The organism is Pseudoalteromonas sp. SR41-7 (assembly GCF_014163935.1).
In the GTDB taxonomy this organism is placed as follows: Bacteria; Pseudomonadota; Gammaproteobacteria; order Enterobacterales; family Alteromonadaceae; genus Pseudoalteromonas; species Pseudoalteromonas distincta.
Genome location: NZ_JACJEF010000018.1, coordinates 41461 through 93690 on the forward strand (window position 1 = coordinate 41461; position 52230 = coordinate 93690).

Below are 52230 nucleotides of genomic sequence, written 5' to 3' on the forward strand. Positions count from 1 at the left end.
AGTGTGAAAGGCAGCTCAAGTTCGGTGGTGACTTAGCTTGAGTTGTTTTTATTCCCTACAATTGCCACGTAGTGTAAACCAAGAATCTTTATATTGTGTGTGAAGATGTTGTCAGTGTGAAAGGCGGCTCAAGTTCGGTGGTGACTGAATTTGGGCTGTTTTTATTTGTGCCACACAATTATTACTCCCTCCTAAAAACCTATAATCCTATTAAATATTTCTCTTTAAATCGTTTTTTATTTTAGCTAACCGAATGTTTTTTATCGTGTTATTTTTTATTAACAAAATAGCTTCGAAAGCTTAACTCAAATTAATTGATTTTTAGTTGAACAGAAAATTCTCTTTGTTATACTCACGTTCGAACTTTCAGTAAGTTTTGAAAGTTTGGTTGATACGGATCAATTTTCGCTAGGTAAATATGTGCTAGCTGGATTTGATTGTATTTAGCACCTGGTTTTAGGGTTTACAACAGCAATGTTTTTTAAATTTTTCCATTGCAAACTGTATTACTCTAATTTTGTTATAGTCATTTTAGTAGGTTAATGTCTTTGAACACACTTTCTTTGCATCATACAGCTACGGAACTTGCCTCTGGCGAGCCGCAGACGTGTGAACGCTTGAATAAAGCAGGCAAGGGCGTGTGTGTAGCTATAACTTTATTAGTGTTTAATACTGTAATGTTGCTAAGCGGTGCACTAGAGGATGCCTTCAAGCTTGAAGCGCTATTAAGTGATGGGTTTATTGTAGAGCCACTGTTACTTAATCTTGCGCAATTTTTAGCTCATCCGATCATATCAAGTCAGTTACTTATTGGCCTTTGTTGGTTATTGTTCCATATTTGTCCAGCGCGTCGTGCTGGCATAATCCTCCGTAAAGCAGCCTTTGCTTTTAGCGAGGCTAAAGTTCTTCAGCCTGTGATCTCTTCACATGGTTGTCGTGCTCCACCTAGCTTTACAGGTTGCCTGTAACGCTGCATCTTGTTGCTGGTTTTAATTATTTGTTCTTGCTGTAAATAATTAAGGTTAGCTAAAACAAAGTAGCTCCGTGTTTTTTTAAACACATTTCAGCCAACCACCACTCACCCAAGTTAACTTTTATTACGTTATATAAATGCGTTTAGAAAGCTGGGTTTGTTGCTAGGTCATTAATGGCATGAGCTTTAGGTTTTTTTGAATAGCCCCCTTATTTTTATAATTTAATTCTAGTTAACTTGGGTTTTTATTGAAAAATCGTTGCTTTGGTTTTTATTTTAAGCAGCAAATTGAAACTCTAGGTTTGTAGGATACTCCCTTGTTAATTCGTAACCTTTGTAATATTGCTTTAGCTAGTACAGTGCTGGCGTTGTCAGGCTGTAAAGGCGGGATACTCGATCCAAAAGGGCAGATAGGCATTGATGAGAAAAATTTAATCATCATCGCAACCGTGCTTATGTTGCTTGTAGTCGTTCCCGTTATTGTGATGACTTTGTATTTCGCTTGGAAATATAGAGACACTCAAAACCAAGAAATTTATGCTCCAAAATGGGCTCATTCAAATAAAATTGAAGCCGTTGTTTGGGCTGTTCCTATTGTTATTGTAATCATTTTAGGTGTTATTACCTGGCAGTCTACCCAAGACTTAGACCCCTATAAACCCATTGAAGGTAAAGGTGAACACCTTACTGTTGAAGTGGTTTCATTAAACTGGAAATGGCTATTTATATATCCTGAGCAAGGTATTGCTACGGTTAATGAATTAGTGTTCCCAGCAAATGTACCTGTTGAATATAAAATCACCTCAGAGAGCACAATGAATTCATTTTTTATTCCGCAATTGGGTAGTCAAATATACTCAATGGCTGGGATGGAAACCAAGCTTCACTTAATTGCAAATGAGCCAGGTACGTTTAAAGGCTTTTCAGCAAATTACAGCGGCGCAGGTTTCACTGGCATGAAATTTAATGCCATTGCTACACCTACTCAAGCAGACTTTGATAAGTGGGTGAGTGATGTGAAAGCGAATTCAAGCGCTAATAACCTGACTCATGCAAATTATGTTGAGCTTGCAAAAGCAAGTGAAAATAACCCAGTAGCATATTACGGAAAAGTTGATGACGGCTTATTTCATACCATTGTTATGAAGTATATGCAGGCGCATGGCGATATGAACAAAAAACACCATGCAATGGGCGAACATGGGCAAATGAGTAAAAAGCATCATGAAATGAGTGAGCACTCAATGCCTTCATCTCACAGCCAAGGCGAGGAATAATAATGTCGTTATTAGGTAATCTTTCACTCGACGCAATTCCGTTTCATGAGCCAATTCTTGTGTTCACGATGTCGGTTATTGCGATAGCTGGGCTTATTATTGCCGGGCTTATTACAAAGTATAAAAAATGGGGCGTGCTTTGGCGCGACTGGATCACGTCTGTTGATCACAAACGCTTAGGCGTAATGTATATTCTTTTAGCACTAATAATGCTGTTTCGTGGTTTTTCTGATGCAATAATGATGCGTGCACAGTTGGCACTTGCTACCAGCGGTGCGCCAGGTTATTTACCACCAGAACACTACGACCAAATATTTACTGCCCACGGCGTAATCATGATCATATTTATGGCAATGCCATTTATGATTGGTCTAATGAACATCGTATTACCACTTCAAATTGGTGCTCGCGATGTTGCTTTTCCATTTTTAAATAATTTAAGTTTTTGGTTTACAGCCAGTGGTGCAATTTTAATTAACTTATCACTTGTGTTTGGTGAGTTTGCAAAAACAGGTTGGGTGGCATATCCGCCGCTTTCGGAGCTGACCTTTAGCCCTGGGGTGGGGGTCGATTATTATATTTGGGCCTTGCAAATATCCGGGCTCGGTACACTTCTAACAGCCGTAAACTTTTTAGCAACCGTGTTTAAAATGCGTGCACCAGGTATGACCCTAATGAAAATGCCAATTTTTACATGGGCATGTACATGGGCAAACATCTTAATTGCAGCATCATTTCCAATTTTAACTGCTGTACTTGCAATGCTAACGCTTGACCGTTATCTAGACTTCCACTTCTTTACCAATGAATTGGGCGGTAACGCCATGATGTACATCAACCTGTTTTGGGCATGGGGTCACCCTGAGGTATACATATTAGTATTACCAGCGTTTGGTATTTTTTCTGAAATTATTTCGACCTTTGCCGGTAAACGTTTGTTTGGTTACAAATCGATGGTTTATGCCAGCGGTGCAATCTCAATTTTAGGCTTTATTGTTTGGTTACATCACTTCTTTACTATGGGCTCAAGTGCTAACGTTAACGCGTTCTTTGGGGTAATGACTATGGTTATTGCCGTACCAACTGGGGTTAAGTTGTTTAACTGGTTATTTACTATTTACCGAGGTCGATTACGTATAAGTGTACCGGTACTTTGGACTCTTGGCTTTATGGTTACCTTTACCGTAGGCGGTATGACCGGTGTATTACTTGCCATTCCTGGCGCCGATTATGTACTGCATAACAGCTTATTCTTAATTGCACATTTCCATAACACAATTATTGGTGGTGCTGTGTTTGGTTACCTGGCCGGTTTTGTATTTTGGTTCCCTAAAGCAATGGGCTTTAAACTTAATGAAAAATGGGGCAAAGCATCATTTTGGTGTTGGATTATTGGTTTCTTCGTAGCATTTATGCCGCTGTACGTACTTGGTTTCTTAGGTATGACACGTCGCTTAAACCACACTAACAACCCAGATTGGAACATGTGGTTATACATTGCCGCAGGCGGTGCTGTAATTATTATGTTTGGTATTATCAGCCAAGTAATTCAATTATATGTGAGCTTTAGAGACCGTGAAGCGCTTGACGATACAACAGGCGATCCGTGGAACGGCCACACACTTGAGTGGGCTACAAGTTCACCTCCGCAAATTTATAACTTTGCAACAATTCCACATATTGATGATATTGATGCATGGACCGATATGAAAGAAAAAGGTCAAGCATATCAAGATAAAGCAAACTACAGCCCTATTCATATGCCTAAAAACACATCAGCTGGCGTGTTAATGGCAGCAAGTTTAACAGTATTTTGTTTTGCAATGATTTGGCATATTTGGTGGTTAGCTGTTGTTGGACTAGTAGGCGGAATTGCCATATTTATCAAACGTTGTTACACCAGCGATGTAGATTACTATATACAACCTGATGAAATTGCACGCATTGAAGCTGCATATAATTCAAGTGGCGTTAAGGAGTTAAAAGCGTGAGTACACTTTCTGCAAATTTAGACTCTGTATCACACGATGATCATGCCCACGCGCATGATCACCACGATACTTCGGGTGATACCGTATTTGGTTTTTGGTTATACCTAATGACCGATTGCCTACTGTTTGCCTCGTTTTTTGCCACTTACGCTGTATTATTTATGAACACAGCCGGTGGCGTATCGGGTAAAGATATTTTTGAACTCGACTTTGTAGCAGTAGAAACTGCAGCACTACTGATTAGTAGTATTACTTTTGGTTTTGCCATGATTGCCGCTCAAGGGCAAAAAAAGGCACTAACACTGACTTGGTTATTTGTTACGTTTTGTTTAGGTGCTGTGTTTATTGGTATGGAAGTATACGAATTTCATCACCTAATTGTGCATGGCAATGGTCCACAACAAAGTGCCTTTTTAACATCGTTTTTCTCATTAGTTGGCTTACATGGTTTACATGTAACAGCGGGTCTAATTTGGATGACCATAATGATGATTGAAGTTGCTAAACGCGGCTTAGGTAAAGCAACCGTAACGCGTTTAAGCTGCTTAAGCCTATTTTGGCACTTCTTAGACATTGTCTGGATTTGTGTATTTACCGTTGTTTATTTAATGGGAGCAATGTAATGAGCCACAGCGAAACGCATGCGTTAAAGCAAACGCAAAGTGATCATCATGATGAATCTCATGGCAGTGTTAAAACTTACTTAATTGGCTTTGTGCTATCGGTAATTTTAACTGCTATACCGTTTTACATGGTAATGGAAGGTGACTTCTCAAAAGCAACAACGCTTTGGAGCATTGTTACTTTAGCAATCGTACAAATTTGGGTGCATTTAAAATACTTTTTACACCTTAATTTTACCACCGAAGATGGCCGTGCAAGTACTTTTTCATTCCTATTCAGTGCTCTGATCATCGTAATGGTTGTTGGGTTATCTGTTTGGATCATTTATGAATCTAACGCAATGATGATGTACTAGGAGTTGAAGATGTTTCGTCGTTATTTATCAGTGACAAAGCCGGGTATTATTATGGGCAATTTGATCAGCGTAGCGGGCGGGTTTTTACTTGCCTCGCGCGGTGATATAGACCCATGGTTAATGATTGCCACATTAATTGGTTTGTCGCTAGTGGTTGCATCAGGTTGCGCTATCAATAATGTTATAGATAGAGACATAGATGTGGCCATGGCGCGTACTCGTACGCGGGTTACAGTAACGGGCGAAATGTCGGCCTTTGCTGCACTTAGTCACGGTATTTTATTGGGTGTTGTGGGCTTTGGTTTACTTATCGCCTACACCACTCAAGCCGCGGTATTTTTTGCAGCCTTTGGCTACGTAATTTATGTAGGGGTTTATAGCCTCTACATGAAACGCAACTCAGTATATGGCACTTTTGTAGGTAGTCTCTCTGGCGCTGTACCGCCAGTAGTTGGTTACTGCGCCGTAACAGGGCAGTTCGATATGGGCGCATTAATACTGCTAGTCATGTTTAGCTTGTGGCAAATGCCGCATTCATATGCCATTGCTATTTTTCGCTTTAAAGATTACCAAGCTGCAGGTATTCCTGTATTACCTGTAGCGCAAGGAATTGATAAAGCAAAGCGCCATATCGTACTTTACATTGCTGTATATGCATTGGTGGTGATGTTGCTACCAATTACTGGCTACACAGGTGCTGCCTTTATGGCTGTTGCTTGTATTACCAGCTTTTGGTGGTTGCTAATGGCGCTGCGCGGTTATCGTCGTAATATTGATATGAGTAGCTGGGCACGTAAAGTGTTCGCATTTTCAATTATTAATATTACAGCGTTAAGCATTGCTATGGCTGTTGACTATCATAGCGTTGCTCCACAGCTATTAACGCTTACCTAATTTAAAAATTTTTAACTATTCCAAAGTTAATCCAAAGGCTCGAAAGGGCCTTTTTTTATGCCTAAAATAGTTTTGCAATAGAGCGCTTATTGGCAAGTTCTAGGCTTTGTTTTATTCGTGCTCTTACCTCTGGTGATTTATTTTGGCTTAGCTTAAAGTTTCCACTCCAATGAGTGGGAGTGAATTCTATAAAGCTTAATTGTTGATACATTGCTTGGCGATTGCTTTTGGGCACGTCAGTAATCTTCCAAATTGGCGTAAAGCCTTGCTCAAAATGGCTCGTTAGTTGCCGCATTATTTTGTCTTTCTCATTATCGCTTTCAATAATATTCACATTTGCAGTTACTTGTACTGATGAATAAAGCCAGCTCGGCAGTGTTTTATTATTACTATACGAGGGAGATAGATAACAGTTATCGCCACTAAATAGTAATTTTACTGACTGTTTATCACATTGCGCTAGCGGGTTATGTTTTGCTACGTGTGCAATAAATACATTACGTGAGGGCTCATATAATACAGGCACTTGGCATATATTATTTAAGTCACTTTGCGAGCAGGGCATTAAAATACTCGCTAGAGGGAATTGCTCAACCAATGCTTGCAAACGTTCAATATTATGTTCTTGAAAATGTGTGGGTGGGTACATTAAAGCTTCCCCTCTAACTGCAACTTAATGCTCTGCCAATGTTCGTCAATAATGCTAAATTTTGCAGTGCTTCTGTAACTTCCATCACTTAGCAATCTATCTTTATGGGCTATACCTTCAAATTGGGCGCCTAGTCGAGTAATTGCATTTCGAGATTTTTGATTTTTTTCGTGGGTATTAAATGTTATTCGCACTAAATTCAACGCGTCAAAAGCGTAGCTAAGCAGTAAATATTTAGTGTGAGTATTAATATAAGTTTGCTGCCAGTGATGGCTTATAAATGTATGACCAATTTCAGCACTTAAGTTATGCGTATCTAATCTAAATAGTCGTGTAGTGCCTACAACCTCTTTGCTGGCTATGTCTACTATGGCAAATACAATTTGTTCTTTGTTATTAAATTGTGCACTGGTGGTAAACCATTCCTTTAACTGTTCGGGTGTTTTTGTATAGTTGCTTAATACCCATTCCCATATTTTTGGATGTTGCCCAGCTTTATATAAGCTTTTTAAATGCTCATAATTTAATGGCTCTAAAATTACCTTATTTGTTTTATGTATCTGTTGAGTAAACATGTTGCCTCTATGCTTTGCTATTTACGAGCAACAAATGTACGCTAATTTGGTTTGGTAAAAACAACCAGAATTGGCTTTTTAGCTATACCAGTTATAAAAGGATAACATGCAACCGCTTAATATTGAATTTAATGACTCAAACAAAGCTAAGTACATACAAGTTGCAGATGCTTTGCGTGGTTCTATCGTAAAGGGAGATATTGCACCTGGTATAAAACTCAGTTCTGCTCGAGTTATGGCGCAAACGTATCAGTTAAATCGCCATACAATAATGAACGCATTGCAGTTATTAGTAGCCGAAGGATGGCTAGAATCCCATGAACGCTCTGGGTATAGCGTCACTCAAACACTACCAATTCAAAGCAGTGCTAACTGTGATCACACGCCAGTTTTAACACCAAAACCTTATAAATTTGCTACAGAGTTAGCCGTGCCTATTCCGGCAATGAATTTAAAAGACTACGTATATAATTTCGCAGGTGGACTTCCTGATTTAAATAGCTTTCCCTATAAAGAATTTAAACGCTCTATGAGCCATGTATTTAATCATTTAGATACCAGTAAACTTCATTATGGTGATATAGGTGGAGTGAGTGAGCTAAAAACTCAGATAAGTGATTACTTACATAAAACTAGAAGTTTAAAAGTATCAGACTTACTTGTATGTAATGGCTCACAAGAAGCTTTGTTTTTAATTTCAAAGGCCTTTATAAGTAAAGATGACTTCTTAGCCGTTGAGACTTTAGGCTACCCACCAGCACGCAAAGCCTTTGCTGCTTGTGGCGCGCAATTAATAGATATAAAACAAGATGAATATGGTTTATGTGTTGATGACTTAAAAGCGCAACTTAGACGATATCCAATAAAAATGCTGTACTTAACCCCGCTGCATCAATACCCAACTACCGTTACGCTTTCGCCCACACGGCGCATGCAAATTTATCAATTATGTTATGAGTATGGCGTAATGATTATTGAAGATGATTACGATCACGAGTTTCATTATCGCTGTCAGCCATTGCAACCTATGGCTGGGGACGATCCCGCTGGGATTATTATTTACTTATCTACATTTTCTAAAATCATGTTCTCAGGCGCTAGAATTGGCTACATTTGTGCAGCTCCTGAAGTATTAGCACAGTTAACCGCATGGAAGCAGTTAATGAATCATAAAAATGATGTGGTTATGCAGCTAGCCGTTGCGCACTTTATGCAAGAAGGTGGATTTGAGCGCCACTTGAAACGCATGACTAAACACTATAAACAACGTTATGAAGCAATGGACAACACGTTAGCGTTGCTGCAATCACAGGGGCTACCAATAGAGTATAAAAAGCCAGACGGCGGTATGGCAATGTGGGTTAACTTAAATAAAAATACGAGTAATATAAAACAAGCAATGCAAAGTAAAAGCGTGTATTTACAAGCAGAATCTGAGTTTTACTTTGCTGATTCAGTGAGAAGTTTAATGCCTAAGCAATATAGTTATGTTCGCTTAGGCTTTGCAGGGCAATCAGTTGAGGCAATGAAGCAAGGGATCAAACTCATAACTGAATATAAGTAACTATTTTTTAAAGTCATCAGCATTGTAATAAAGTGGTTTAAGCGTGCCGCAGTTAATAAATTTATAGGTAAGCTCATTTTCAGCTGGGACACGTTTTGAGGTACGAAGCTTTTGCATACATGCATTAACTAAATCAACAAAAATAAGATGGTTATAGCTCGGCGCTTGTTGAATTTTATGAATATAAATATGCTCAGTACCGCCTAGATTAATCATGTCGTAATCTTGCCATTGCGATGATTCACTTAAATCTTTTAGCTCTCTGGCATACAGTTGCTTACTCAGTTCAAGCTCTTTTTTTGAGTAAATTAAACTACCGCCTTGTTGATAATCACCCTCGTAAATATCGGCAATAATCGTAATTTCTTCACCACGCATTAAATGTTGAATATTAAACGCTTGTGGCTTAACCGTGATTAGCTCAGCATTTCTAACAAAGTTTAAGAGTGCGACATCGGGGTTTCCTATTTTATAAACAACTTGCACATCATCTGGAGAATTATAACTAGGTAAGTTAATCGCAATTATAGATGAGCCTTGATTAACCAAAGCCATAGGATGCTCAGCATTGTAAGCGGGGTCTACCGGTGGTAGTTCTGTTTTTTCTTCTTCTGCTACAGCAAAGCCACTTAAAGTAACTAGTAATAAAGTAAGTAGTAGGCGCATTATAATCTCAATTAATTTATGAGCTTAAATTGTAGTATAAAATATATATTACATTGAGTTAATTGCACTTAATACTTAAACGCCAAGCATTGTATAAAAGGCTCAAATGAGCCTTTTATACAATTTCAAGGTAATCTCAAAGCGACATTAAAATAATGGCGGCTAAATAAGCACTACTTAATTGCTTTTTTTACTTCTCGCCAATCTATTATTTTAAAGTTTTGAGGCTGCTGTGGCATACGATTATAACCATCTTGTACAACTAAAATACCTTCAGGATAACCCGGTAGGGACTTAGATGTTACTGTTAACCCGTCGGTTTCTGATGAGCCATCAATACCATTAACCAAATCACTTATTACACTAAACTTACCTGCAAACTCTAAGCTAGGTGTTTTAATGCCCGCAGTACCATTCTTTATTTTATACAGTACGTAGCTGTTATCACCTTGGCTCGAAACAACTAAATAACGTGTTTTGTCGCTGTGGTAAATTTCCATACCTTCAACATCATCAACAAGTTGCTCATTTATACCTTGCAGCATAACCGGTGTACTGCCTGCCGTTGGCTCTGCACCTATAAACCAAATACCGGCATCTTCTTCGCCTACAAATAATTGTCCTAGTTCATCATCTGCACTACAGCCTTCTGGTTGGCTTGGTAGGTTAAACTCGCGAACAAGTTTGCCTGTTATTTTTTCGTTATTCTCACTGATTTTATATTGCTGATATAGCCCCGATTTATCATTTACAAATACATAGTTCCCCGTATTTGACGAGTACATACATAAGCCATAAATTTCATCAAGATTGGTAGGAATATCAGCAATGTACTTCACACTATTATTAGCTTGTACTGTAAATACACTAATACCGTTAAGCGTTCGGTTACTGGCAGTTATTAATGTATTGGTACTGTTTTTAATCGTGCTATTTTGTCGCAGGTCTACGTTATTTAAACGACCAACTTCAAGTGACTGTTCAAGCTTGCCATTTAGGCTGTATACCATTAGTCCACGGCGTTTATCGGTGCCTAAAATTAAGCTGTTTGCTGCATCTTTAGGGTTAACCCAAATTGCCGGATCGTCTGCTGCATCACCAAACGCTTGTACGGGGGCAGTTTGTGCACTTGCCTTTATTTGAGTAATTGATTGGGGGCTGGTTTTTAATGATTTTATGATAGGTGTTACAGGTAGTGTACTTTTAATATAAGCGCCTGTTTCGTCGTTATACAGCACTGCCGTTGCCGCGTTGTTACTTGTGTAATTTACCGCTACCGATTCCAAGCTCAAGTCACCATTTAACATCCAGTTATTAAGCATTTTACTAATTGGATCATAAGTATACACAGTATTGTTTTTGGTACTAGTAAACCAGATAATACCATCTTGCGAAGCTGAAATAGCTCCTAGTTCACTGTCTAACTTTCCAAAGGGGGCGACTAAAGCAATCGGTTTTTTATCTGCTTGCGATTCCGCGTTCGCGTTTATTGCCCAAATGCCTACTTCGCTTTCACTTACATATAAGGTATTTGTTGTTGTACTTACAGCACAACCCGACGCCTCACTAACGCCAGAAAATTCACGTACATTTACGTTAACCGCTTTATTATTCGCTGTATCAAAAATAATAGTTTCGGTAATTAGCCCGCGTACATCAGGTACAAATGCCGATATTGATTCACTCGCTTTATTAGCAAATAAACACACCGTATCGGGTTGTGCTTGTGGTGGGTTAATGCGGGTTAGTTCAATTGTATCCCAGCCACTTTGAGTGTTCTCAAGCTTAAATATAACAACGTTATCTTGATTGTTATCAATAGTTGCAACCAAAAATGAGTGTGCTGTTAGCTTAGTGACAGCAAGCGCTTCAAAGTTACCTTTTTTTATAATGCGGCTTTGTTGCGTTTCACTTTCAACTAACACTAAGCCTTTGCTTTCGCTTGCTAGCAACCAATTGTTATTATTTAACCATGCCGCTTGTGAGCCTTGCATGTTATCTGTTGGACCAAATTCAGTACTATTAATGACTATTTTATCGGATGTGTTTTTTACTGCCGTATTTGTAGCCATATTACTATTGCTACACGCACTTAATGTACTAAGCACTAAGCTACTTACAATTAAGCTAATAGATGTTTTTAATTTAAAGTTCATGTTGTAACCCTTTATTGGTCAAAGCGCTTTTGAGTGCTGTAACGCACTTCGCCTTTATAGTTAATAGCCGTTGCTTTTAGTGCTTCATTGTTAATCGAAAAGCTCAAAAATCCTGGAGTAGCTTCTGCAAAACGCGTAAATTCACGTTGTTTTACGTAACGCGCTTCGCTACCACCACCAGATACAAAGTGGTCGAGTTTACTGCCATCTATTTGGTTATGTTGCAGGTCATGTTCGTGTCCTGCTATGTATGCTTGCACACCATTTTGCTCAAATATGGGCTCGAGTAAATTACGTAAACCTTCAGTAAGTCCGTAACGTTTTCCACTGCTATAAAGTGGGTGATGACCAACCACTATTTTCCATCGTGCTTGGCTATTTGATAGTTGGCTATCTAACCATGTTAATTGCGCTTGGCTGTTTTGCCCTTGAGTTGCTTTGTATTTTTCGCGTGTTTTGTATTCAGGATTTAAAGTATTAGTGTCTAAAAACACCATTAATATCTGCTCGCCACCTTTTAAAGTAAAGGTTTTGCTGTAATAGCGTGCAGGTAAATTCCAGCGCTGACTTTTTTTACTGTAATCAAGTTGTGCTTGCGCATTACCTAAATAATCATGATTACCCAGTACTACATACCAAGGCTCGAATGTATGTGGACCATGGTAAATATCTTCATAGGCACTTTGCCAAAGCGGGTCGTTAACACTTGCCACACCATTGGGATAAAAGTTATCGCCAGTTGAAATAGTAAAATCACCATCCGTTTGAAACATCGCTATTTCTAACTGGTGTGCTACGTCTTTTTGATAAAAGTGCCCGTTATGTCCCCAATCACCAATAACCGTAAAATTTAAGCTCTTAGGCAGCACCGTCAAGTTGGCAATTTTTTGTTGCTCGTATAATACATCGGTGTACGTTACGTTTGCCAATACGCTTTGTATACTGCATAAGCCAAGTGTTATTAGCAGTAATGTTTTTTTTATCATTATAGTTCTCTCATGTTTGGTAGCGCTAAATAAAGTGATTAGCACTACCTCATAAACTTATTTAAAACGCGTAACGCAGCATAAGTTGATAAACCGGTCCCGCTTCTTCAGATTCAATTTCGTACTCATCAAAGCTTCTACTAAACTGATCTTCAACGGTATCAAATTTATTAAAGGTTTCGTCTTTACTTGCATCAAGTAGGTTTGAACCCACCAAGCGTAGCGTTACATCTTCCCAACGTTTTTCTAAAAACACTTCAAAGTCGGCACTGTAAGATGTAGTTATTTCTTCACCTACAATACGTCCATAGGCATCACCTTGCTTACGGTAAGTTACGCCAAATGCAGCTTTGAGTTCGGGTAAGTCTTGAATAAACCCAATGTTATAAACGTAGTCTGATTGGTCGTTAAATTTTCGAGACCCAAAAAAGTCGGTTACTTCACTATCAAGCCATGAGTAATTTAAAAATACTCCAGTATTAGGCATGCTAAATGCGCCAAGCGGAGTAGATAAATCAAGCTCAACTCCTTTTACGTTACCGTCGCCTGTGTTGCGAGGCTGCAATACAAATGTACCTTCTCCTTCAGAGCCTTCTTGTCCTGTATTTGCTATTTCTATTAGGTCGTTTACTTTGCGGTAAAATAAATTAATGCCTACAACGCCACTTTTACCTAAGCGGTATTCGTAGCCTAAATCCATACCCCAAGCTGATTCTGGTTTTAATTCTGGGTTACCTAGTTGGTCGTTATCGCCAAGTTCTTTTTCGATAAGAGCTGGTGTTAAAAAATCAAACTCGGGGCGTCGTAAACTACGCGCAACAGAGGCGCTAACGCGTCCATTCTCACTTACGTTATAACGAAAATGTGCAGAAGGTAGAACAAAGTCGTAATTGTTATCTTCGGTTACACCAATTGTTTTATCATTAATTTTTGAATCAGTAGACTCCCAGCGAATGCCCAATTCCCAGGCAAATAAATCATCTTGGTGTTTAATAAGGGCAAACACATCAAAGCGGTCTTCCTCTAGCGTGTTTACGCCACCAATAACCGGTTCAAATTCACTGGTAAATACAGCCAAAGATAAAGGTGTTCCCACATATTGATCCCAGCTTGTAAGTGCTAATTCAAGCTCGTCTTCGGCTTCAAAAATATTGCTATCGCGCTTTTTATTTTGTAAAAATGCACCAAACTGAATTTCTTTATTGTCACCCCAAGGTTGGCTATGTTGCCACTGCAGGGTCCATTCTTTATCGTCTATGTCACTTTGAGCTTGTTCTTCTTCAAATATTATTGGCAGCTCTGACGTATCTAGTTCTACTTCTTGCTCATAAACAGACTCTTCAAACCGAGCAAAGCCAAATTTAAACCTACTTGTGCCGCTTAGTAGTGGAAATTCATAAGCGGTATTGATGTTGTAATTAGTTTGGTCAATATATTTAACATTGGCATTATCTGTTTCTAAGTTACCGCCATTTACAATATCGTTATTGGTTGCAGTTGGGTCGTTGTATTCAAATGAACGTTCATCCTCAGTACGCTCTGTATCAACCCACATAGCGCTAATATTAAACTGACTATCGTCGTCAAAAACAATTTCGTAGCTGGAGTTAAGTGACGTGTCGTCGCCATCGCGAGTGTCTGATTGGTCTTCGCGGTTATCAAACTCTTCTGTTTGAAAATTTATATTGTTTTCAGGGCTATCGCCGTAGCGCAAACTAGTTTTTTGTTTTGGGTTATATCTGCCTTGTAAATTTGCACCAAGTAATAAGCGCCCACCAGCAAATTCAGTACCGTACACAGCAGCCAAGCTTTCTTTAAATTCACCATCGTCATAAAGCAAGCCACCAGCACGCAAGTAACCGCCATCTAAACTGTAACCATCGCGCAATACAATATTTAATGTGCCCGCAATAGCATCGGCTGAGCGGTTAGCACTTGATGAGCGAATAATTTCAACGCGTTCAATTAACTCAGCCGGAATTCGGTCAACAAAAAATGAACGGTCGGCACCAGCGCCAGGTACTTCTTCACCGTTTATAAGCACCTTTGTATAAGCAGGGCTTAACCCCCGCATACGTGCACCATCCGATTCAAGCACATCCGATAAAAATGTAACACTGGGTACTCGTTTTAATGCATCGCCTGCGGTCAATGGTTCAAAACGTTGAAAGTACTCTTGTGAATATTCTAAGGTTGGTGCGAGTTCGTCTGAGCGGTTTCTGTAGCCAATTTCACCGTATACAACAATTTTGTCAGAAACTTCGATATCTTTTTTTGTGGTTTCTTTTGCATCATCTTCTGCATAAGCCGTTAAATTACATAAGGCTAATGCGGCTACCAGTGCTTTTATTTTAAAGTCTTTCATTGTATTTGCTCTTGGTTATTGCTGGGTTGTTTCTTGATATGGCGAGCAAGCTAAAGATATTTGATTACGTAAATGTGACAGTGTTTAGTTTAAATACATGTATTTAGAGGTGTTTGAGCAATATCTAGAGCGTATTGAGCTTTTATCACTCCTCGTAAAGTCAGGTGTTATGTACCGTGCAGGGCTGTTTTTAAAGTAGGTATCATTTAGTTGTCATATAGCTGAGCTAATATGACCCTGCTAACAAAAACTTGTATGAACTAACTTTAAAACTCATTTATAAACGAGATACCGCACATGCGATTTAACCCCTTTATCAGCCACCGATTATTAATAAACGCTATTATTGCGATGTTTTTTAGCGCTGTGTTTTTAAGTAGTTATTTAGGTGTATTAAAAACTTACGCCAGTATTCAGTGGCTCGATATTATGGGGGAGGGCGGTATTGTATTAATGACTCTCGTATGGATTGCCGCGTTATTAATATCAAGACCACCGGGTAAAGTAACCACTTACTTAGTGATAGGTGTTGGGTTATTTATGTTCTCGGCAACCCTCGATTTACTTGATGAATGGCTAATGCATCCCGCCCATCAATGGCTCAGTTGGATTGAATCTCTGCCAGCACCTTTAGGCATGTTGTTAACGAGTGTGGGTTTGTATTATTGGCATCAAGAGCAGTACGTATTAAATCGTCAGCTACGCCGCCGTGAAGCGCATTTACGTGAGCACGATAAGGTGTGTTCAGTTACAGGTCTTTATAAGGCGCAGTACCTAGATTCTGCAATTAAAGAGCAACTTACGAGCAAACAACCACTCTGGCTTGGGGCTATTGATATTCGTGATTTTTCGCATTTTAATAGTGAGTTTGGCTTTAGTGAGGGCGACCGGTTACTGCGTGAAATTAGCGAGCTATTGTTAATGAATTGCCGACTAAGTGATGTAGTGTGCCGCTACGCAGGAGATTGCTTTATGGTATTGATGCCAGCCACCACAGAGCAGCAAGCTAAAGAGTTGATGGCACAAATTAAAGGAGCTCTAAAGCATTGTGCATTTAAAGTTGAAGCATCTAAAAAAGCAAAGTTTCAATATGTCACTACCGCCTTAATACAAGGTAATACGCATAGCAGTACAGGTAAACTAACAAGCCAACTGCATAGTCAATTACAACAAAAAAAGCATCAACTAAAAGTAGCGCACCGTGCACATGTTTGTTAGCCAAGACGACAAATATTTAAGCGCTCAAGGGCTTATTACGTCAGCTGTAGAGCTTGCTCAAAGCCGAAACATAAATTTACATAAGCTGCTACGCGGTACCGGTATTTTTGAACAAGACTTACTTAATTTTCAGCATACATTTAGTGTGTCTCAGCAGGTGCGTTTATTAGCTCAATTTAAGTTGTTGATGAAAAGTACTGACAGTGGTTTTTTACTCGGTAGCCAACTTATTAACGACACTCGAGCCGAAGCTCAGGCATTAAAATATAGCGATAATTTAGCTCAAGTATTAAAGCAATTATCACTTTTAAGAATGCAATTAGCGCCTTTGCTGTTTAGCCAAACGTATATTAAAAACGATAATGTTTATATTTATATTCAGCCAGCACATGGGTTTGATGAAAGCCTTTACCACTATGTGCTAGAGATATACAGCACTGCATTTTATAGTTTACTTAAACGAGTGAGCGAAAGTTACCCGCATTGTCAGTTCGACTTTGCTTTTAAACGCCCTCGGCATATTCAAGAATACGAGCAAAATTTAGGGCTAAAGGTAAGTTTTGATAAGCCATGTACTCGCTGGGTATTAAATAAAACCATGTTAAGGGCTAAAAACCCGCATGCGAGTCAATTACGATTTATGCAAGCGCAGTCGCAGCTACATAATAAAAGCGTAGTTAGCATGACTTTTATTGAAGCCGTCTGCAGATACTTATACTCTCACCCAAGTGCTAATTTAGAGTGCACCGCAAAGCACTTTGCTATGAGCTCAGCTACATTTAAGCGCAGACTCAAACTCAATGGGGTACGCTTTTCAGCGTTAATAGATGAGCAAAATAAGCACAAAGCTATTTACCTACTTACTCTGTGCGCCAAACATAACGAACAAGTCGCTGAACATTTAGCTTTTTACGATATACCTAACTTTCGGCGCGCCTTTAAACGCTGGACAGGCTTAACACCTAATCAGTTAAAAGCGCAATAAGTTACTCAGTTGCCATGTCTATGGAGTGCAACAATGTTCGCGCATTTAAATGAAGATTTGGATCTTCTGGGTTTGACGTATTAGTCAGCCAAATTACATTGCCTTCTTTATTTACAAATAATGTAGTAGGTGTGCCTCGTATACCTAATTGCTGTGCTATTGCATCGGCTTTTACAGCTGTTTTAAAAGTATAACCTCTTTCGCTAAGTGCTTTAGCGGGAGTAGCATCGTCATCTTCTTCAAAGCTCACGGCAATAACTTTTAATCCCATATCATCAATTTTTTGAAGTGCTGGCTGCAGCTTTTTACAGTACGGACACCATGTTGCCCAAAAGTGTAAAACGTAAGGTTGACCTAATAAATCTTGAGTATTGAGTGGCGACCCATCAGCCATTTGTAAATTTAATGTTGGCAATTTAGGATATGTTGCTTCTGAGCTTGTATCTTGTGCGTAAGCTGTAAAGCTTAATAAAATTAGCGTGATGGTAATAAATAGCTGTTTCATAATATGCTCTTTTTTATTTTACATATTAAACAAGAACGATAATTTAACATTTTTCTTTCAAACTAAAAGCCAGCAGCTTGTTCAACAACAATAGCGTGGCGTTTAGCGAGGCGTAGGTGATCTCTATCGTAACCTCCACCTATCACAGTAGCTACAGGTGTATTGTGTTCAAGGCAGCGTTTTAATACTAAATGGTCACGTTTAGCTATGCCATCCCAGCTAATATCTAACTTACCCAAGCCATCACCTTGCCAAATATCAACGCCAGCATCGTAAAGTACTAAGCTTGGGTTTAGCTCTTTAAGTAAATAACTTAGTGTTTCGTTAACTATGGCAAGGTATTCGTCGTCCTTCATATTATTTGCCAGGCCAATGTCTAAATCGCTAGCGGACTTTCTAAAGGGGAAGTTTTTTTCACAATGGATAGAGCAAGTATACGCATAGGGTTGATGCTGTAACATTGCAGCTGTGCCATCACCTTGGTGCACGTCTAAATCAAAAATAAGTACGTTAGTTACCTCACCCGATTTAATTAAAGTTTGCGTGGTAAAGGCCAAATCGTTAACCATACAAAAACCTGAACCAAAGTCATTATGTGCGTGATGTGTACCACCAGCAAGATGACACGCTATACCGTGTTTAAGTGCTAAGCGGGCTGTCTGTAGCGTTCCTTGAGGGGCTGTAAATGTACGTGCCATAAGCTCTTTTGACCAAGGTAGACCAATGCGACGCATGGCTTTTTCATCTAAGCGGTTGTGCCATAAATCTTGGATATAATTATCGCAATGCACAAGCTCAAGCGGCTCTGGCGTGCCTAATATTGGCTCAACTAGGTTACTGCCGATTAAACCAAGCTCTGCAACATGTTGATATAAATGTGCAAATTTACTCATTACAAAGCGATGCTTAGGATCAAAGCTAAACGAGTAGTTAGGATGGTATACCAAAGGCAAATGAGGATTTAAGCGCATATTTACAAGCTTTATAAAGTTTGCGCTATGGTAATCAACTTAAGAGAATGAGTCTATTGTGAGTCATTAATAAGTGACGCTAATTCGCGATGCAGTAGCTCATCATCGGCTAAGTTTAGCTCTATTAAACGCTTTAAATAAGTAATACTGTCTATATCAATGTGATGGCATTTTAAACCAATATGATCGGCTTCAATATGGCAAATCACTACTTCCATTTTTATTTCTATATCGCTTTGAGGTAATGTAAAACGCAGTATTGCTTGCGTATTGTGGCTGCCAATAAATGCATCACAATTAGTAACCAACGCGCCATGTAACGATAGATCGAGTAATTTACACGGATACTGTTGGCTATCAAAACATAACAGAGCGTTAGTTGAAAATAGCACACGAGAAAACTGTCGACGATTTTGCATAACCTAATTTAGCCTTACTGTTTTTATAATAAATTAAGCATAGCGGGTAATTCTCTACATGCTAGCAAGATGTGCTCCTGTAATGCTGGTGACATAAAAAAGCCCTGCAAAGTGCAGGGCTTAAGTTATACAAACATAAAATTAACCAATATTTTTAGCCAATTTTTTTGTACTTAATACGTTTAGGTTGAGTTGCCTCAGCGCCTAGGGTCTTTTTAAGCCACTCTTCATATTCAGTGTAGTTACCATCAAAGAAGTTAATTTGACCTTCATCACGGTAATCTAAAATATGTGTAGCGATACGGTCAAGGAACCAACGGTCATGCGAGATACACATTACACAACCTGGGAACTCTAAAATAGCGTTCTCCAGTGCACGTAGTGTTTCAACGTCCAAGTCATTGGTTGGCTCATCGAGTAGTAACACATTGCCGCCAGCTTTTAATAACTTAGCAAGGTGTAAACGGTTACGCTCACCACCTGATAGGTCTTTAACAAACTTTTGCTGATCGTTACCTTTAAAGTTAAAGCGACTTACATATGCTCGGCTTGGGAACTCAAAGTTACCAATTTTCAGTACGTCTTGTCCGTCTGATATTTCTTGGAAAACAGTTTTGCTTTCGTCCATACCGTCGCGGAACTGATCAACAGTAGCTAGGTGTACTGTTTCGCCAACGCTGATGTTACCGCTGTCTTGCGTTTGCTCACCGCTTATCATTTTAAACAGCGTTGATTTACCCGCGCCATTCGCGCCAATAATGCCCACAATGGCACCTTTTGGCATGCTAAAGCTTAAGTCATCAATTAAAACTCGATCGCCAAAACTCTTACGAAGATTAGTTACTTCAAGTACTTGGTCACCTAAACGCGGACCAGGTGGGATAAACATCTCGTTAGTTTCGTTACGTTTTTGGTAATCAGACTGCTGCATTTCAGTAAACTGAGCCATACGTGCTTTTGACTTAGCTTGACGACCTTTAGGATTTGAACGAACCCATTCAAGTTCTTGCGCAATTGATTTTTGACGTGCTTTTTCAGATTTTTGTTCTTGCTGTAAGCGCGCATCTTTTTGTTCAAGCCAAGAAGAGTAGTTACCTTCCCATGGAATACCTTCACCACGGTCAAGCTCTAATATCCAACCAGCTACATTATCAAGGAAGTAACGGTCATGCGTTACAGCCACAACAGTGCCTTCGTAATCGTGTAAGAAGCGCTCTAACCATGCAACCGACTCGGCATCCAAGTGGTTAGTAGGTTCATCAAGGATAAGCATGTCTGGTTTTTCAAGTAATAATCGACATATAGCAACACGGCGACGCTCACCACCTGAAAGGTGCTCAATTTTAGCATCCCACTCTGGCAGGCGAAGTGCATCAGCTGCGCGTTCTAAAACGTTGTCGATGTTATGACCATCGTGCGCCTGAATAACAGCTTCAAGCTCGCCTTGCTCTTTTGCAAGTGCGTCAAAGTCAGCGTCTTCCATGGCGTATTCGTTATACACTTCGTCAAGACGTTTAAGTGCATGTTTAACTTCGCCAACAGCTTCTTCAACAGTTTCACGTACTGTTTTACTTTCGTCTAAAACAGGTTCTTGCGGTAAATAACCAATTTTAGTACCAGGCTGAGGATGTGCATCACCTTCAAAATCTTGGTCAACACCGGCCATAATACGCAGTAACGTAGATTTACCAGAACCGTTTAAACCAAGCACACCAATTTTAGCGCCAGGAAAAAAGTGCAACGAAATATCTTTTAAGATAGTGCGCTTAGGTGGCACAACCTTAGATACTCGACTCATCGAGAATATAAATTTATCAGGTAAAACCATGGAGGAAAGCCTTCAAATAATAATAAAAATTTCAATGTTGTATTGTAGTGGCTGACGGGTGAAACAGTCAACGAATGCTGTATAGAACAATACACTTACCTAAGCGGTACTTTGTTTTGATTGCTCGTTAAAAACACTACTATTACAGGATTTCTATTGTGTAAAATTCTGTAATCTATTGTTTTATATTGTTCAAATACATTTCATTTTTAACAAAAGTGGTACAGTATATTTACAAGCTGTAAAGTATAAGCAAGTTATATAGGCAGGCCACACTTAGTTTGTTGTTAAACATCACATTATTAAATATTACAAAGGTTTAAAGGAATGAACATGAAAATAGTTACAAGGTTAGGGGCATTACTTTTAGGTTTATACTCATTTTCGAGCCAAGCAGACATACTCCACGTAAATGGTTATTACCAAGGAATAGGGATAGGGTCTACGCAAATTGATGTATACGAGAGTGATAGCATACAGTTTACAACGCTTTACGGCCGGTTTGGATATCAGTTTTCGCGTTACTTTGCATTAGAAGGGCGTATAGGTTTTGGGTTAAATGATGAGTCAACGCCTCTAAACGGAATTGTTTACACTCAGAACCCACAGGACGGTTCGCTGAGTTCAGAATTCATTAAGAGCGAAATCGATTCAAGCCTTGATTTGCAAACAAGTATATTTGTAAAAGCTAATTATCCAATTTCATCTCGAGCTGATGTGTTTTTATTTGGTGGCTATGGTAGAAATAAATTAAGTTACAATGAAGGCGACTTAAAAAACCTTGCAGAATCAATAACTGGTACAGATACAAATTCTACGCTAATAACTGAGCAAAACTACGATGAAGGCGGCGTAACGTACGGAACCGGCATTGACTTTAGGCTAACTCAACGCTGGCAAGTAAGTGCTGAATACCAATATTTTGATACAAATGAAGGCGATATTTACGCTCTTAATTTATCTGTAAATTATCGTTTTTAATTATAATAGCGCTACTGATTTTAGTAGCGCTATTTCAATTCACTAAAACAAAGTACTTCAATATAAATGCATTCCCTCTCATCTATAACTTTTAGTAAATCTTAAAAAAATCATGAAAAAATTTCATTTGGACATCTATACATCTAGAGGTTGATATTTTTTACTTTCAGTTCATAATTAAGCCTCGGTTTTTATGAGCAGGAGTAAAGTATGCCAATTACAGTAAAAGACGAGTTGCCGGCAATTGCACGTTTACGTCAAGAAAACGTATTTGTAATGCCAAAAAGTCGTGCAAAAACGCAAGAAATACGCCCAATGCGTTTGGCTATTTTAAACTTAATGCCTAATAAAGTAGAAACCGAAGTTCAGTTTATTCGCTTACTTGCCAACTCACCTTTGCAAGTAAACGTAGAACTACTGCGCCTCGACACTCACCGCAGTAGCAGCAACTCAGAAGAGCACCTTGATACCTTTTACCGTTATTTTTCAGAAGTAAAAGACAACAATTACGATGCGTTAATAGTAACCGGTGCGCCACTTGCGCATTTAGAATACGACGATGTAGCGTATTGGGATGAGTTAAAGGTTATTATTGATTGGGCTGAGCAACACGTTACCTCTACGTTATTTTCGTGTTGGGCAGCGCATGCAGCGTTATATCACCGTTACAATTTAAAACGCGATTTAAAAGACGATAAACTGTGTGGCGTATTTACTCACCAGTGTTATTTTGATCACGGTGCACTGACTCGCGGATTCGACGATACCTTTTTGGTACCGCACTCACGCTACGGCCATATTGATATAAATAAAATAAACGCCTGTGAAGAACTCGTTGTACTGGCAGGTTCTGAGCGAGTAGGGGCTTACTTACTTAAAAATAAATCGGGTAGCCAAGTGTTTATAACCGGCCACCCAGAGTACGACGCCGACTCGCTAAAAGCAGAATACGAGCGCGATTGTAAAAAAAGCCCTAATGCACCAAAGCCCGAAAATTACTTTCCGGATGACGATGCAACCAAACAACCTTCAAAAACGTGGCAAAGCCATGCTTTTTTACTTTTTTCGAACTGGTTAAATTACTACGTGTACCAAACCACACCGTATGATATTAATTTAGTTAGCCAAGACGTGAGGACTAACAACTATGCCGAATAACGCTCCTACAAATAATAAGCAAGCCGAAATAAGCGCCGCATTAAAAGAACGTATTTTAATTTTAGATGGCGCTATGGGCACCATGATCCAAGATCATAAGCTAGAAGAAGAAGACTATCGCGGAGAGCGTTTTAAAGACTGGCATGTATTAATTAAAGGTAATAACGATTTATTAAGCCTAACCAAGCCCGACTTAATCACTGATATTCATCGTGGTTTTTTATCAGCGGGCGCCGATATTATCGAAACCAACACGTTTAACTCGACCACTATTTCGATGGAAGATTACGACATGGCAAACCTAAGCCGTGAAATAAACCTAGAGTCGGCTAAATTAGCACGCGCAATTTGCGATGAATTTACGGCTAAAACGCCAGAAAAACCGCGCTATGTAGCCGGTGTTTTAGGGCCGACATCTAAAACGTGTTCAATTTCGCCAGACGTAAACGATCCGGGTTACCGAAACGTTACTTTTGATAAGCTAGTTACTGCGTATGTAGAGTCTACCCTTGCATTAATGGAAGGCGGCGCCGATTTAATACTAATCGAAACTATATTCGACACGCTTAATGCAAAAGCCGCCTCGTTTGGTGTAGAAGAAGCCTTTGAGCAAGCAGGGCGCACATTACCAGTTATGATCTCGGGCACTATTACCGACGCTTCTGGCCGTACGCTTTCTGGGCAAACAACCGAAGCATTTTATAACTCTATTCGCCATATTAAGCCTATTTCGATTGGTTTAAACTGCGCGCTTGGCCCTGATTTACTGCGCCAATATGTAGAAGAGCTTTCGCGCGTGTGCGAAACCTTTACATCGGTACACCCTAATGCGGGCTTGCCTAATGAGTTTGGTGAATACGACTTAGAAGCGCCTGAAATGGCAGCCGAAATTATCGATTGGGGTAAATCGGGCTTTATTAATATAGTAGGTGGATGTTGTGGCACCACGCCTGCGCATATTCGTGCTTTTGCAAAAGGTTTAGCAGGCGTTAAACCACGCCAACTGCCAGAGCTTGAAGTACGCATGCGTTTATCAGGCCTTGAAGCCTGTAACTTAAATTAAGGAGCCAACATGACCCAACAAATAGCAGTATTTACTAATGTCGGCGAACGTACCAATGTAACCGGTTCTGCCATGTTTAAACGTTTAATCATGGAAGAAGACTTTGAAGCTGCGCTAACAGTGGCCCGCGAACAAGTAGAAAATGGCGCACAGGTTATTGATATAAACATGGACGAAGCCATGTTGGACTCAAAAGCCGCTATGGTTAAGTTTTTAAACTTAATAGCCTCAGAGCCTGATATTTCACGCGTACCCATTATGGTCGACTCCTCTAAATGGGAAGTAATAGAAGCAGGCTTAAAGTGTATTCAAGGTAAGGCCATTGTTAACTCTATATCGCTAAAAGAGGGCGAAGAGCCGTTTATTCGCCAAGCTAAAATAATAAAACGTTTTGGTGCAGCTGCCGTTGTAATGGCGTTTGATACTGACGGGCAAGCTGATACAGCAGACCGCAAATATGAAATATGTGCCCGCAGCTACAAAATATTAGTAGAAGACATTGGTTTTCCACCAGAAGATATTATATTCGACCCTAATATATTTGCCGTAGCCACCGGTATAGAAGAGCACGACAACTACGCAGTAGAATTTATTGAAGGCACACGCCGCATTAAACAAAACTTACCGCACTGTAAAGTGTCGGGCGGGGTGTCAAATGTATCGTTTTCATTTAGGGGTAATAACCCAGTACGTGAAGCTATTCACTCGGTATTTTTATACCACGCCATAAAAGCGGGTATGGATATGGGCATTGTAAATGCAGGGCAACTCGCCGTTTACGACGACATCCCAGAAGAGCTTCGTAAAGCCGTTGAAGACGTAATACTTAACACAGACCCAGGTGCAGGCGAGCGTTTAGTAGAGCTTGCACCAAAATACTCTGGTATGGCACAAGCCGAGCGAGTAGAAGATTTAGAATGGCGCACATGGCCTGTTGAAAAACGCCTTGAGCACGCGCTTGTAAAAGGCATTACTACCTTTATAGATGAAGATACCGAAGAGTGCCGCGCTGCTGCCGATAAACCTATTCACGTAATTGAAGGGCCGTTAATGGATGGCATGAACGTAGTAGGGGATTTATTTGGCGCAGGTAAAATGTTTTTACCACAAGTGGTTAAATCGGCGCGCGTAATGAAACGAGCCGTAGCCTACCTAGACCCATTTATTGAAGCCGAAAAAGAAGAAGGTTCAACCAATGGTAAAATAGTGATGGCGACCGTAAAAGGCGACGTACACGACATAGGTAAAAATATTGTAGGCGTGGTACTACAGTGTAATAACTACGAAGTTATTGATTTAGGCGTAATGGTACCTGCTGATAAAATACTGCAAACCGCCATCGACGAAAAAGCCGATATTATTGGTTTATCGGGCTTAATTACCCCATCGCTTGACGAAATGGTACACGTAGCAAAAGAAATGAAACGCCGTGGTTTTGAACTGCCGCTACTTATTGGTGGTGCAACTACCTCTAAAGCGCACACAGCAGTAAAAATTGAGCCGCAATATGACAAAGGCGTTGTATATGTAAATAACGCAAGCCGTGCAGTTGGTGTGGTTTCAAACTTATTATCAAAAGACATTAAACCTGACTTTTTAGCTAAAACTAAAGCTGAATATGTAAAAGTACGCGAGCAACAAGCGCGTAAAAAACCACGCTCTAAGCCTGTTACAATCCAGCGCGCACGCGATAACGCAGCAAAGCTTGATTGGGATAACTACACACCACCAGTGCCTAAAAAGCTGGGCGTGACCGAGTTTAAAAATGTATCAATCGCGACTTTACGTAAATACATAGATTGGACGCCATACTTTATGACGTGGTCAATTGCTGGTAAATACCCGCGCATAATGGACGATGAAGTAGTAGGCGAACAAGCGCAAAGCTTATTTAAAGACGCTAACGACATGCTCGACGACCTTGAAAAAGCAGGCAGTTTGCAACCACTTGGTGTAATTGGTTTATTCCCGGCTAACCGCGTGGGTGATGACATAGAAATATACACCGACGAAACACGCAAAGAAGTATTAACTACTTCGTGCCATTTACGCCAGCAAACCGAAAAAACTGACTTTGCTAATTATTGCCTAGCCGACTACATAGCACCCAAAGGCACACCAGACTATTTTGGCGCGTTTGCAGTAACGGGCGGCCTAGAAGAAGACGACTTAGCAAATGCGTTTGACGCGCAGCAAGACGATTACAACAAAATAATGGTTAAAGCCGTTGCCGATAGGCTCGCCGAAGCGTTTGCAGAATACTTACATGAAAAAGTACGTAAAGAGTATTGGGGTTTTGCACCAGACGAAAACCTAGCAAACGATGAGCTAATACGCGAAAACTACCAAGGTATTCGCCCAGCGCCAGGTTACCCAGCGTGCCCAGAGCACACCGAGAAAAAGAAAATTTGGCAGTTGCTCGATACCGAAAAACGCATTGGCATGCAGCTAACTAGCTCGTACGCCATGTGGCCAGGTGCTGCTGTTTCGGGTTGGTACTTCTCACACCCTGAGGCTAAGTACTACGCCGTAGCAGCTGTGCAAAAGGATCAGGTAGAAGACTACGCTAAACGAACCAATATGACGCTTGAAGAAGCTGAAAGGTGGCTATCGCCTAACTTGGGGTATGATCCGGAGTTATAGCGAAGCGGTCAGTTTTTAGTTGTGAGCTATCAGTAAACACAAAGAACAAAAACGAGCCTAATTAGGCTCGTTTTTTTGTTTTTAAATTAGTTTAGTTAGATAGAGATGTATTATGGTTTTGTCGCATAGCATTAATAAACGTTTTTTGTGAAAAATAATAAAGTCCTTTTTTTGTCTAAATAATCATATGTTTACAAAGAGTTTATTTAGTGAAATTATTAATCAAGCGAATATAAGTAGTTTTGGGATGTTATGACCCTCAAAAATTGAACCCAATAGGCTATTTAATGCTTATGCATAAGGAGAGTGAAGTGAACGATGTAGTATCATTTGCTGATGAAAGTGGAATTTCAAAAGGGTCACCTTGTTATACTATCGGTATTTTAAATGTTCCAAGTGAATATTTAGATGAATTCAATTTTAAAATTGAACAAATTTATAAATCGAGTGGGATTCAAGGTGAAATAAAGTGGGAAAAAATAAGAAAAAGCTCAGGACAAATTAATTTATGCTTAAATATCTTAAAGTTTGTACTAAGTAGCCCGTGTACTTTCCATGCTATTGCGGTATCAAAAGCCCCTTATCATAAATGGCATAGAGATGAAGAAGCGGCTTTTTACACAACGTATAATCAACTTCTAAATCAAAGTAGTAAAGGTTTAAACGCTAACTTTAAAGTATACATAGACCAGAAAAGTACAAAATACCCCAAACAAGATGAAGTAATTCAAATTATTACTAATCATATGCTTGCTAAATTACCAACATCTTCAAAAATTGAGCTTGTATCAATGCAAGACTCTAAGCTTCATTGGGGTTTACAGGCTGTTGATATATTAACTGGGGCAGTTAATACTGGTTATCTTTTATATTTCAACCCCAAATCTGATATGCAAATGGCAAAAAAACTAGCCACTTTTCGAATGGCTTCAATTTTAGGTTGGGATCAATTAGCCTATGATACTAGACCAAATAATATGTTTAACATTTGGCACTTTCCGATAGAAACTAGAGCTATACCAGATACTAGAGATATAGTTCCTAATTTTGCAGTACCAAATGTTAGTAGAGCAGAATATGAAGTTATAACAGGCTCTTAATAAGGTTTTAGACGGACTTTACTTAGGGAAGGCTTTGAAAGATTTACTCGCTTTTGTTTCATTTCGTATTTAATAACAAAAGGGCTCAAATCTTTATTCCAGACATAGTGGTGGAATTATTGCTGTAAATACACAAAATACTAAAGAGCAGACACTTGCTAAAAGCTTAATCGAACAAGGTAAGCAATCCTTGCACGCAAGTATCAATACTTTTGAAAAACCAGTACTCGATTGGAAAACGGCTAACTACCATATTCGTGTTGATGATTTAGGCGATGGAAATTACCGTTATGCAGTGTGGGGTATTAATAAAAAGCCAAGTGACAAGCCTGATATGGTTTTACTAAATGGCGATATTACATTTGAGGGCAGCGGCGGGAATCATCACTATACGTTTAAAAATGGTCGTTATAGTTATGTGCTACAAGTAACCATTATTGGCTGCGATACATCACCACCAGGTTGGCTTGAAGTTTATAAAGACGATGAGCGATTACTATTTGAAGATGTTATAAGCACTCATTAATGTATGTTTTAGTATGCTTGATAATGTAGTTCTGTTTTTAACAGTAAAACGTTCTAATAATTAGTATTTTTATAAAACAGATCTAAGTGGTAGGCTAAAAGTAGTAAGTATAAAATAGTAAGTAATTAAAAATAGTTCTCGCGCAACAAGGAACCCTCCTGTAAAGCGCTTTGCCAAGGAGTTTAGTATGATCACGCTTACCATTAATGGTAATAAACATGAGTTTTCTGGCGATCCGTCAACGCCAGTATTATGGTATCTCCGAGATGAATTGAATTTAACTGGGCCTAAATTTGGTTGTGGTATGGCACAGTGCGGTGCGTGTACCGTGCATATTGATGGGGTAGCTCAGCGCTCGTGTGTATTACCTGTAGCGGCAGCAGCAGGGCGTTCAATTACGACAATTGAAGGGTTAAGCGAGCAGGGCGACCATCCTGTACAACAAGCATGGATAGAGCATAAAGTACCGCAGTGTGGTTTTTGCCAGTGCGGTCAAATGATGCAAGCTGCAAGCTTATTAGCTACAAACCCAACCCCAACCGACGATGAAATAGTAAGTAATATGTCGGGAAATATTTGCCGTTGTGGTACATACCCGCGCATTCATAAAGCAATTAAATCAGCCGCTAAAACAATGGCGAGTGTTCAATATTTTGACCCAAATGAACAAGGGGAAGAAGTATGAGCCAAGATAACAAATATTTTGATTTAAACCGCCGTAAGTTTTTAAAAACCAGTGCAATAGGTGCATTGGTACTTGGTACTTATTTTGTAGGCAGTGCGCCAAGAGCATTCGCGGGTGTGTTAGAGCAGCCATCTGAGCAAGCAAAGCGCGCAAACTTATTTATTGCACTGCGCCCAGACGGCATGGTTGAAATAACCTGCCATCGCTCTGAAATGGGTCAGCAAATTCGCACCGCGATTGCACAAATAGTTGCCGATGAAATGGAAGCCGCGTGGGATAAGGTTATTGTTATTCAGGGTAAGGGCGACCCTAAATATGGCGATCAAAATACCGATGGCTCGCGCAGTATTCGCTACAACATGCAACGCCTGCGTGAAATGGGCGCAAGTGTACGTTACATGATGCAGCACGCTGCCGCTAAGTATTGGAAAGTTGACCCGCAGACCTGTACAGCCAATCAACACGTTGTTACACACAGCTCAGGTAAATCGCTTACTTATAAAGATTTAATCGACTTAGCGCTTACAATAACGCCACCAGAAGCTGACAAACTAACACTTAAAACACGCAAAGAATGGCGCTACATTAATACTGGCATGGCGCACATAGATTTAGCCGATTTAGTAACAGGTAAAGCAATATTTGCAGCCGATGTACGCGAACCACAAGCGCTAGTGGCTATAATTGAACGCCCGCCGGTAGTAGGCGGTGTTGTTAAGTCATTTGATGCCAGTGCTACAAAAGCGATAAACGGCGTTGTAGATGTTATTGAAATACCTGCACCAAAAGGCGCGCCGCAGTTTCAGCCAAAAGGCGGTATTGCAATTATAGCTAAAAACACATGGGCTGCATGGCAAGGGCGTAAAGCATTAAAAGTCGTGTGGGATGATGGCAAAAATGGCGATTACAATTCAGAAGAATTTAAAAAGTCATTACTAAAAACAGTACAAACTCCACAGGCAAACATACGTGATAAAGGCGATGCCATGGGCGTGTTGGCTAAATCGAGCAATAAACTCGTAGCTGATTATTACGCACCGCATCTTGCTCAAGCACCAATGGAGCCGCCGTGTGCAACAGCTATGTACAACAAAGACAGTGTTGATATATGGGCTGCTACGCAAAATCCACAAGCCGATATGAAAACAGTGGCTGCCATGCTTGGCATGGATGAGAGCAAAATTAATGTTCACGTTACCATGTTAGGAGGCGGCTTTGGGCGTAAGTCAAAACCTGACTTTTCAGCAGAAGCCGCTTACCTTTCAATGAAAGTAGGCAAACCTATTCGTGTGCAATGGACGCGTGAAGATGACATACAACATGGTTTTTACCATGCGGTTTCGGCTCAGCATATTGAAGCATCGCTAGATAAAAATGGCGCTATAGAATCTTATTTACACCGCACCGCGTTTTCACCAATTACCTCTACCTTTTCAGAAGGGGCGACTACGCCAGGGAGCTTTGAACTGCGCTTAGGGTTTACCGATAACCCTATTAACACACCTAACATGAAGTTAGAAAATGGTGATGCGCCTGCCAAAGCACGAATTGGTTGGATGCGTTCTGTATCAAATATTTTTCATGCCTTTGCTATTCAGTCATTTATTGGCGAAGCGGCGCACAAAGCCGGTCGCGACCAAAAAGACTATTTACTAGACACCATAGGTCCGAGTCGCATTGTTGATGTAACTGAGCAAAATGCCACATACGATAATTACGGTGGCGATAAAGAGGTTTACCCTTTAGATATTGGCAGACTGCGCCATGTTATTGAAAAAGTAGCTGACATGAGTAAATGGGGGCGAGAACTTCCTAAAGGGCGAGGTTTAGGCATAGCAGCACACAGAAGCTTTTTAACTTACGTAGCTACGGTAGTTGAAGTAGAAGTGTCGGATGCTGGCGATTTAAACGTAATTAAATCGTGGGTTGCGATTGATGCGGGTACGGTTGTAAACACCGACACCGTTAAAAACCAAACCCAAGGTGGCTCTATTTACGGGATTACAACTGCAATCAGCGATGGTATTACCTTTGATAAAGGCCGCGTGCAGCAAAGTAACTTTCATGATTATCGCGTACCGCGTATGAGCGACTCACCTCTTGAAGTTGAAGTTGAAATTGTACAAAGTGATGCACCACCAGCAGGGGTAGGCGAGCCATCTACACCAGTTTATGCGCCAGCATTATGTAATGCTATTTTTGCAGCGTGCGGAAAGCGTATTAGGCAGTTACCGATTGGTAACCAATTAAAAGCGTAGCTAAATAACCTACAGCTTAAACAAAAAAACCGCCAAAATGGCGGTTTTTTTAGAAGTTAGCGATTAGTGAGTTTTTTCAAACTCATCAACTTCACGCTCTGCTTCTTCTTTAGATTTACCATACTGCTGCTGGATTTTACCCACAAGCTCTGTACGGCTACCTTCAATTTTGTCTAAATCGTCGTTAGTAAGATCGCCCCATTTTTGTTGAGCCTTACCTTTAAGTTCGTTCCAATTACCTTTCATACGATCGCTGTTCATAAGTTTCTCCTTACTTAGATTTAATTAACGTTCAGTATAAAAGGAGCAAGGCGTGTACCAATAAGTTAAATTTTTATTTTTCATTTATAATCATATTGTTATGTTTTTATTGAGCAAGTAATGATTAATGTTGTGAGCACATCCTTAAAAAATGTACAGAGCGGTCTGTAATTATTTCCGATTATGTAACCCTTAATTAAATCCTTTATAACCACACAGCTTTAGCGGCGCGTTTATTTTTGGTTTTTGTTACAATGCACACAAAGCAATTTTGGGTAAATAGCTGTGCTGCCGGTTCAAGACATATATCAACAACTCGTTACTACATTACAAAGTAATCCTATTACGTTATTACAAGCGCCGCCTGGCGCGGGTAAATCTACGTGGTTGCCGCTGCAACTCATGCGTGACGGGCATTTTAAACGTATTGTAATGCTAGAGCCTCGCCGTTTAGCTGCACGTAATATTGCCAGTTATTTAGCAAAGTGCCAAAACGAGAGTGTTGGGCAAAGTGTGGGCTTGCGGATTAGGGGCGAGAGTAAAGTAAGCGCTAATACGCGCCTCGAAATAGTCACCGAAGGCATGCTAACGCGCATGCTGCAAAACGATCCCGAATTAAGCGATATAGATTTACTGATATTTGATGAATTTCATGAGCGTTCAATTGCAGCCGATACCTCACTTGCCTTTGCGCTTGAAACTCAAAGTGCGCTGCGTGACGATTTAACCATTATGCTTATGTCGGCAACGCTAGATACTGAGCGTTACACTGCGTTTTTTGATTGCCCGGTTATACAATCAAGCGGTCGCAGCTATCCAATAGACGAAATATACATACCCATAAAAGATGAAAGTCGCTGGCTTGATGCAATTCCTAACATAATAAAACAAGCACTTAATGAGCAAACAGGCAGCGCGTTGGTGTTTTTACCTGGGCAATTTGAAATACTACGCGTGCAACAAGCACTGAGCGATTTACCCAGTAACTGCCAAGTTGCAACGCTATTTGGCGAGCAGGATAAGGCCAATCAGCAAACTGCTATTGCTCCTGCACCAAACGGCATGCGCAAAGTAGTGCTTACCACCAATGTAGCCGAAACCAGTTTAACTATTGAAGGCATACGCATTGTAATTGACAGCGGCAAGCGCCGTGCAGCGACCTTTAATTTAAAAACAGGGGTTACAGAGCTCACAACACAAAGCATATCGCGCTCGTCTGCTGTGCAGCGTGCAGGGCGTGCAGGACGAATAGAGCCGGGCATTGTTTATCGAATTGGCTCAAAGCAAACCTTCGAGCGACGTAATAGCCACGACAATCCCGAAATACTCACATCAGACATAAGCCAACTTATGCTTGAGGCAAAGCAATGGGGAGCCAGTATTGATGAGCTAACCTTGCTCGATAAGCCCACTGAGCAGCAATGCGGGCAAGCAAGTAATCTGCTTAACATGCTAGAAGCTATTGATAGCAAAGGTAAGCTCACACCGCTTGGCAGTAAAATGTTAGGTTTTGGTGCTGATATTCGTTTGGCGCATATGCTATTAAAAGCACAAATACTTGATGACCAACTCCCTGGTATTTTTAGGCTCGCTATTTATTTAGTGGCATTACTTGAGAGCCGAGTAAATAGTGCAAACGAGTTGAGTTTAGCGCTGCATAGCCAGCAGCAACGTCCGCATCCGGTATTTAAACAACAGTTAAAATATTGGCAAAGCCGCTTAAAAGTAAAAGACGAAAACAGCGAATTAAATACGCATTATATTAGTTTGCTAGTGGCATTGGCATACCCCGATCGCATCGCTAAAAAACGCGGTAATGGTTATTTACTTGCCAATGGTGCAGGTGCTGAGTTAAATGCAGATTACTGGCACAACGACGATTACTTAGCCATAGCAACCATGGGCGGGCACAAAGGTGGGCGTATATTTGCAGCCACCGCACTTAACCCATTTGAGTTACAAGAATTTTTACCGCATTTATTTAGTGAACTTACTCGTTGTGAGTTTGATGAAAAATCAGCGCGCTTTATTCATCAAGATGAAGTGAAACTCGGGGCTATAACGCTCAGCAGCCAGCCTAGTAAACAAAAACTAGATAAGAGCGAGCGTGCTAAAGCGTGGCTTAGCTTATTTACTAAACACGGTTTTGCTTTATTTAACGAGCAACCTGATGCGCAACAATTGCTGATACGTATGAGCCTAGCAAGTAATTTAATGCCCGATAAATTCCCGCAAATAAACGAGCAACAACTTATTCAAAATGCAGCGCAGTGGCTAGGCGTGTTTTTAGAAGATATTAAAACGCTCACGCAGCTTAAAAAGTTTAACTACTTTGAAGCATTACAAAACTGCTTTGATTGGCAACAACAAACCACGTTAAAAGCTTTGTTACCTTTGCGCTTAACGGTGCCCAGTGGCTCAAATATAAAAATAGAATACCAACTTGATGGCCCCGCAAAGCTAAGCGTGCGTATGCAAGAAGTTTATGGCTTGACCAGTACGCCTATGCTTGCCAATGGTAAATTGCCATTGCTTATGGAGCTGCTATCGCCAGGTAAACGTTCATTGCAACTTACTCAAGATTTAGCCCACTTTTGGGCTAGCAGTTACCGCGATGTGCAAAAGGAAATGAAAGGCCGCTACCCTAAACATTTTTGGCCAGACGACCCAGCCAACAGCGTTGCAACAAATAGAGTAAAGAGCAAAATGTAATTTGCCGTATTTTATAACTTTATTTACTTTAAATAGTGTGTTTTTATATTAAAAACAATAAGGAATGTTAAAAATGAAAATTATATTTGCTGCTTTACTTTTACTCTCATCGGGTGTCAGTGCTAACAATTACCAAGAAGAAGTTGATAAATTTTTTGAATTGTACTCTGATGAAAAAATAAGCGATGCTGTTGATTCCATTTACGCAAGTAATAAATATGTATCGTCGATACCTGACCAGGTAAAACAGATAAAAACACAGCTATCCTCACTTGATGATCTTGTTGGTGAAATTAATTTCATTAATAAGGTTTCTGATTATAAAGTTGGGGAGCTTTTTGTTCATGTAACCTACCTAGTAACCTACGATAGGCAGCCTATTCGTTTTGAATTTCAATTTTTTAAAGTGAAAGAAGGTTGGAGAATTTATTCAATGTCTTTTGATGACAATATCGATGAAGATATAAAAGAACTAGCAAGAAAAGCTGCGCTAAAAAATTAATGTATTAATAAATTTAGTCGTTTTAGTAAAAATACTTTTTTAGAAAGAATCGTTATGAAGTGCAAGCTAAGCTTTCTATTAATTATATTTCTTAGCCTTTTAGCCCGTGCCGATGATATTGGCAATCAGCATATTCCGTATCAACCGGATGACTCACGTACTCCTGATGGCAAAGAGCAGATGCGCAAAGGTATGAGTTTTTACTTAGGTGCGCACACGTTGTTTGAAAGCACACTGCTTAATACATTTGTGTTTAACAATATAGGCTTTGCTATTCGTTATAAGAGTCATGCAAAGGGCATTCACCCGCAAAGTAAGCAGCCAATAGAATACACCTCCACAATGATGGAAGTGATTGAAGTTGAAAATGGTAAAGTGGCGATGATCCGCAAGTACCACGAATAACAAATAAGGATATATATGAAACATTTACTTATCGCACTATCAATATTAATGCTTAGTGCATGCGCTAGTACAAAAAGTGATTTTAGATTTGATGGTTCTACACCTGAGTCAACTCAGGCCGGAGTTAATAAAGTTTTAAAGACATTAAAATCTCAAGATGTAATGCGCTTTATAGGCGCCTTAATTGCAATTCAATTTTCTGATGTGCAAAGCGCAGAAGATGTTTTAGGCGACCCAACCATGATGAATGAAATGAATTATTTTATTATTGGTAAAAAAATTGATGGCTTAAATTATTATGAAGTACTGGATCTTGCGAGTTCATCTTCATCGAAAGTGGAAGTTTCGGTAGCGAAATAGTTTCAGCTTTTTTTCTATCTAAAAATATAATTTTACGCCATTGAAGCACTGTATCAATGGCGCTTTTTATACAGTAAGGCTATTTATACATAGCTATTTTTTATGGTAGTTAATTTTTGTAAAGCACCCTATACAGCTAAATGCAGAGTATCGGCATGATCTTGGCTTTTATTATAAGAATAGGCGCTACTTTTATGTTACTGCCTGCTAAACCTCTTTCCCGCCATGGCTCTGTGCAAGGTCATCAAGTTCGGCGCAAGTGTAATCAAAACCACTTTCGTCGTATTCGTATGTCACTTTTACACTATCGCCGCCATTAAAAAGTCGTGTTTTTACATCGTTAACCGGCCAGTCTTTGAGCTCGTGTAAAAATCGGTTAGCAACTTGTGAAGATTCAAAACAATAGCGAATTTCTGTTTTCATAAATAATAAAGCTCTGGCTGTTTACCCCAGCTGCTAGCGCATTATTAATGGGGCGTTCATGATTCGGTTACAAAAAATAAAGAGTTAAATTGTAAATTTTGTGTTTCAATAAATGCATTAAACTCGGTACACACTAACGTACTTTAATTAACAAATGATGACGACTTTACATGCATTATAAATTTGCTCTTATCGCAAGCTCGGTTTTTATACTAAGCGCTTGCGGTGGTTCAGGCTCCGATGATACGCCAACCGTTAACGGAAATAAAATCCCCATTTTGTCAGTCGCTGATATTCCTAGTGAATTAAGTAAAGGCCAAACAATTGAGCTAACAGCAACAGCCAGTGATAAAGACGGCACTATTACATCTGTTGTGTGGCAACAAACGCAAGGGCCTGAACTAATTAGTGGGACTTTAGAGGCAACAACTACTTCAGTAACACTGCTAAATGCGCAAAGTTATAAGCCTGTTGATTATGCTTTTTCGGTAACAGCAACCGATAACGAAGGGGCAAGCAGTGTAAAAACGCTAAGCTTTACTGCACGTAATAATATGGATGACATTAGCGCCGCACGGTTACTACACCAAGCAACAATGGGACCTAAGCTTAGTGAAATACAAAACGCACAAGGTTTAAGCGAGCAGCAATGGCTTGATAAACAAATAGCGCTACCTATTAATTATCACCGTGATTATTTAGTAAAGTTAAATGACGATGATGACTTTAAATACATAAGCCGCATAGACGCATGGTGGAAGGCAGTAATGCAAAGTGACGATCAACTTCGTCAACGTGTTGCATTTGCGTTAAGTGAAATATTAGTAGTGTCGGATGAAAACAGTGCCTTAAGAGGCCAACCTGAGGGCATGATCACTTATTACGATTTGCTACTAAAGCATGCCTTTGGTAATTATCGTGACTTACTCGAAGATGTCACGCTTTCGCCTATTATGGGAACTTACTTAAGCCATTTGGGTAACGAAAAAGCAGACGATGCACTTAATATTCGCCCAGATGAAAATTACGCACGTGAAGTAATGCAGTTATTTACTATTGGCCTTGAAGAGCTAAATCTAGATGGCAGCGCCAAGCTTGATGCACAAGGTAATACTATTGCTACTTACGGACAGGTCGAAATAGAGGGTTTTGCACGCGTATTTACTGGTTGGACGTTTGCCGATAGTGAAACATTTAAGCGTAAAAGTCGTGACTATATTAAACCAATGGAAGCATTTGACGAGTACCATTCTAGTAAACAAAAAACCTTACTAAATGGCGAGGTTATACCACAAGGTTATACAGCAGAAGAGTCATTGCAAATAGCGCTCGATAATTTATTTAACCATCAAAATGTTGCGCCATTTATTACTAAGCAACTTATTCAGCGATTAATTACGTCAAATCCAACCCCCCAATACGTCGAACGAGTAGCTAATGTGTTTGTTGATAATGGCGCCGGTGTACGCGGCGATTTAGCGGCTGTAGTAAAGGCTATATATTTAGATGATGAAGCACGGCATTTTGGCTCAGTGCTTAACTATCAAGGTAAAATTAAAGAGCCTATCTTAAAAACCGTACAGTTTTGGCGAAATCTCGATGCTAAATCGCCAGCGGGTTATTATAAAACATGGAATTTAATAAATAGCTACGGGCAAGGACCCATGCAGTCGGCTTCGGTATTTAACTTTTTTAGGCCTGATTATCAAACCGCAGCTTTGCGAAATGAAGGTATTGTTGCGCCAGAGTTACAAATAGCAAACGATGCAACACTGATTGGCACCATGAACGCGCTTTACGCAAGTTTAGTGTGGAGTACCGCTGAAGCACACAGTGATTTAAATTCAAATGGTATTTATGTTTATATTCAAGACGACATGAATGTTTTAGAGAAAAACGGTGTTAGTGCGCTATTAACTCAGTACAACACGTTATATTTTGCAGGCGCAATGAGCAGTGGCACACGCCAAGCATTACTTGATTTAGATGCCTACTTTAATGAAGAGCAATACCGTGAACGGGTTTCGTATTTATTATATATGATTGCTATTTCACCTGAATTTAACGTGCAGTATTAGGAGCGCATAATGAGCATTAATAGAAGAGAGTTTTTGTCGTTATGTGTAAAAGGCAGCGTATCGGCTGCCGCGTTAACGAGCCTGCAATTACAAGCATTAACTGGAGCGACTAATGCCGTTGAGCTAGGTGATTATAAAGCATTAGTGTGTGTGTATTTATACGGGGGGAATGATTCGTTAAATATGCTCGTTCCGCTTGAAGGCGAGCAACGGAGTTTGTACAAGCAAAGCAGGCAAAACCTAGCGGTAGAAAGCCCACTTGAGCTAAGCATTAAAAGCCAGTTTGCAGGTGGCGTAGGTATTCATCCTTCACTTGAACCGATACAAAATGTGTTTGAATCTCAAAATTTAGCATTTATAGGCGGGGTAGGTACTTTACTCGCTCCCACAACATTGAATGACTATAAAAATAAAACAATAGGTTTGCCTAAGCATTTGTTTTCGCATAACGATCAGCAAGCTGCGTGGATGTATGGTCGAGAAAAACAATCACTTAATAGCGGGTGGGGCGCACGACTTTTAGAGCGTTTAGAGTTACAAGATGAGTTTGCAGCTAATGTATCACTCGACGGTACTAATTTATGGCAAACGGGAAGTGCTAGCAATGCATTTGCGCTTAACAAAAGCGGCATTAGTAGTATTAACGCGTTTGGAGGGTATCAACCTCGTAGCGAGCACGTAACTTCTATTATGAACCGCTTACTAGGCAATACGAGCCATCCGTTAAGTACAGCTTATGCCAATGGCTTAACAAGTGCGATAAATAACACTCAAGCAATGAACAGCGCGTTAGAAAGCGCGCCTGCACTTATTACCCCATTTAGTGATAATAGCCTTAGTGAGCAATTTGCAGCAGTAGCTAAAACAATTAGCGTACAGGCAAAATTGAGTACTCAGCGCCAAGTATTTTTTGTTTCTATGGGGGGGTATGATACGCACGACAACCAATTAACAACGCACCCTGCTTTATTAAATACGTTAGCTCAAGGATTAAGTGAATTTGATAGCGCAATGAAAGAGCTTGATATGGCTGATAAAGTGACTACGTTTACTATGTCTGATTTTGGTCGCACGTTGACCTCAAATGGCGATGGCACTGACCATGGTTGGGCAGGGAACCAAATAGTAATGGGCGGCGCAGTAAAAGGCGGCAATATATATGGCGAGCTATTAACTCAACATTTGGATGGCGCACAAGATACCGGTGGCGGGCGTTTAATTCCAAGTGTTGCTAATGAGCAGTACTTTGCCACATTGGCTCAGTGGTTTGGTGTGCCAAGCTCTGAGCTTGCTGATATTTTTCCTAATTTAAGTAACTTTGATTACACAACATTGGACTTTTTTGTGTAATTAGTCGCTAATAGTAATCTAAAAGCGCTTGTTAGTAGTATAAGCTACTGGTTAATAGTGCTTATCTGTTTCAATAATAAAAATCACACACAATAAAGGAATTGTAAAATGAAAGTTTTAGTGAGCTTAGTTAGTTTAATCGCTTTTTTACTCGTACTACTGCCAGGGCCTTTGTATAAATTTGGTATTGTAGAGCTAGGAACTGCGTTTGCTGGTTTTAAATTTGGTGTTTACGCTGGTGGCGCTGCATTGGTGCTACTTATAGTACAAGCGTTATTTATGCGTAAAACGTTAACGCTAAGCAGTGGTGTTATTGCGCTTGTGTTTTCGGTTGTGGCTATTGCTATGCCACTTAACATGATGAACAAAGCTAAAAGCGTACCGGCAATTCATGATATTTCAACAGATTTAGTTAACCCACCAAAATTTGTAGCAATTGCGCCACTGCGTGTTGAAGCACCAAATCCAGTAGAGTACGCAGGTGAAGAAACGGCAGTACAGCAACGCAAAGCATACCCTGAACTGGCAACGTTAAGCTTTGCACAATCTAAAGCCGATTTGATGGCAGCAAGCGAACAAGCAGTTAAAAATCTTGGTTTTGCAGTGGTAAGTGCAAACACGGCTACAGGTATTGTAGAAGCTACTGATACAACCACATGGTTTGGTTTTAAAGACGATGTGGTAATTCGTATTAAAGATGAAGGCAGCCAGCGTTTTGTTGATATTCGTAGTAAATCGCGAGTAGGGCGTAGTGATTTAGGAAAAAATGCAGAGCGCATTCATTCAATTATTAATGAACTAAACAGCTTACTTGCAAAATAATTAAATTTAGCGCCCTAGTACTAACGATTGAGCCCAAACACTGTTTGGGCTTTTTTGTGCCTATTTTATATTGTCAGGTTCTATTCACGGGCTATGGACTATGCTGTTGATGATTTAAATTTTTAACCACTATGGAGTTATTATGAAAACAGTAGGATATGCAGCAAAAAGCCAAGGTTCTGAATTGACAGAGTTTTCTTTTGAGCGCCGCGATTTGCGAAATAACGATGTAGAAATTGAAATTTTATACTGTGGTGTGTGCCATTCAGATTTACACGCCGTACGAAATGATTGGGGTGGCAGTGACTACCCGCTAGTACCTGGGCACGAAATTGTTGGTAAAGTTATGTCGGTAGGTAGCGACGTTAAAAAATATAAGCAAGGCGACACAGTTGCTGTGGGTTGTATGGTTGATTCGTGCCAAAGTTGCGATCAATGTGATAACGACGAAGAGCAATTTTGCCGCGAAGGCATGGTTGGTACGTACGCAGGCAAAGACCGCGTTAGTGGTGAAATGACCCAAGGTGGATATTCTAAGCATGTTGTTGTACGCGAAGAATTTGTACTTTCTGTACCAGAAAATTTAGACCTTTCACGCGTTGCACCGCTACTTTGTGCAGGTATTACTACGTATTCGCCACTTCATAAGTGGGGAGTACAAAAAGGTAGCCGTGTTGGTGTTGTTGGTCTAGGTGGGCTTGGTCACATGGCCGTTAAAAATGCAGTTGCAATGGGCGCAAGCGTTACGGTAATTGGCCGTAGTGAGTCTAAAAAAGATGATGCGGTTAAATTAGGCGCTCAGCACTATTTAGTGTCATCTAATGATGACGAAATGAAAGACTCGCAATCTGCCTTTGACGTCATTATAGATACAGTCCCTGTAAAACATGATTTATCTATTTACACACCGCTACTTGATGTGGATGGTACATTAGTTATTGTTGGCCAAGTTGGTCCGGTAGATGAGCTAAGCACGGTGCCATTATTAATGGGTCGCCGTCGTATTGCAGGTTCACTTATTGGTGGTATTGCAGAAACACAACAAATGCTCGACTTTTGTGGTGAAAACAACGTGCTACCTGAGTGCGAAATGATCAACATTGACGAAATTAACACGGCATACGAGCGTATGGAAAAATCTGACGTACGATACCGCTTTGTTATTGATATGGCATCGTTAAACGCTTAATTTACTAGGTAAATTAAAAATAAAAGAGCCGCTAATTAGCGGCTCTTTTTGTATTTTAAATTAACTCGAACTCAGTTAATTAGTAGCTTGCGCTGTTGGTTGCTGTTTGTTTAGTTGTAAGTAACTTAACAGCCACATACCCAAACCACCTAAAAACAATGCAGCTGCTACGTAACCTGTTTGATTAGGTGCAGCACCTTGCGCTATTGCTATTCCGCCAACCCAAGGACCTATAGCATTGGCAGTATTAAATGCGCACTGTACTAAGGCACCAATCATAGCGTGGCCTTCGGGCGCAACGTCCATTAAAAGCGTTTGAATCAGCGTAGCCAAGCCCACACTGCAACCAATAAAGAAGATCACCGCGTAAAGAGCCCAAATATTATGGCTTGCCGTTACATATGCAAAGGCAAATACAATAGTACATACAAGCGCAAGGCCAGTCGTTTTAATTGCTGATTTATCGGCAGCTTTACCCAGTACATAGTTACCGAGTGTACAACCGATACCAAACATTACCATTGCGATAGAAATAGTATACGGAGCTGTTTTTGTTACCACTAATATGGTGTCGGCAATGTAAGTATAAATACAAAACACTCCGCCAAAGCCAATAATTACAATACCCAAAATGGACCAAACCAGTTTATTTTTAAGTACGCCAAACTCGTTTAGTAAGTTAGAAGGCTTAGCGTTATCGATACTAGGCACTACTTTATAAACAAAAACAAAAGCAATAAAGGCCAGTACTGCAGCGCCAGCTAAACAATAACGCCAACTTAAATTTTGACCTACAAGTGTGACTATAGGCACGCCAACAATAGTAGCCACAGTTAAACCCATAAACACCTTAGACATAAAGCTAGCACGCTTACCTTTTGGAGCAATATCTGATGCTAATAAAATAGCAGCACCAAAATATGCACCATGAGGTAAGCCACTTAAAAATCTAAATATTACAAGCTGCTCAAGCGATGTTGCCATCGCGCTTAACCCGTTTGAGATAAACATTAAGCTTATAAAAATGAGCAATGCTTTGCGCTTTCTCATATTAGCAGTAGTGAGCATTAAAATAGGGGCGCCAACGACAACACCAATGGCGTAAGCACTAATTGCGTAACCACTTTGTGAGGGCGTTGAGCCAAATGTTTCGCTAATTAGTGGCAGCATAGGCATCATCGAAAACTCAGATAATCCTAAAATAAATGTGCCAAGTGCTAATACGAGTAAAATAGCGGTTCTGTTAAGTTGACTAGATGCCGACGTTACATCTGATGTCATAGATGATCCCTTAAGATTTAATTTTAAAAGTGAAACAGCACAATAAATTCTGAATAGAAAATATTATATGTATGCTTAAATTTTGGTGTGAGAGGGTAGTCTGTGAGAGTGCTATTTTAAGTTAAAAAAAGTACAGAGTCATGCATAAATTAGTGTTTTTGTTAGGTTTTTGAAATGTTAATTAGAAGAAAATACTACTTAAAATTTATAAAATAAAAAAACTATTTATAAAGCATGCATCTATAAGGTGTTAAATATTCGCCGAAAGGTTATTTAGAGCTTATATTTACAGTATAGTTACATATTTGTTTAACGTTATTCTGCTAATGTTTTTACTAATTTACTCCTTAAGGTTTTTATATGTTTGGTATTTCTAAAAGAAACGCAAAAATTGAAGAAATGGAGCTTCAATTAATTCAAAAACAGTCTATCTTGTCGGCAATTAACAAGCATGTGGCTTATATAGAGTTTACACCTGAAGGAATAATATTAGACGCAAATCAGTTATTTCTAGCTACTGTTGGTTACAACAAAGAGCAAATAATTGGCAAACATCATCGCATGTTTTGCGAACCTGAATATGCAAAGTCAGACGAATATAGCCAATTTTGGCAAGCATTAAAAACCGGAGATTCTAAATCAGGATCGTTTTTAAGATACAAAGCTAATGGCGATAAGCTTTGGCTTGAGGCAACTTACTTTCCTGTAGAAGAGCATGGCGTAGTCACTAAAGTGATTAAAATAGCCTCTGATATTACGACTAGTTACATACAACGAAAGGCACAAGAAGCGATAGCTAGTGCACTCGATAAAGCATTGGCTACAATAGAGTTTACCCCACAAGGTAATATTTTAAGCGCAAATCAAAACTTTTTAGCAACAGTAGGCTACAGCTTAAAAGATATTGTAGGTAAACATCATAAAATGTTTTGTACTGAAGTGTTTTATGAGAAAAACCCACACTTTTGGAATGAATTAGCGCAGGGGCAGTTTAAGTCAGGAAAATTTAAACGTATTGCCGCCGACGGTTCAGAAATTTGGCTAGAAGCTACTTATAACCCAATATTAGATAACAAAGGTAATGTAATTAAAATAATTAAGTTTGCATCAAATATTACTGATCGTATACACAATAATAATGCAGTGACTGAAGCCGCTGCAATCGCGTATGAATCGGCGGTAGCTACAGCGCAAACCGCTAAAAAAGGTTCTGAGATACTACAAAGTTCTGTTGCAAACTCAGATGCCATTGTAAGCCAAGTTCTTAAGTCAGTTGATTTAATTAAAAATCTTAATGAACAATCAGCTGTAATAGGCTCCATTGTTTCTACAATCAGCAGCATTGCTGATCAAACTAATTTACTTGCACTCAATGCTGCTATTGAAGCTGCACGTGCTGGTGAATACGGTCGAGGTTTTGCTGTAGTAGCTGACGAAGTAAGGCAACTTGCAGCCAGTACGAGTAGTTCAACTAATGAAATAGCGACCGTTGTTAAAAATAACCAAGAGCTCACTAATGATATATCAAGGCAAATTACGTCGGTTTCAGACTCTTCAGAGCAAGGCCGAGAGCTTATTGCGAATGTATCTGAGGTTATTAAAGAGATTGAGCGAGGGGCTGATATTGTTTCTCAAACAGTCGCTGAGTTAAATACTTAATTTATTATATGACCTTTTAGATTAAACACGCCTAACAACATTCAAAATTGATAAAGTGCGACAATATGTCGCGCTTTTGCTTTTGCAGTTCACACTATAATTACGCCAATTATTACAGTGGCATAAATTAACAATGGTTTATAAAAGCAAAACTCAAAAAACTTACTTACTTTCCCCTGTCGCACTTTTTATTAGCGGTGTGCTATCTACTTTTGCATTTGCCGACGATACGCCTTTAGAAGTAATTGAAGTACACGGACATGCTCAAAATAAGCATTTAGCACTTGGTTCGTCAGAATCGTTATTAAGTGATTTAGGTGTCGACTTTTCAGCTGCGGGCGGCGTATCTAACCTCCCTATTTTAAATGGTTTAATGGGCGACAGAGTTAAAGTGTTAATTGATGGCGCAGATGTAACCGCTGCATGCGCTAATCATATGAACCCGCCACTTTCGTATATCTCGGCTAATCAAATTACGTCTTATAATGTGGTTGCAGGCGTGTCGCCAGTGAGTGCGGGCGGCGATAATATTGCTGGCGTAATAAGCGTTAATTCTATTTCACCACAGTATAGCGATAGCAATGAATTAGGTTGGCACTCAGGTTATGTGTCAGCAAAGTACAGTAGTGTTGATAACGGACGTAAGCTTGGCGTTGGTGCACGTTTAGCAAGTGAAACGCTTAGCCTTAATTATCAGGGTTCGTTTAGTGACGCAGATAGTTATGAAGACGGTAACGGCGATGTAGTATTAGATACATTGTACCGAGCACAAAATCATAGTTTAACCGCAGCTATGCGCGATGATAAACAGCAATTAGTTATAAAGCTAACGCATCAAAAAATCCCATATCAGGGATTTGCAAATCAGTATATGGATATGACCGATAACACCAGCTACGGTGCAATAGCTCAATACAAACGCTCCTTTGAAAACAGCGAGCTTGAAGGGCAAGTCAACTGGCATAGCGTAAAGCACGAAATGGGTTTTTTTAGCCAAGAAAAAACAGGCATGATGCCAATGAAAACCGATGCACAAGATATAAGTACGCAGCTTAAATGGCGTATTGCGCTAGATAAAAACAGCAGTATTTTACTCGGCCAAGAATATTACAATTACAGCGTTGATGATTGGTGGCCAGGTATTGAAGGCTCAACCATGATGGGCCCCAACGATTACGTAAATATAAACAACGGTAAACGAGAGCGGATAGCAGCATTTGCAGAATTTGAGAGCCAAGTAAATACAAAGTTATGGTTAAACGCAGGCGTACGCATTGAAAGTATTAATACCCACGTTGGAGAGGTTCAATCATACAACGATGGTATGAGTATGATGAGCATGGGCGGTATGGTTATGGATACTTCTATAAATAATGCTGTTGCAGCTAAGACATTTAATGCTGGAGACAGAGATAAAACCGACACCATAGTTGATGCTAACTTATTAATTAACTACCAAATAACAAATTATGATGAGCTGCAATTTGGTCTTGCCCGTAAAAACCGCGCGCCCAATTTATACGAGCGATACAGTTGGGGTGTAAGCACCATGGCAACCACCATGATTGGTTGGTATGGCGATGGTAGTGGCTATATTGGTAACCCTGATTTAGACGTTGAAACTGCGCATACAATAAGTGCTACTTATATTAAATCGGCTAAAGATGATGGTTGGCGATTAAGTACCAATGTGTGGTATACCGATGTGAGCGACTATATTGATGCTGATATTGTAAGAAGCTTCAATAGTTATAACTTGGACAATACAACGCGTAACATTTTTCAGTTCACTAATGTAGATGCCATTTTGTATGGTGCAAAAATAGATTTAACAGCCAACATTTATGAATCTAAGGACTTAGGTAACTGGCAGTTACACGCTAATGTTACTAATACGAGAGGCAAGCGCGACGATACTAACCAGCCGCTTTATCAAATTAAACCACTGCAGACCCAGCTAGGTATTAGCCAGCAAATGGGTCGGTTTGAAAACGCATTATCTTGGCAGTGGGTCGATAATAAAAGCCGTGTAGATAATAATCGTTTTGAAAACCAAACAGACAGCTACAGCTTGGTTAATTTAAGCTCTAAAGCCACATGGGATTCATTAACGCTAAGCGCAGAAGTGAGTAACGTGTTTGATGAGTACTACCAACTCCCACTAGGCGGCGTAAGTATTGCAGCACTTAAACAAGATAGCAGCAACGGGTTTGAACAACTTGCTGGGCAGGGTCGTTCATTTAATGTAAGCATTAGTTACGCGTTTTAACTAAATTAAATTTTAAAATAAAGTAAAAGCCATAACTGTGTTATGGCTTTTTTCATACGCTTTAATATGTAAGCCGTAAACTTATTTTATGAAATATTTGTACGCAAAAAGCGTTCTATTAAGCACGCTTGTACTAATTTTACAGCGTTATTTTAAGGCAATGCAGTAAAAAGCAGTAACTTGTTCATCACCCAATGATTAGGAAGTACAGTGTTTAAGCAATTTAAAAATAAAGTGATGGGTGCGCCAACAGCTATGGCCGGTTTAGCTTTGGGTATTGCTAGTATGGGATGGACATGGGAAAACGTTTTTAATTTAAACTCCCAAGGGCAATTTTTGGGAGCGGTACTAGCTGGCGTATTAGTTATACTTTTGGCTGCTAAATTTTTACTACACCCTAATTTATTAAAAGCCGATTTAGCACACCCAGTTGCAGGAAGTGTGATCCCTACATTTGCAATGGCTAATTTTGTTATTTCAAACTCAGTTGGGCAATTTAACCCATTAGCTGGTGATATTATGTGGGTTTTAGCTTTTGTGCTGCATCTCACATTTTTGGTGAGCTTTTTATACCAGCGGGCAAAAAAGTTTGATTTTGAAGATATGGCACCTAGCTGGTTTGTGCCACCAGTGGGGATCATTATTGCAGATGTTACTTTTTTGGGTAATCCGACATTAGCGTGGTTAGCTTATAGTGCGTTAGTTATTGGTGTATCAACGTACGCCATAATGCTGCCAATTATGTTTTATCGTTTTTTATTAGCCTTAAAAAGTGACTACGAAATGCAGCCAACACTTGCCATTTTAGCGGCGCCTGCCAGTTTAACATTAGCGGGGTATTTTCATATTGTAGCTAATCCGTCACTTGTTATAGTGGGCGCATTATTTATATTAGCGATAATAAAAACACTGATTGTTTATGTGTTATTTATAAAGTTATTAAGCAGACCTTTTACGCCGAGCTACGCTGCTTTTACATTTCCAATGGTTATTGGGGCAACTGCATTATTTAAAATGAAAGACTGGATGCAAAGTATAAACCTCGCAATGCCATATGTAGATACAGTTAATTACTTAGCTACGTTTGAACTTATAGTTGCCACGGCAGTGGTTGGTTATGTAAGTGGTCGGTACTTTTGCCACTTTAAATTATCAAAGCAACAGGTAACGTAAAGTTACTCTTGGATTACCTGTGGCTCATTATTTTCTTGCTCAGCTAGTTTTTCGCGCTCAGCTTTTGACACATAAGAGGGTTTGTTGCTTTTGTGTAGTTTAGCGTTAGTGCGTTTATCTTTTTTTTGAAATTTAGTGACGATTTTTTTACGACGGTTCACAATTAAATACTCTCTTAATTTTAAGTCGCGCATTATACAGTCATCCTCATAAAAGCTGCTATATAAATATTTAACATGAACTCTGGGTAAGAGGTTTACCAGCGTATTGAACTATAGTGATATTTAAATTTATTTTCTCTAGCCAGAGATTTTCAGTGAAAACAAGGCGAACTTACGCGTCAATAGCTGGCCTATTGCAAGTAAGTTCAACGCAGTTAGCGCTGGAAATAGCTGCTTGAGATAGATTTATTATCCAGAGTTCAGGTTATTTACCTTAAGTAATCTGCGCGTTTGGCGTAAAGAGCTATAAGTAAGTAACTCATAGCGTTATAATTACCGCTCTTAGCTATTAATTAAATGGGAATTGTTTTGAAAAAGTTAGCTTTAGCCAGTATTGCTTTATTTGCATTTGGCGCACATGCGCAGTTAAATAAAAATATTGATAGCGTTGCCGATTACGCAGTAAATACCTACCAAAATGCTCAAATACACACACTAACTAACTTAGTGGCTTTTCCGACGGTTAATAAAAGCGACATTAGCACTCCTCAAAATCCCGATTTTATTGGCTTTAAAGCACTTTTAAAAATGAAAGCCGCAGAGCTTGGTTTTGACTACCAAGATTTAGGCTACACCGTCTTAATTGGTATGGGCGAGCAAAGCGAAAAAGTAACGGTAGTAACCCACGGCGACGTGCAACCTGCTAATGCAAGTAAATGGAAACAAAGCCCTTTTATTATTGATACATCTGAACCGGGTAAATTAGTTGGTCGTGGTACTGAGGACGACAAAGGTGCAATAGCAACAGCGCTTTACGCCATGAAAGCAATTAAAGATAAAGGCATCACCCTTAATAACCGTATTGAGCTTATGATTTACCTTGCTGAGGAGTCTGATTGGGGTCCGCTTACTCAATTTATGAAAACGTATGAACAACCAAAATATGCAGTAACGATTGATGCATCATACCCTGTAGTGGTTGCCGAGAAAGGCTGGAGCTTAATTGCACCTACTTTTAATGCAACATCACCACAAACGGGTTTATATGTAAAGGATGTAACTGGCGGTGCGTTTAGAAGCCAAATTCCAGAAGACGCCAGCTTAGTGCTTCACAATGCAGACGCGGCACTTATTAATACATTAAAAGCAAAAGCTAAAACATTAAATAAAGTTGAATTTAACTTTAGTGAAAAAAGTAATGGTTTAGCAATAAGCGTTAAAGGTATGTCGGCGCATTCATCTGAGCCGGAGTCGGGTATAAATGCTATTGCTTATTTAGCTGAGTTATTTAAAGGTGTGAAGCTTGAAAATAACAGTGACGGCGAGCTAATCGACTTTGTGAATCAGTTAATTGGTTTAGACATTCACGGTAAACAATTTGGCGAAATAGCTTACAAGCACGACTTTATGGGCCCAATGACAGTGGCACCAACCGTTATTGAGCGCGATGCTAATGCGCTAACACTTGCTGTAAATGCACGTCGCCCAATGGGTAAAGACGAAGCTGTATTACAAAAGCAAATTGATGATGCACTCGCTAATTGGCAAGCTACTAACAATGTAACACTTGCTAACATAGAAACAATTATTGGCACACCTATGCTACTTGATGGCGCGCCACATGCGCAAAAGCTACTTGATATTTTCAAGCATTTTACGGGTGACGAAAAAGCTGACTTTGTATCGATTGGTGGTGGGACTAATGCAAAGCTGTTTGATAACGCGGTATCGTTTGGTCCTTCAATGCCAGGTAAGCGCTACACAGGTCACTCAGAGCATGAATTTATGACACTTGAGCAACTAGAGCTTAATTTGCGTATGTACACAGCGATGATGATAGAGCTGGGTAATATGTAAGTTATAGTTGTTTAGTAAAAGCCGCCTTGTTTGACTGAAGTGACCCCAGTAAGGCGGCTTTTTTGTACTTATTAAAATTGGGCTACAAAGCTAAGGTTGTATACATCGTAGTTATCATTATCAGTGTAATTAGCTGTAAAGTAGTAGCTATCATTAATAAAGTACTTACCTTCAATCACTAAATCAGAATCGTTTGAGCCAATACCGACTGCAACATGTTTATTGAAGTAATAGTTTGCGAGTACATTAAAAACTGAGTCGTCGCCAACATCTAGATAGTCAACATTTACAGCAAAATAGCTGTCATCATAAAGATGGGCAAAGTAACGTGATGATAGGTCCCACGACTCTGTTTCATCATCTGTTTCAACAGTAAAACCAATGTAGTCGGTGTCGTTAATTTCATGATTATACTGAGCTTTAAACAAATAAACTGTATCGCTATATTCATAATCTAACATACGTACAGATACTTTTATTGAATCAGCAAATAAGTAACCTAAACCTAGTGAATAGTTGTCGGCATCACCAATATTAGGTAGTTCAAAAGTTGCAAAAGCATTGCCGTAAAAGCCTTCTCCAAAAATACCTTTTCCACTATAACCATCTGAATTAAAATAATTTAAGCCTATATTGCTATCTGTATCTAAGTAGCCAAAATCATCCCACACACCTGAATTTTGCTGCTTCTCAAAGTAATAGTGAGTTGATAACCCGTACACATCATCGTTGTAATAATCAGAATCAATTTTTGCGTAGTTTATAGAGTTAAACCATTGTTTTGATTCTGACTGCTCGGCGTTTACAGACGCTGTGCAGCTAAGTGCGAGTAAAGTGAGTGACATTAAAAAGCGCATAAGTATCCCTTCTTATAATTAAGTAAATTTGTTACTAGAATGGGTATTATATTTGTGAGGTTTTATAAGGCAATTAAATGATTGTAATAAAGTGTTTAGATGTTGTTAGTTTTCCTAATTAAAAAATTAGGTTTACCTCAGGCAAGTTTTCAAAGCTTGGTTTGGCAAATAAATACCCTTGCATAAGCTCAACACCTGCGTTTTTTAGCCACTTATATTCTTCTACCGTTTCAATCCCTTCAGCTAGTGCGGTGATGTTTAAATCGCGAAACATATTTAAGCAATGAGTTACTATTAGTTGGCGTTTTTTGTCGTTGTTAATATCGCGTATGAGCGCCATATCAAGCTTGATAATATCTGTTTGAAAGTCAGCCAGTAGATTTAAACCAGAATAACCTGCACCAAAGTCATCAGTGGCGGTTTTAAATCCGAGAGACTGATAGTAATCAACAATGCGTTTAATGTGTGCGGTGTCTTCTATTTTTTCAACTTCAGTAAATTCAAACATAATATTTTGAATTGGAAAGTTATACTTTTTTGCAGCTTCTAGTGTGGTGCGTATACATCGTTCTGGTTTATAAATAGCATTAGGTAAAAAATTAATACTTAGCATTGATGTTATGCCCAGCTTTGCGGCTAGTTGAATAGCTTTAATACGACAAAGCTGATCAAATGCATAGCGGTTGTCTTCATTCACTTTTGAAATAATTGAATAAGCAGACTCGCCATTTAAACCTCTAACCAATGCTTCATAGCCATAAATTAGGCGAGTTTTACAGTTTATAATCGGTTGAAAAGCCATAGAAAAATCAAATTCAAGATCGTTGGCGTCAGCACAATTACTACATGTCACTTTTTCGCAATCTTTTGATTTTTCGCTCATTTAGCTCATCCTCTTATGCATATTTGTTTAGGTTAGTTGAGATTAGATTCTAACACAAATAGATTAAAGTATTGTTTTTTATGTTTTTATACGTAATAAATAACTATGTAATTAAATGAAAAATAATGACTAATGTCAGATCACTTAGTGACATTTGGCAGGTGTGTACGTTGCTTATTAAAACAATAATAGCGACATACATTACTTGGAGAATATAAATGAGCAATACAATTACAATAGGCAAAAAAATTAAAGCATATTTACTTATTTTAACTTTGCTAAGCGTTATAAATTTACTAACTTCGCCTAGTTATATCTGGGTAGTATGGCCAGCGCTTGGGATGGGAATTGGGCTAGTAGTAAGTGCTTTGAGTAGGAATAAATCTAGGGCGTATTGATTTTTGTGGATTGAAATTTATTCAATCTAGGGGCGATTTAATCGCGGCGTGAGGTTTGTAACCTAGTGGGCTCGATAACTGCTCCTGCGTTATTCTACTGGCTTACATCCATGTAAGAATAAGTAAAAACCGAGCAAAGCTTCCGCGTCCTGCTCACGCCCCTTACCTACATCCA

General features: G+C 39.5%; 44 protein-coding genes and 2 pseudogenes. 30 read left to right on the plus strand and 16 right to left on the minus strand.

Annotation, left to right across the window (positions count from 1 at the left end):
* Positions 1-548: 548 nt before the first annotated feature.
* The 6 genes from H5092_RS18180 (at position 549) to cyoE (ending at position 6114) form a co-directional block, all read left to right on the plus strand.
* Positions 549-968, plus strand: coding sequence for a hypothetical protein (locus tag H5092_RS18180; RefSeq protein ID WP_002958097.1), 420 nt, complete (start codon positions 549-551; stop codon positions 966-968).
* Between the two features lie 322 nt (positions 969-1290).
* Entirely contained in the window at positions 1291-2250 is a 960-nt protein-coding gene (cyoA, locus tag H5092_RS18185) for a ubiquinol oxidase subunit II (RefSeq protein WP_039486806.1), read from the plus strand.
* A gap of 2 nt (positions 2251-2252) precedes the next feature.
* Positions 2253-4241 (plus strand): cytochrome o ubiquinol oxidase subunit I, encoded by a 1989-nt coding sequence (gene cyoB, locus H5092_RS18190; protein WP_024596558.1) that lies wholly within the window; start codon positions 2253-2255, stop codon positions 4239-4241.
* Positions 4238-4864, plus strand: a complete 627-nt coding sequence (gene cyoC / locus H5092_RS18195) for a cytochrome o ubiquinol oxidase subunit III (RefSeq protein ID WP_002958100.1) — start codon at positions 4238-4240, stop codon at positions 4862-4864. The genes cyoB and cyoC overlap by 4 nt, the downstream gene beginning before the upstream one ends.
* A complete protein-coding gene (gene cyoD / locus H5092_RS18200; RefSeq protein WP_002958101.1) occupies positions 4864-5220 on the plus strand; it encodes a cytochrome o ubiquinol oxidase subunit IV in 357 nt (118 codons plus the stop codon). The genes cyoC and cyoD overlap by 1 nt, the downstream gene beginning before the upstream one ends.
* A gap of 9 nt (positions 5221-5229) precedes the next feature.
* Complete coding sequence (gene cyoE / locus H5092_RS18205; RefSeq protein WP_002958102.1) at positions 5230-6114, plus strand: heme o synthase; 885 nt, start codon at positions 5230-5232, stop codon at positions 6112-6114.
* A gap of 61 nt (positions 6115-6175) precedes the next feature.
* Here the strand turns inward: cyoE and H5092_RS18210 are convergent, their stop codons facing one another.
* Both H5092_RS18210 and H5092_RS18215 read right to left on the minus strand, forming a co-directional pair.
* Positions 6176-6763 carry an FMN-binding negative transcriptional regulator gene (locus H5092_RS18210; RefSeq protein ID WP_182695053.1) on the minus strand — a complete coding sequence of 196 codons (588 nt, stop codon included), beginning with the start codon at positions 6761-6763 and terminating at the stop codon, positions 6176-6178.
* Entirely contained in the window at positions 6763-7338 is a 576-nt protein-coding gene (locus H5092_RS18215) for a GNAT family N-acetyltransferase (RefSeq protein ID WP_182695052.1), read from the minus strand. Before H5092_RS18215 ends, H5092_RS18210 begins: the two co-directional genes overlap by 1 nt.
* A 106-nt stretch (positions 7339-7444) precedes the next feature.
* On the opposite strand from H5092_RS18215, the gene H5092_RS18220 reads away from it, so the two are divergent.
* Positions 7445-8902 (plus strand): PLP-dependent aminotransferase family protein, encoded by a 1458-nt coding sequence (locus tag H5092_RS18220; RefSeq protein ID WP_182695051.1) that lies wholly within the window; start codon positions 7445-7447, stop codon positions 8900-8902.
* On the opposite strand, the gene H5092_RS18225 is transcribed toward H5092_RS18220, so the two are convergent.
* The 4 genes from H5092_RS18225 to H5092_RS18240 form a co-directional block, all read right to left on the minus strand.
* On the minus strand, positions 8903-9568 hold the full coding sequence (locus tag H5092_RS18225; RefSeq protein ID WP_182734475.1) for a hypothetical protein: 666 nt from the start codon (positions 9566-9568) through the stop codon (positions 8903-8905).
* A gap of 173 nt (positions 9569-9741) precedes the next feature.
* Positions 9742-11724, minus strand: a complete 1983-nt coding sequence (locus H5092_RS18230; RefSeq protein ID WP_182734477.1) for a phytase — start codon at positions 11722-11724, stop codon at positions 9742-9744.
* Between the two features lie 11 nt (positions 11725-11735).
* Complete coding sequence (locus H5092_RS18235) at positions 11736-12710, minus strand: metallophosphoesterase (protein ID WP_165723817.1); 975 nt, start codon at positions 12708-12710, stop codon at positions 11736-11738.
* A 61-nt stretch (positions 12711-12771) separates the two neighbouring features.
* Positions 12772-15075: a TonB-dependent siderophore receptor gene (locus tag H5092_RS18240; protein WP_182734479.1), complete on the minus strand. Its 2304-nt coding sequence runs from the start codon at positions 15073-15075 to the stop codon at positions 12772-12774.
* 297 nt (positions 15076-15372) lie between these two features.
* Here H5092_RS18240 and H5092_RS18245 point away from each other — a divergent pair, with 297 nt between their 5' ends.
* A complete protein-coding gene (locus H5092_RS18245) occupies positions 15373-16293 on the plus strand; it encodes a GGDEF domain-containing protein (RefSeq protein WP_024596554.1) in 921 nt (306 codons plus the stop codon).
* Positions 16277-17278, plus strand: coding sequence for an AraC family transcriptional regulator (locus H5092_RS18250; protein WP_024596553.1), 1002 nt, complete (start codon positions 16277-16279; stop codon positions 17276-17278). The genes H5092_RS18245 and H5092_RS18250 overlap by 17 nt, the downstream gene beginning before the upstream one ends.
* Position 17279: 1 nt before the next feature.
* On the opposite strand, the gene H5092_RS18255 is transcribed toward H5092_RS18250, so the two are convergent.
* From H5092_RS18255 to ettA, 4 genes are all read right to left on the minus strand, one after another.
* Entirely contained in the window at positions 17280-17783 is a 504-nt protein-coding gene (locus H5092_RS18255) for a TlpA disulfide reductase family protein (protein ID WP_024596552.1), read from the minus strand.
* A gap of 62 nt (positions 17784-17845) precedes the next feature.
* Positions 17846-18754 (minus strand): histone deacetylase, encoded by a 909-nt coding sequence (locus tag H5092_RS18260; protein ID WP_024596551.1) that lies wholly within the window; start codon positions 18752-18754, stop codon positions 17846-17848.
* Between the two features lie 53 nt (positions 18755-18807).
* Positions 18808-19173: a PilZ domain-containing protein gene (locus H5092_RS18265; protein ID WP_002958114.1), complete on the minus strand. Its 366-nt coding sequence runs from the start codon at positions 19171-19173 to the stop codon at positions 18808-18810.
* Positions 19174-19327: 154 nt separating this feature from the next.
* Positions 19328-21001, minus strand: coding sequence for an energy-dependent translational throttle protein EttA (gene ettA / locus H5092_RS18270; RefSeq protein ID WP_024596550.1), 1674 nt, complete (start codon positions 20999-21001; stop codon positions 19328-19330).
* A 333-nt stretch (positions 21002-21334) separates the two neighbouring features.
* On the opposite strand from ettA, the gene H5092_RS18275 reads away from it, so the two are divergent.
* The 8 genes and pseudogenes from H5092_RS18275 to H5092_RS18310 all read left to right on the plus strand — a co-directional run bounded on the left by H5092_RS18275 (position 21335) and on the right by H5092_RS18310 (position 31415).
* Positions 21335-21982, plus strand: coding sequence for a porin family protein (locus tag H5092_RS18275; protein ID WP_024596549.1), 648 nt, complete (start codon positions 21335-21337; stop codon positions 21980-21982).
* A 210-nt stretch (positions 21983-22192) separates the two neighbouring features.
* Positions 22193-23140, plus strand: coding sequence for a homoserine O-succinyltransferase (metA, locus tag H5092_RS18280; RefSeq protein WP_002958117.1), 948 nt, complete (start codon positions 22193-22195; stop codon positions 23138-23140).
* On the plus strand, positions 23130-24203 hold the full coding sequence (locus H5092_RS18285) for a homocysteine S-methyltransferase family protein (RefSeq protein WP_024605362.1): 1074 nt from the start codon (positions 23130-23132) through the stop codon (positions 24201-24203). Before metA ends, H5092_RS18285 begins: the two co-directional genes overlap by 11 nt.
* A gap of 9 nt (positions 24204-24212) precedes the next feature.
* Positions 24213-26846, plus strand: a complete 2634-nt coding sequence (gene metH / locus H5092_RS18290; RefSeq protein ID WP_182734481.1) for a methionine synthase — start codon at positions 24213-24215, stop codon at positions 26844-26846.
* Between the two features lie 311 nt (positions 26847-27157).
* On the plus strand, positions 27158-27946 hold the full coding sequence (locus H5092_RS18295) for a DUF3800 domain-containing protein (RefSeq protein WP_182734483.1): 789 nt from the start codon (positions 27158-27160) through the stop codon (positions 27944-27946).
* Positions 27947-28055: 109 nt separating this feature from the next.
* A pseudogene (locus tag H5092_RS18300) lies at positions 28056-28472 on the plus strand (hypothetical protein); the annotation flags it as partial.
* A 187-nt stretch (positions 28473-28659) separates the two neighbouring features.
* Positions 28660-29157 carry a (2Fe-2S)-binding protein gene (locus H5092_RS18305; RefSeq protein WP_182734485.1) on the plus strand — a complete coding sequence of 166 codons (498 nt, stop codon included), beginning with the start codon at positions 28660-28662 and terminating at the stop codon, positions 29155-29157.
* A complete protein-coding gene (locus tag H5092_RS18310) occupies positions 29154-31415 on the plus strand; it encodes a xanthine dehydrogenase family protein molybdopterin-binding subunit (protein ID WP_182734487.1) in 2262 nt (753 codons plus the stop codon). Before H5092_RS18305 ends, H5092_RS18310 begins: the two co-directional genes overlap by 4 nt.
* 63 nt (positions 31416-31478) lie before the next feature.
* On the opposite strand, the gene H5092_RS18315 is transcribed toward H5092_RS18310, so the two are convergent.
* Positions 31479-31676 (minus strand): CsbD family protein, encoded by a 198-nt coding sequence (locus tag H5092_RS18315; protein ID WP_008132353.1) that lies wholly within the window; start codon positions 31674-31676, stop codon positions 31479-31481.
* A gap of 285 nt (positions 31677-31961) precedes the next feature.
* On the opposite strand from H5092_RS18315, the gene hrpB reads away from it, so the two are divergent.
* The 4 genes and pseudogenes from hrpB to H5092_RS18335 all read left to right on the plus strand — a co-directional run bounded on the left by hrpB (position 31962) and on the right by H5092_RS18335 (position 35655).
* Positions 31962-34388: an ATP-dependent helicase HrpB gene (gene hrpB, locus H5092_RS18320; RefSeq protein WP_182734489.1), complete on the plus strand. Its 2427-nt coding sequence runs from the start codon at positions 31962-31964 to the stop codon at positions 34386-34388.
* 73 nt (positions 34389-34461) lie between these two features.
* Positions 34462-34890 (plus strand): hypothetical protein, encoded by a 429-nt coding sequence (locus tag H5092_RS18325; RefSeq protein WP_024593532.1) that lies wholly within the window; start codon positions 34462-34464, stop codon positions 34888-34890.
* A gap of 87 nt (positions 34891-34977) precedes the next feature.
* Positions 34978-35295, plus strand: a pseudogene (locus H5092_RS18330) (nuclear transport factor 2 family protein); the annotation flags it as partial.
* Positions 35296-35310: 15 nt separating this feature from the next.
* The gene (locus tag H5092_RS18335) at positions 35311-35655 is read left to right on the plus strand and encodes a hypothetical protein (protein WP_182695038.1); all 345 of its coding nucleotides are present in this window, start codon (positions 35311-35313) and stop codon (positions 35653-35655) included.
* 207 nt (positions 35656-35862) lie between these two features.
* Here H5092_RS18335 and H5092_RS18340 read toward each other — a convergent pair whose 3' ends face one another.
* The gene (locus H5092_RS18340; RefSeq protein ID WP_002958138.1) at positions 35863-36078 is read right to left on the minus strand and encodes a hypothetical protein; all 216 of its coding nucleotides are present in this window, start codon (positions 36076-36078) and stop codon (positions 35863-35865) included.
* 170 nt (positions 36079-36248) lie between these two features.
* On the opposite strand from H5092_RS18340, the gene H5092_RS18345 reads away from it, so the two are divergent.
* The 4 genes from H5092_RS18345 to H5092_RS18360 all read left to right on the plus strand — a co-directional run bounded on the left by H5092_RS18345 (position 36249) and on the right by H5092_RS18360 (position 41517).
* The gene (locus H5092_RS18345; protein ID WP_182734491.1) at positions 36249-38156 is read left to right on the plus strand and encodes a DUF1800 family protein; all 1908 of its coding nucleotides are present in this window, start codon (positions 36249-36251) and stop codon (positions 38154-38156) included.
* Positions 38157-38165: 9 nt separating this feature from the next.
* Complete coding sequence (locus tag H5092_RS18350; RefSeq protein WP_182734494.1) at positions 38166-39506, plus strand: DUF1501 domain-containing protein; 1341 nt, start codon at positions 38166-38168, stop codon at positions 39504-39506.
* A gap of 108 nt (positions 39507-39614) precedes the next feature.
* The gene (locus H5092_RS18355) at positions 39615-40328 is read left to right on the plus strand and encodes a DUF1499 domain-containing protein (RefSeq protein ID WP_182734496.1); all 714 of its coding nucleotides are present in this window, start codon (positions 39615-39617) and stop codon (positions 40326-40328) included.
* Between the two features lie 142 nt (positions 40329-40470).
* A complete protein-coding gene (locus tag H5092_RS18360; protein WP_076925125.1) occupies positions 40471-41517 on the plus strand; it encodes an NAD(P)-dependent alcohol dehydrogenase in 1047 nt (348 codons plus the stop codon).
* A gap of 75 nt (positions 41518-41592) precedes the next feature.
* Here H5092_RS18360 and H5092_RS18365 read toward each other — a convergent pair whose 3' ends face one another.
* Entirely contained in the window at positions 41593-42798 is a 1206-nt protein-coding gene (locus H5092_RS18365) for an MFS transporter (RefSeq protein WP_024598262.1), read from the minus strand.
* Positions 42799-43158: 360 nt separating this feature from the next.
* Between H5092_RS18365 and H5092_RS18370 the strand changes: the two genes are divergently transcribed.
* The 3 genes from H5092_RS18370 to H5092_RS18380 all read left to right on the plus strand — a co-directional run bounded on the left by H5092_RS18370 (position 43159) and on the right by H5092_RS18380 (position 47899).
* On the plus strand, positions 43159-44457 hold the full coding sequence (locus H5092_RS18370) for a PAS domain-containing methyl-accepting chemotaxis protein (RefSeq protein WP_182734498.1): 1299 nt from the start codon (positions 43159-43161) through the stop codon (positions 44455-44457).
* Positions 44458-44590: 133 nt separating this feature from the next.
* Complete coding sequence (locus H5092_RS18375) at positions 44591-46726, plus strand: TonB-dependent receptor (RefSeq protein ID WP_182734500.1); 2136 nt, start codon at positions 44591-44593, stop codon at positions 46724-46726.
* A 210-nt stretch (positions 46727-46936) separates the two neighbouring features.
* Positions 46937-47899 (plus strand): TDT family transporter, encoded by a 963-nt coding sequence (locus tag H5092_RS18380; protein WP_182734503.1) that lies wholly within the window; start codon positions 46937-46939, stop codon positions 47897-47899.
* 2 nt (positions 47900-47901) lie between these two features.
* On the opposite strand, the gene H5092_RS18385 is transcribed toward H5092_RS18380, so the two are convergent.
* Entirely contained in the window at positions 47902-48093 is a 192-nt protein-coding gene (locus H5092_RS18385) for a DUF2986 domain-containing protein (protein WP_182693613.1), read from the minus strand.
* Between the two features lie 336 nt (positions 48094-48429).
* Here H5092_RS18385 and H5092_RS18390 point away from each other — a divergent pair, with 336 nt between their 5' ends.
* The gene (locus H5092_RS18390) at positions 48430-49917 is read left to right on the plus strand and encodes a dipeptidase (protein ID WP_182734506.1); all 1488 of its coding nucleotides are present in this window, start codon (positions 48430-48432) and stop codon (positions 49915-49917) included.
* A 71-nt stretch (positions 49918-49988) separates the two neighbouring features.
* On the opposite strand, the gene H5092_RS18395 is transcribed toward H5092_RS18390, so the two are convergent.
* Both H5092_RS18395 and H5092_RS18400 read right to left on the minus strand, forming a co-directional pair.
* A complete protein-coding gene (locus tag H5092_RS18395; RefSeq protein ID WP_182734509.1) occupies positions 49989-50774 on the minus strand; it encodes a putative porin in 786 nt (261 codons plus the stop codon).
* Positions 50775-50892: 118 nt separating this feature from the next.
* Entirely contained in the window at positions 50893-51657 is a 765-nt protein-coding gene (locus H5092_RS18400; protein WP_182734511.1) for an EAL domain-containing protein, read from the minus strand.
* A gap of 218 nt (positions 51658-51875) precedes the next feature.
* On the opposite strand from H5092_RS18400, the gene H5092_RS18405 reads away from it, so the two are divergent.
* The gene (locus tag H5092_RS18405) at positions 51876-52055 is read left to right on the plus strand and encodes a 2TM domain-containing protein (RefSeq protein WP_182695029.1); all 180 of its coding nucleotides are present in this window, start codon (positions 51876-51878) and stop codon (positions 52053-52055) included.
* The last annotated feature ends 175 nt before the right edge of the window (positions 52056-52230 follow it).

Excerpts from the sequence above, each read along its gene's own strand:
- cyoB (WP_024596558.1), top strand. The coding sequence starts at position 2,253 with ATGTCGTTATTAGGTAATCTTTCACTCGACGCAATTCCGTTTCATGAG.
- cyoD (WP_002958101.1), top strand. The coding sequence starts at position 4,864 with ATGAGCCACAGCGAAACGCATGCGTTAAAGCAAACGCAAAGTGATCAT.
- cyoE (WP_002958102.1), top strand. The coding sequence starts at position 5,230 with ATGTTTCGTCGTTATTTATCAGTGACAAAGCCGGGTATTATTATGGGC.
- H5092_RS18210 (WP_182695053.1), bottom strand. The coding sequence starts at position 6,763 with ATGTACCCACCCACACATTTTCAAGAACATAATATTGAACGTTTGCAA.
- H5092_RS18215 (WP_182695052.1), bottom strand. The coding sequence starts at position 7,338 with ATGTTTACTCAACAGATACATAAAACAAATAAGGTAATTTTAGAGCCA.
- H5092_RS18220 (WP_182695051.1), top strand. The coding sequence starts at position 7,445 with ATGCAACCGCTTAATATTGAATTTAATGACTCAAACAAAGCTAAGTAC.
- H5092_RS18225 (WP_182734475.1), bottom strand. The coding sequence starts at position 9,568 with ATGCGCCTACTACTTACTTTATTACTAGTTACTTTAAGTGGCTTTGCT.
- H5092_RS18230 (WP_182734477.1), bottom strand. The coding sequence starts at position 11,724 with ATGAACTTTAAATTAAAAACATCTATTAGCTTAATTGTAAGTAGCTTA.
- H5092_RS18235 (WP_165723817.1), bottom strand. The coding sequence starts at position 12,710 with ATGATAAAAAAAACATTACTGCTAATAACACTTGGCTTATGCAGTATA.
- H5092_RS18240 (WP_182734479.1), bottom strand. The coding sequence starts at position 15,075 with ATGAAAGACTTTAAAATAAAAGCACTGGTAGCCGCATTAGCCTTATGT.
- H5092_RS18245 (WP_024596554.1), top strand. The coding sequence starts at position 15,373 with ATGCGATTTAACCCCTTTATCAGCCACCGATTATTAATAAACGCTATT.
- H5092_RS18255 (WP_024596552.1), bottom strand. The coding sequence starts at position 17,783 with ATGAAACAGCTATTTATTACCATCACGCTAATTTTATTAAGCTTTACA.
- H5092_RS18260 (WP_024596551.1), bottom strand. The coding sequence starts at position 18,754 with ATGCGCTTAAATCCTCATTTGCCTTTGGTATACCATCCTAACTACTCG.
- H5092_RS18265 (WP_002958114.1), bottom strand. The coding sequence starts at position 19,173 with ATGCAAAATCGTCGACAGTTTTCTCGTGTGCTATTTTCAACTAACGCT.
- ettA (WP_024596550.1), bottom strand. The coding sequence starts at position 21,001 with ATGGTTTTACCTGATAAATTTATATTCTCGATGAGTCGAGTATCTAAG.
- H5092_RS18275 (WP_024596549.1), top strand. The coding sequence starts at position 21,335 with ATGAAAATAGTTACAAGGTTAGGGGCATTACTTTTAGGTTTATACTCA.
- metA (WP_002958117.1), top strand. The coding sequence starts at position 22,193 with ATGCCAATTACAGTAAAAGACGAGTTGCCGGCAATTGCACGTTTACGT.
- H5092_RS18285 (WP_024605362.1), top strand. The coding sequence starts at position 23,130 with ATGCCGAATAACGCTCCTACAAATAATAAGCAAGCCGAAATAAGCGCC.
- metH (WP_182734481.1), top strand. The coding sequence starts at position 24,213 with ATGACCCAACAAATAGCAGTATTTACTAATGTCGGCGAACGTACCAAT.
- H5092_RS18305 (WP_182734485.1), top strand. The coding sequence starts at position 28,660 with ATGATCACGCTTACCATTAATGGTAATAAACATGAGTTTTCTGGCGAT.
- H5092_RS18310 (WP_182734487.1), top strand. The coding sequence starts at position 29,154 with ATGAGCCAAGATAACAAATATTTTGATTTAAACCGCCGTAAGTTTTTA.
- H5092_RS18315 (WP_008132353.1), bottom strand. The coding sequence starts at position 31,676 with ATGAACAGCGATCGTATGAAAGGTAATTGGAACGAACTTAAAGGTAAG.
- H5092_RS18325 (WP_024593532.1), top strand. The coding sequence starts at position 34,462 with ATGAAAATTATATTTGCTGCTTTACTTTTACTCTCATCGGGTGTCAGT.
- H5092_RS18335 (WP_182695038.1), top strand. The coding sequence starts at position 35,311 with ATGAAACATTTACTTATCGCACTATCAATATTAATGCTTAGTGCATGC.
- H5092_RS18340 (WP_002958138.1), bottom strand. The coding sequence starts at position 36,078 with ATGAAAACAGAAATTCGCTATTGTTTTGAATCTTCACAAGTTGCTAAC.
- H5092_RS18345 (WP_182734491.1), top strand. The coding sequence starts at position 36,249 with ATGCATTATAAATTTGCTCTTATCGCAAGCTCGGTTTTTATACTAAGC.
- H5092_RS18350 (WP_182734494.1), top strand. The coding sequence starts at position 38,166 with ATGAGCATTAATAGAAGAGAGTTTTTGTCGTTATGTGTAAAAGGCAGC.
- H5092_RS18355 (WP_182734496.1), top strand. The coding sequence starts at position 39,615 with ATGAAAGTTTTAGTGAGCTTAGTTAGTTTAATCGCTTTTTTACTCGTA.
- H5092_RS18360 (WP_076925125.1), top strand. The coding sequence starts at position 40,471 with ATGAAAACAGTAGGATATGCAGCAAAAAGCCAAGGTTCTGAATTGACA.
- H5092_RS18365 (WP_024598262.1), bottom strand. The coding sequence starts at position 42,798 with ATGACATCAGATGTAACGTCGGCATCTAGTCAACTTAACAGAACCGCT.
- H5092_RS18370 (WP_182734498.1), top strand. The coding sequence starts at position 43,159 with ATGTTTGGTATTTCTAAAAGAAACGCAAAAATTGAAGAAATGGAGCTT.
- H5092_RS18375 (WP_182734500.1), top strand. The coding sequence starts at position 44,591 with ATGGTTTATAAAAGCAAAACTCAAAAAACTTACTTACTTTCCCCTGTC.
- H5092_RS18385 (WP_182693613.1), bottom strand. The coding sequence starts at position 48,093 with ATGCGCGACTTAAAATTAAGAGAGTATTTAATTGTGAACCGTCGTAAA.
- H5092_RS18395 (WP_182734509.1), bottom strand. The coding sequence starts at position 50,774 with ATGCGCTTTTTAATGTCACTCACTTTACTCGCACTTAGCTGCACAGCG.
- H5092_RS18400 (WP_182734511.1), bottom strand. The coding sequence starts at position 51,657 with ATGAGCGAAAAATCAAAAGATTGCGAAAAAGTGACATGTAGTAATTGT.
- H5092_RS18405 (WP_182695029.1), top strand. The coding sequence starts at position 51,876 with ATGAGCAATACAATTACAATAGGCAAAAAAATTAAAGCATATTTACTT.